This window comes from Janthinobacterium sp. SUN073, assembly GCF_030397665.1.
GTDB lineage: Bacteria > Pseudomonadota > Gammaproteobacteria > Burkholderiales > Burkholderiaceae_D > Janthinobacterium.
The window spans coordinates 400,854-458,524 of record NZ_JAPUBT010000005.1 but is presented as its reverse complement, the minus strand read 5'-3'; the positions used below and the strand labels follow the sequence as shown (position 1 = coordinate 458,524).

Genomic DNA, 57,671 nt, shown 5'->3' with positions numbered 1-57,671 from the left:
CAGATGCAATGAATATGAAAAATACAGTGCAGTTTTTGTCCTTGAAAGACGTCTTATCGGTAGACGGTCCCCTTTTCGAGCCCCCCATGCCGCTTGACTTATCTGCCGGAGCAATTCCCAGTGCGTGACGAGACGCCCGGTGCCGGCCGTCGTCCCGATGCGCTGGAGTTGCGTGCGCACGCATGGTTGCGGCTACTCAAGTCCGGCAATGCGCGGGCCGCCGATGCGCAAGCGCTGGTGCGCTGGTGCGCGCTCAGCGAGCGACATGCGCAGGCATTCAGGAATGCCCAGCGCATGTGGCATGACTTGTTGCCGGCCGCGACGCTGGCGGGCATGCACGATGCGCAGCTGGCGCAATTGCGCACGTCCGTGCACAGCAAGAAAATTGTTCCCATGTCACGCCGTGCCTTCCTCGGCGGCGCGGTGGCCGCCGTGGCCGTCGCCGGTGTGGCAGTGCTTCGTCCCCCGCTCGATTTGTGGCCCTCCGCTGCGGATGCCTGGCAGTCGGATTACCGTACGGCGACCGGTGAGCAACGTGGCCTGGCACTTGCCGATGGTGTTCAGGTCGAGATGAATACGCGCAGCAGTATTGCATTGCGGGTGGCAGGCGGCGACACAGTCGGTATTGATGTCATGGGCGGCGAGGTTGCGGTCGATGTCACGCGGCGCGAGCGCGATTTTACGGTCGCTGCCGCAGGTGGCCGCACGGCGGGCCGTGATGCGCGCTTCGAAGTGCGCTATCTCGATGAGGAAGTGTGCGTGACCTGTGTCGCCGGTTCCGTCAATGTCGAGGCGGCAGGCAGAAGCATCATGCTCGTGGCGGCGCAGCAGGTGGTCTATGACAAAAATGCCATCGGAGCAGTACAGCAGGTCAGTCTGGCCGATGCCTCGGCCTGGCGTGATGGCGTGCTGAGTTTTCAACAAACGGCGCTTTCCCGGGTGGTGGCGGAAATCAACCGCTATCGTCCGGGGCGTGTCGTGTTGCTGGCAAAAAAGATGCGTGATCGTCCGGTCGATGGGCGTTTCAATATTCGCCACCTGGACAAGGCCGTCGCACAAATTCAACGTCTGTTCAGCCTGGACGCCACGTCCTTGCCGGGCGGTGTCGTCATTCTCAAGTAGGGCAGGATAGCGACGGGAGGCGGCTATCGCGCCGCCCTCAAAATTGGTGTACAGCTTTCCGTATTGGTATTCGTCTAGATGCAAGAGCGGTCGAAAATTTTTCTTCCGCAATCATCTTTCCATCACGATCCATCACTGAAAGAACTCCCATGCCGTCCATTTGTTTTGCACCGATGCTCCCAGCTTTGTCGCAACGTCGAGATCGCACCGAAAAACTGGCGTGGCGCATCAAGCCTTTGGCGCGAGCCATCACCTTGATGCTGGCGACGGGCGGCGCCATGAGCAACGCGTATGCGCAGCAAGCCTTCAGTGCGGCCTGGATGGCGCAGAAAGGGGCGATACGCAGCGTCGCGGAGGCCACGGGAAAATTGCCGAATGGCATGGCGGTCATGTCCCTGAACGGCGCCGCGCCGCAGCAACAGGGCACGCAGCAGCAACAGCAACGTGCGTTCGCCAATCTTACCTTGGCAGCACGCAATGTCGCCGCGCAACAGGCGCTGCAAGCAGCGGCGCGTCTTGCCGCCGCCAGCGCCGGCGCCAGGCCGGATGGATTGGCGGAAGGTGGCCTGAAGGTCGACAGCAACAGTCTCACGGCAGGCTGGCTCAATGCAAACGCTCCGACGCAGACTGCAACGGGCGGCAAGACTGTCGTCGAGATCAGGCAGACGGACGACAAAGCGATCCTGAACTGGGAAACCTTCAATGTCGGCAAAAATACCATCGTCAATTTCAACCAGAAGGGCGGCAGCAAGGCGGACGGCAGCAACAATTGGATCGCCCTGAACCGTATCAACGATCCCAACGGCAGGCCCAGCGAGATAGCGGGGCAGATCAAGGCCGACGGTTCGGTGTACATCATCAACCGCAACGGCATCATCTTTAACGGCAATAGCCAGGTGAATACGCGCACCCTGGTGGCCAGTACGCTGCGCCTGAGCGACCAGCAATTCAAGCTGGGTATCAACAATGCGCAGACCCTGGCCAATCAGGGCAATGATTTCCCGGTTCCCCAGTTCGGAGAATTTACCACGCAGAAACCATCGATATACGGCGCGTCAGGCTATGTTGCCGGTAACGGCGTCGTTCCGGACAAGCTGGGCCTGGTGGACCGGTTCGACCCCGGCACGGCGCCTGGAGAGGTCAGGGTGGAGGCGGGGGCGCGCATTGAAGTCGATAATGGCAGCAAGGTCATGCTGTTCGCGCCCAAGGTCAGCAATGCCGGTTATATCTCGGCGCCCGATGGCCAGGTCATCCTGGCAGCCGGCGAAAACGTGTATCTGAAGACCCCATCGACACTGGACCCGAATGCCGTGCGCGGCCTCGATGTCGCCGTATCGGCGGTCCCTGGCTGGGTATTTACTGGTGGACAGATGCAGGCTGCGCTGGGCTTGGGAACCGCGTACGCGGATTTCAATTACGTCGCAGGTCTCCGCGACGTTGTCTTGCCTGAAATGGCCGCGCGCGCCAAGGCGGTCGGCTATGAGGTGAGCAATACCGGCACGGTGCGGGCCGATCGCGGCAACGTTACGCTGCAAGCGCAAGACGTGCGCCAGGACGGTGTGCTGATGTCGACCACCGCCTTGAACAACCGCAATGGTTCCATCCTGTTGCGCGCCTGGGGCCTGGGCACGCATATGTATGCCGACGGCATTGACGATCTGTACAACTGGTCGGCCGGCACGTTGACGCTGGGCCGCGGCAGTGTGACCCAGATTTTGCCGGACACATCGGACAAGAGTGAAATCGAAACGTCGGCCCTTGCCACGCGCTACCAGCCAGGCTGGGTTGGCATGTACGGTCAATTGATCGACCTCAAATCGCAGGCAGGCGTCGTTGTTCCTGCCGGCACGATCAACATGGAATCGGCCGTCAATCCGATCTTTACCCAGCAGGCCTGGCGCAAAGGGAGTGTGGGCGACGCCAGTCGTATCTATCTCGACGGCGATGCCTACCTGAGCGTGGCTGGTTTGCAAGACATGCTGGTGGCGATGTCGCGCAACTTCATCGAAGCGGAGTTGCGGACCAATGAATTGCGTGATTCGCCACTGTTGCTGGACTCCTGGTTACGCGGTAAAAAAGTGATTGTCGACCGCCGCGCGCATGGCGTGTTCGACCATGCGCCGATGGCCGGCGTGAAGTGGGTCCAGAAAAAGGATGCGAGTGGGCAATTGGTGTACCTGCCCGGCGCATGGGTAGGCACGCCGCTGGGCGACATGGCAGGCTGGGTGGGTGTCGGCAAGACCGATCTGAATGAACTGTCGGCGGATGCCGGAAAAGTCATGTTACGTGCAGGTGGCGCCGTCATTACGCGCGGCGGTTCGATGATCGACGTAGCGGGTGGCTCGATCCGCTATACCGACGGCGTCAACACCGCCACCAGGCTCCAGGGAGCCGACGGCCGTCTGTATGCGATGGATCAAGCCATGCCCGATATCGACTACGTAGGTATCGCCGGCAATTTCACGCGCAAGAGCGCGCGCTGGGGGAAGGCGGAGACCTGGCGGAATCCCTTGATTGGTGGCAACCGGCTGGAAGCCGGCTATACGGAAGGGCGCAAGGCCGGCGAGGTACAGATCTTTGCCGGCGATGCCATGGTGCTCGAAGGCGATGTGTGGGGTGGCGTGGTGGTGGGCGAGCGCCAGGGACAGGCACCTGGCGGCAACACGGGCGGCAAGCTGGAATTGGGCGGCGGCACTGTCGACGACCGCCCCTGGTCGCCGGGCACCATCATCGTCAGCCATGATCCGCAACGCCTCGGCAGTGCATTCAACGCCACGACGGTGCTCGGTTCGGACTTCTATCTTCCCGTCGATCCGGCCAGGCCGCAATCAAAAAAACTGACCTTGCTCGCCGACGGCATGTTGAGCAATTCTGGCTTGGGGCAGCTCAATTTCAACATCATTCGCGGCGACTTTGAAGTGGCGAGCGGTGCCAATCTGGCATTCATGCCCGGCACCGCGCTGTATGTTTCCGGTGCCGATGGGTCGACCGGCAATATCCGCATCAACGGCATGATCCGTTCCGCCAACGGCTCCATCGTCCTCGATTCCGTCAACGGACAACTGGATATCGGTGCCCAGGGCGCACTGGATGTGTCCGGGCAATGGATCAATGCGTGGCGGGACGGCATGCCGGCAGGTCCATGGGCCATGAATGGCGGCGCCATCCGGCTCAATGTCGGCAAAATGACGGCGAAAGGCGATGCGCTACTCGATGTCTCCGGCGGCGGCCGTGCAGACGCTGGCAAGCATGGCTTGCCGACTTTGCGCGTGGGAAATGCCGGCTCCGTCACCCTGGCCGGCGTGACGCCGGAGATGGACCTGGCGGCACTGAATTTGCGTGCATATGCAGCCGGTTCATCCGGCAGCCTGTTCATCGAAACGGCTTCCTCGGTGCAACTGGGCGGAGCGGCGGCCGAGCCGACGGCCGTGCTGCTGCCTGCCAGCCTGTATGCTGAGCGCGGTTTCGGCAATGTCTCTGTCACTACGCGCGGCTCCGGCAATATTGCGGTGCCGGACGGCGTGACGGTGGCGCAGCAGGCCGCCGGCATCGACTTGACTTCGTTCGCCTACCGCGATGTCGCGACCGGCCGCAGCTTGGCCGAGGTGGCGCCGGTCACGGTGCTGCGACAGGAAGAGCGGCTGCGGCGCAAGCCGGGCGGCCTGGCGTTGTCGACGGAAAACGGCACCATCCGCGTGGGCAAGGACGCGGCGATCATTGCCGATACCGCTGGACGGTTGCAGCTCGGTGCCGGTGGCGTCAGCGGTGCGCTGGAGGTACTGGGCCGCCTGGAAGCCCCGGCGGGCAGCATCGAACTCAGTGGCGCCAGCGTCGCAGTGGGCGCGGATGCACAATTGCTGGCGCGTGGCGTGGCATCGATTCATACGGACAAGTCCGGGCATTTGCAGGGCGAGGTCAAGGCCGGCGGCGTGATCGATATCCGCGGCGCCGAGGTGACACTGGCAGCCGGTTCGCTGCTTGACGTGTCGGGCGCCCATGGGGAGATCGAGCAGGCCGAGGCAGGCAATGCGCTGGGACAGCTGGGGTATGCCAAACGCGGGCTGGCAAGTGACGGAGGTTCGATACGCGTGCGTGGCGCAGGGCTGATGGCCGGCACGCTGGCAGGCCAGGCCGGTGGCGCTGGCGCCCAGGGCGGCACCCTGGCGATTGCGCATGCGACTGCGGTGACTGGCGCCAATCTGGCGGAGCGCGTACGTGGCTATTTTTGCATGGCCGCCGGTTTATGTAGCGCCGATAAAATCATCGGCTTCGATTTTGCCACGATGGTGGACCCGAGTTTGCCTCCCCTGGTCATCAGCAAGGAACTGTACGAACATTTAGGCTCGGCATCCAGGCTTGCCCTTGCCGTGACTGCCACTGGCGCGGCGGGCGGAGGGCCGGGCACTGCCATTGATTACGCGGCATTTGGCATGAATGATACCGTGCTGGACTTGTTCCGCGATTATGTCGGCCTGGATTTGCGGTCCTTGACGCCGGTCAATTCACTCATGGTGCTGCGGCCGGCATCGTTTTCCCGGGGCGGCTTTGCCAATCTCGGACTGGCCTCCGCCGGCGCGGTGGAATTGGGGGACGTGCAGCTTGCCGCCGCCACGAGCATTACGGTCGACGGCACGCTGCGTCATGCAGTCGGGGAGTCGGGCCATGCCAGCCTGACAGCGGCGTATCTGGGACTCAAACAGACCTCCGCCGTCGCCGCGCCGGCCGCAAGCGCACGGCGCACCGGCAGCCTGACATTGAACGCGGACGTCATCGATGTCGTCGGTGGCCAGAGCGGCGCCGCTGGCATCGTCGGGCCCGTCAGTATTCGTGGCTTTGCCCAGACGGCATTGCATGCACCGGAGTTGCGTTTCAGCGCCGCGAGCGCCCCGATCGATGCCAGTGCCAGCACTGCCGTGCTGGACGTCGATGGCGCGCTGAGCATCGCCGCGGGACAGATCTATCCATCCATGGCGGTGAATGGCAAAATTCTGTCCGGTGTAGCGATTGCCGTGGAGCGCCTGGGCACCGCATCGGGCCTGCCATTGTCGGCGGGAGGCACATTGCGACTGGAAGCGCCCGTCATTGAACAGAATGGGGTCTTGCGCGCCCCCTTCGGCCAGATCGAATTGATCGCCAGCAATCAACTGACACTCGGTGCCGGCAGCATCACCTCCGTCTCCGGTGCCGGGCTGATGGTGCCGTATGGCACCTTGTCCAACAACGAGCACTGGCAGGATCCCACCAAGCCGGCCGATGGCAGCAATCCGGCCACCGGTTCGCTCACATCGCCGCCCGAGAAGCGCATCAGCATGGCTTCACCGAACATCAACCTGGCCCAGGGTGCGGTGGTCGACATTCGCGGTGGTGGCGATCTGTATGCATGGGAGTTCGTTCCCGGCCCAGGTGGTTCCCACGATATCCTCAACATGCCCGGCATGTACGCCGTGATGCCGGGCCAGCCGGTAACCGCACCTGTTGCCGGCGTAGCATCGGGCAACCGTATCTGGCTCGCCGGTGGTCCCGGCCTGGCAGCCGGCTGGTACGCCTTGCTGCCGGCGCGTTACGCCTTGCTGCCGGGCGCTTTTGCGGTGCAGTCGACAGGCCATGCATGGGCCGGCCCGGTCGCGCCGGGCTTTGCCACGCCGGAGGGGCACCTCATCATGCAAGGCAAGAGCGGCAATGTGTATGGCGGCAGCGAGGACACGCAAGCATCGGCATGGCGCGTCATGTCCGGCAGCACGCTGCGCAAATACACCGAATACAACGAGGCCTTTGCCAATAATTTCTTTGCCTCGGACGCGTTCAAGCTCACGCAATACCGCCTGACTGGCCAGGACATCGTCACGCCGCGTCTGGCGCGCGACGGCGGCGGCGTGGTCTTTGATGCCAGCAATCGCCTGACGCTCAATGGCAGCTTGCTGTCGCAGGCGGACAAGGGCGGACGGGGCGGCCTGGTCGATATCGCCGGCAAGAAGATCGCCATCGTGGGGGCCGGGCAGGATGCCGGCACGCTGCAGGCGGAAGGCTACCTCGTCATCGACGCAGCAGGCCTGTCGAATTTCGGCGCCGGCAGCTTGCTCATAGGCGGCACGCGCACAGGTGATCTGCTGGGCACGCAGGTCAATGTCACCGCCAGCAATATCGTCGTGCGCAATGGCGCCGGTTCGGAACTGCATGGCCCGGAAATCATCCTGGCCGCCAGCGAGCAGGTCGCCATTGATGCTGGCAGTGTCGTCAGTGCCAAAGGCGGCGCCAGCAGCAGTGGCAATCTCATCGTCAAGCCCATGCAAGCCGCGGTGTATACGGACCCGGACGGCAATCTCGACGACAACTACGATGGGGTGGTCGATGCGAAGGATGCCAAGGATGACGTGCTGACCGCGCCGGCCAAGGACTGGGGCGCACTGGTCCGCGTCGCCAATGGCGAGGCGATCAAAGTGATGCGCCAGAACGTCGATACCACGCGGGGCGGTCTGCTCACTGTCGGTGCCGGTGCGGTACTCAATGGCGGCGGCGCCTTGCTGCTTGACGCCACGCGTGAAACCGATCTTGCCGCCTCCGCCCGCATCGCCGGCACCCATCTGTCGGTCGCGGCCGGCCGCATCGGTTTTGGCGGCGGCAGCGGCCTGGTGCTCGACACCGCAGCCCTGGCACAACTGAGCAATTCCAGGCACCTGACCTTTCGCAGCTACTCCAGCTTTGATTTCCATCAATCGCTCGACCTCGGCGCGGCAGGCCTCGCTACGCTGACATTCGATGGCGCGGCGTTTGCCGGTCACGGCGGCGACATCACCGTCAAGGGCGACGCCATCGCGCTGGAGAACAGTGGCGCCAATCTGGTCGCGACCGGCAATGGCGGCGGCACACTGAAACTCGACGCCGGCACCCTGATCCTTGGCGCAGGCCAGAAGAGCTTTGCCGGATTCAATGCCATTACCCTGGGTGGCCGCGAGCAGATCGTCGGTGCGGCGAAGGGCGGCATCGATACCGGCGCCATCGCCCTGACCTTGAACACGCCTCTGCTGACCGGCCGCGACGGTGCGGCGCAAAGCATCAGCACGGGCGGCGCATTGCAGGTGCTGGCAACGGCCGGGGGCAATCCGGCACAACAGCATCTGCAGGACAGCCTGGGCTCGCGCCTGAGCCTGTCCGGCGCCAGCGTCCTGTTCGGCGGTCGCGCCGTTGCGCTTGGCGGCAGTATCGACATGACGGCCACCAACGGTGATCTGATTCTTGCCGATGCCGCACAAGTCGATGTCGGCGGCTATGCCAAGCAATTCTTCGACGTGGCCGAATATGCCGATGCCGGCAACATCAAGCTGTCGGCGGTGGGCGGCGATGTACGGCTCAAGCGCGGCAGCAATCTGAATCTGGCGGCGCACAAGCTTGGCGGCAATGCGGGCGCCCTGCATATCGCCGCGGCCAATGGCGGCACCGTTGTGCTCGATGGCAGCATACGCGCCCAGGCAGGCGGTAGCGGCGGCAATGCTGGCAAAGCGGGTTCTTTCTCGCTCGATATTGCTGAATTGAGCGATTTCGCCGGTTTCAGCCAACGCCTCAATGAGGCAGGCATGAATCGTTCACGCCAGTTCCGCATCCGCCAGGGCGACATCCGGCTCGATGGCACGACCACGGTGGAAAACTTCGGCCTCAGCGCCGATCAAGGCAGTATCAGCGTCAGCGGCACCATTGACGCCCGGGCGGCATATGGCGGCGCGATTCGCATCACCGGCGGTGACGGCGTGACGCTGCACCACGGCGCGCAATTGCTGGCAGGCGCCACCGGTGAATTCGGCAGTGGCCGCGTCACCGTCGAAGCGACGGGCGGCCAGCTGAACTTGCAAGGCGGCAGCATCGATGTTGCCGGTAACGAAGGCGGCAAAGTCAGGTTGCGTGCGCAACAGAATGCCGCCCACAATGATCTCAACGCCACGTCACTGAACACCAGCATCGTCGGCGCCCGTTCCGCGGTCCTCGAAGGCGTCGCCACCTACAACGTGGCCGACTACGACGGCAGCACGGTCGATTCCGTCAAGGCGGCCGCAGTCGCCGATGCTGCCCGCTTCAACGCTGCCGCGCCTGCCATCGCAAGCCGGCTCGGCAGCCATGTTGCCATCGCCTCCGGCATTGTCATCGAAAGTGCGGGCGACCTGAGCATGAACGGCGACTGGAATTTGCATGACGACTTTGCGACCGCGCGCCAGGGCTCGCTGACCTTGCGGGCAGGCGGCAACCTGAGCGTCCAAGGTCATTTGAGTGATGGATTCGACCATGCCGACCGTAGCGGCACATTGCAGGAAGGTGCTTCGTGGAATCTGCGCCTCGTCGCAGGTGCCGACCTGGACTCCGCCAATACCCTGGCAGTCAAACCGCTGGCAGCACAAGGCGTTGGGAGCGGCAGCATCATCATCGGTACTGCCGACAGCAATCCGGATGCCGCGATCGACAATGGCGCGGGGAAACTGATACGCACCGGTAGCGGTGACCTGGAAGTGCGGGCAGGCAGGGATGTGACGCTGGCGCACAAGGAATCCGTGATCTATACGGCAGGTCGCAAGGACATGACGACGTGGGGCGACTTCACGACGGCGAATGCGGGTGCAGCCTACGGTATCGAAGGCGGCAATCTCGATATCGGCGCGCAGGGCAGTATTACGGCGCAGCCTGCCGGGCAGCGCTTCACGGAGTGGCTGAACCGGCAGGGGACCTTGAACAAACAGCGTTACTTCAGCGAGTACGAGAGTAATGTCTATGGCATGCGGCCAGATGGCAGCTATGGGCTGTTGATGTTGCCGGCTGAACAATCGAGCTGGTGGGTCAATTATGCTGCCTTCCAGCAAGGCGTGGGTGCCCTCGGGGGCGGCAATGTCAGCGTCAATGCCGGTGGCGACCTGAACAATCTGGTGGTGGTGCTGCCGACGACGATGCGCATGCGCGGCGGTCTTGCCGCCAGCGAAGCGATGACGATGGAAACGCGCAATGGCGGCAGCATGAACGTCGAAGCTGGCGGCGTTATCCGTGGCGGTCAATATTACATTGCGCGGGGCACGGGCGATATCAAGGCCGGTGAAACCGCTGTTGGCAATAGCGTTTCCGTCGTCTGGAATGATGGTGAGCCTGATCGCCGCGACTTTACATTTTCCGTCGCTCCCATACTGGCGCTCGGCGACGCCACGCTGACTGTACGCACCGCCGGCGATCTGCGCCTGCAAACCGTGATCGATCCGCTGCTTGTCCGTTATGGCGACGACGGTACGGGGACGCTACCGAGGATGGAATACGCCGCCTACATGAGCGGCTATACCGATCGCACGGCGCTCAAGCTGGTTTCCACCGGGGGGGACATCACCTTCGTCAATCAGGCCGATTTTGTGTTTCACGACCTGTCCTTGAAGCCTGCCTATACCGCTCAGAATAATTTGATTGGTCATGGGGGCAATCGTTTCCCCGCCCGCCTGGCAGCTTTTGCGCTCAATGGCAGTCTGGAAATACAAGGGCCGCTGAGGGGCATGGCCAGCAGCACGAATGATGTGCAATTGATCGCGCAAGACGACATACGTTTTGCGACGCAAAATCGCGACGAACTGAGAGAATTGCGTATCTATGGCGATGTCGAGGCACAAGTGGTCATGCCATATGCGACACCTGGCATGATGCCTTCCCCTTTCATGCCAGGCAGCCAGGCTCAGATTGCCATGGATGCCTTGCTGGCGAATCAGATCGACAGGCCGGGCGCATCGTATTTCAGCGATCCCTACATGCGTGCCATGAGCAATCCTGATGTCTTGCCTCTGGCGCGCGATTTTGTGCCTAGCCGTATTTATGCGGGAACGGGTTCCATCCTGGGACTGGACTTGACGGCGAATGAACAGACCTGGATACGCGCGGGCCTGGATATCCGTGGGGTACGGCTCAATGCGCGCAATATACGGCCGAGCGATGTGACGTTGCTGGAAGCCGGCAACGATATCCTCGCGATGACGAATGTCCGTGCCGCGATCATCAATCAGGCCAGCGATACCGGCAGCATCGCAGTGCAGGGTCCCGGCGCCCTGAGCTTGTCCGCCGGGCGCGACATCTATGCGGATAACTTGAAAATTCAAACCCTGGCGAACCAGCGCTACACCGATGCGGACAATCGGCCGATGGCGGAAACGCAGATCAATGGCCTGCCATCCCAGGGCGCGTCGATCACGCTGATGGCGGGCATGCACAGCGCTACCGGCTACGACGCCTTTGCCAGCGCCTACCTCGATCCATCCAGGGTCGCCGCCATGCCGGAGTATCTCAAAGCCGCAACGGCCGATGGCGGCGTGCTGCCGATCTACCTTGCCGACACCATCGAAACACGGGCAGGCGGGCAGCAGAAAGTCACCCGCCGTGGTCTGGATTCCTACATGAAGGACATGACAGGGCAAGACCTGGCCCCAGTCGAGGCCTGGACGCGCTTCCAGTCCTTGCCCCAGTTGGCGCAACAGCAATTCCTGCGCCAGGTTTTCCTGCTGGAGTTGCGCGAAGCTGGCCGCGATCAAGGTGAGCCCGGCGTCGATGGCGTGCCGCGCAACGGCGGCTACAACCGCGGCTACCAGGCCATCGCCACCTTGTTCCCGGGCGATGGATGGAAAGGCAATGTTTCAGCCAATAACATGATGCTACGCACCATGTCCGGTGGCGACATCAACGTCCTCACGCCAGGCGGCGGTGTGCAAGTCGCATCGCTGGGAGCCGCCGTGCCGGCCGGCTACGGCCTGGTGACGCTGGGCTCCGGCCACATCAATGTGTTTGCCAAGGACGATGTCGTCGTCAACCAGTCGCGTATTCTGTCTTTCGTCCCGGAAGCCACGCTGCGTGGCAGCGACCAGATCATTTGGTCCAGCCGGGGCGGCATCGATGCCGGCCGCGGCTCGAAGACGGTGCGGGTACCCTCGGCGCCGGAGGTTGTCACCGATGTCGATGGTCACACCATTGTTCGCGAAAAATCGGACATGAGTGGCAGCGGTATCGGTACCGTTGGCGATGGCGACGTCGACCTGATCGCACCGGAAGGCGTCATCAATGCCGGTGATGCCGGTATCCGTGTTGCCGGCAACCTCAACATCATGGCCTTGCAGGTGCTCAATGCGGACAACATCAAGGTCAAGGGGGAAGCCAAAGGCTTGCCAGCGGTGGCCTCGGTGAACGTCGGCGCCTTGAGCAATGCCAGCGCGGCGGCATCGCAGGCCGCGGCGGCGGCACAGGACGTGCTGCAGCGCGAGCGCAACGATGCCCGCAGAAACCTGCCGTCGATCTTTTCGGTGCGCGTACTGGGCTTTGGGAATGAGCTATTGCCGGCGCATGGCAATGTCGACGCGGCGCCATCGCATGGCTCGCTGCAGGGCGGCGCCCGCTACGATGCGAATAGCGCATTTCAGGTCCTGGGACAGGGCGATCTGACTCCTGCGCAGCTGGCGCGGTTGACGCCGGCCGAGCAGCGTCAGATCAGGAAATAGGCGGGCGCATGACATTTTCGTGACAAACGGCATACGCGGGCGACAAATCCCGTCTGTATCATAGTCCCGCTGGAAAACATGGCGATGCTGCCGGTCTGGCGGGGCGTGAGCGTGGCATCGTCCGTGGCGGACGTTGCCAGGGTAAACCGACGCATTATTTTGACCAGGAAGAGCATGCAGCATTCAGATGAGCAGAAAAAAACCGTATCCGCCGTTCCGCCCGGCATCGTTCAACGCGGCATCGAGCGCCTGTTGACAATGCTGGCCACCCTTGGTGTGGGCATGACGGTAGTGGCAGCACAACTACCCGCCGCGTCGGCGCAGCCTGTTCCACAGCAATGGATCGGCTATGCGCAGATGGCGGGAACGCAATTTGAAGCGTGGCTCAGTGACCCTGCCAGCGATGCCGCGGCGCGCTTGCAGGCATGGATGCAAGGCGGGCAGGTCGTGCCGCCGCCAGTGATCGTGCGGGTGTGGGTGGCGCCATCGGGCCAGGTTCAGCGTGTCGAGTTCGCATCGCTGGGCCAGGCGCAGGCCGATGCGGACTTGCGTGCGCTGATGACTGCCCGGGCCTTGCCTGCAGCGCCGCCGCCAGACATGCGCCAACCGATGATGCTGGAATTGACCTTGCATCGCAGTGAAGCCCATTAAATCATGGTGCTTGCTTGCGCCCGGCGCGGGAAAAACCTGGAGGTAACGGCAATGCCGCACGTCACGCCGGATGGCATGAAGTTTCGATACAGCAAGCTGCTGGCGATGGCCCTGGCTTTGCTACTTTCCATGATGCTCGGTGCTTGCGGTTCCATGCAAAGTTCCTGGTTGTGGAATGCCCCCGATTTTTCCGCGCTGGCCAAAAAATATGGGCCGGCAGTCGTCAATGTCGGCGTGGTCCGCGACCTGGCGGCGCAACGGGCGGACAGTGCGACCCCGGTGCAACATGGCGTGCAGGAAGACAGTCTGGGCTCCGGCTTCATCGTCAGCGAGGATGGCTATATCCTGACCAATGCCCATGTGGTGGCACGCGGTAGCCAGATCAGCGTCAAGTTGACCGACCGGCGTGAATTCAAGGCGCGCCTGATAGGGACGGATCGCGTCGCCGACGTGGCCTTGCTGAAGATCGACGCGCGCGGCTTGCCGACGGTACGTATCGGCGATCCGAATATCGTGGATGTCGGTGATTGGGTCCTGGCGATCGGTTCTCCTTTTGGTTTCAGCAATTCCGCCACGGCCGGCATCATCAGTGCCACACGCCGGATTCTGCCTGGCGCCGATTACACGCCATTCCTGCAAACGGACGTGCCGGTCAATCCCGGCAATTCAGGCGGACCGTTGTTCAACCGGCGCGGCGAAGTCATCGGCATCAATTCGCGTATTTACAGCAATAGTGGCGGCTATCAGGGACTGTCGTTTGCGATTCCGATCGACGCGGCAATGCGGATCAAGGAGCAGTTGCAAGCCAGGGGCAGCGTAACGCGCGGCCGTCTGGGCATGACGGTTCAGGAAGTGAATCAGGCCCTGGCGGAGTCGTTTCACTTGTCGCGTCCGGCTGGCGCGCTGGTCGGTTTTGTGGAGCGGGGCGCTGCGGCGGATCGCTCGGGCGTGAAATCAGGCGACGTCATCTTGCGCGTCAATCAGCATGACGTGATCCAGTCGGCCGACGCATTGATCTTCATTGCCGATGCCGTGCCGGGAGAAGAGGTGGCGTTGACGGTATGGCGTGATCGCACGGCGCTGACGCTCGTCGTGGTGCCCGATCGCGCAGACGCATCGCGCCCGCCGCCGGCCAGGCCTGACATGCAGGCGCCGTTGGGACTGGTCGTCCGGCCGTTGCTGCCGCAGGAGCAAGTGGTGTTGCGCATAGACGGTGGCTTGCTGGTGCAACGGCTGAACGCCGCAGCCTTGCGCGCCGGCGTAAAAGCTGCGGATGTGATACTTGCCGTGAACGGTAGAACCGTGGGAACGATCGAGGAGCTCGCTGCAGAAGTGGGCGAGGGAGACGGTGCGGTGGCGCTGTTGATACAACGCGGTGCGACACGCTTGTTTATTCCGATCGAAACAAAAAAACCGACGCCGCGCGACGCCGGATAGTCGCTCTTCATGGACGGTGAATGCCTGCAGGCCCCGGTAAAACAGCACGGCGGCCGATTGCGCCGTCAGGCCTGGCATCGGATCGCGGACCTGCCTTCAGGGAGTGGCATATATAATATGAACTTCAGGAACGGGCGAGTCTATGTTGAGTGATGGGGTTGGGATGCAGTCGAAGGAACAAGAACAATTATTGCAACAAAGCCAAACGGCTTTTGATGCCTACTATGACGCGCTGGGTGCCTCGCTGGTGAACTTTGTCGAGCGCCTGGGCATCCAGCCGGCGCACGAAGTGTTGACCAACGCGGCCGAATACCTGCCGTACATCGATGCGGCCATGCGTACCATCGTTATCCGCGATGAGAGCTGGCAGTGGGTGAAGACCATGCTCGGCTACTTTATCGGCGAATACTTCGTGCAGGGCCATGCGGGCTGCTGGTATGTGGAAACGCGGGCCGAATCGCCACATTTCTGCCGCATCATGGTGGGTGGCTTCGAGCATGGCTTGCCGCCGGATGCCGCCATCGATCCGGAACAATTGGCGCTCGATTTCCTGGCGCAGGCGGCGCCGCGCGAGCTGGCAACCCTGGTCGCGGATGCGCAAGCCCGCCTGAGTTGAATTGCTGTCGATAAGGATGCCGGATGAAATGGATACCCCGTCTGAGACTGGCGCGCTGGTGCCTGCCATCCATTGCCATTGTGCTCGTCGCTGCGGCGCCCCTGGCTTTTTCTCAGGACGGCGGCCACACCGCGTTTGACACCGATTACGCATTCGACGCCGGTTCGCGCATCGCGCTCGAGGCCGTAACGCCTGTGCAGGTCGACAACCTCGCCGTGCTCGGCAAGGTATGGGGGTTCCTGAAATACCATCACCCCTTGGTCACTGCAGGCGGGCGGCAGTGGGACTACGAACTCTTGCGTGTCATGCCGCGGGTGCTAACCGCGCCCGACAGGGCGGCGGGCGATGCCGTGCTGCGGGAATGGATCGCCGGTCTTGGGGCACTTGCCGGTTGCGACCCCTGTGCCGTCCCGGCGCAGGGCGAGCTGCATCTGCGTCCCGCACTGCAATGGCTGGACGATGCGAGCTTGCTGGGCGCGGGCCTGCGCGCCGATCTGCGGCACATTTATCTGCGCCGGCCGGCGTCGGCCAGCCAGTTTTATCTGCGCTTGCAGGAGCAAGTGGGCAATCCCGTCTTTGAGCATGAGATCGCCTACGAGAATATCGCGCTGCCCGATGCCGGCTTTCAGTTGCTGGCCTTGTTTCGCTTCTGGAATATCATCGAATACTGGTCGCCCTACCGCGCTACGACAGGCGAAAACTGGGATGAGGTCCTGCGCCAGTCGCTGCCGCGCATCGCGCTGGCCAGGGACCGCGCCAGCTATCAGCTGGAAATGATGGCCGTGATCGCGCGCCTGAACGATTCCCACACTAATCTGTGGAGTTCGCTGCACGTGCGTCCGCCCGTGGGACAATGCCGGCTGCCAGTCAAGCTCCGCTTCATCGGCAATAGCGCCGTGGTGGTGGGCTACCGTGAGGCCGAAGCCGAAGCGGCGACGCGATTGCAGGTCGGCGATGTCATCGCCAGCGTCGATGGCGTGCCGGTGGCGCAACTGGTCGCCGCTTGGCGGCCCTACTATGCGGCATCGAATGAAGCGGCGCGGCTGCGCGACATGGCGGGCAAGCTGACCACTGGCGCTTGCGGTGCAACCCGGCTGCAGGTACGCCGCGAGCAGGGGGACGTGGAATTGACGGCGCAGCGCGTGCCAGCCGGGCGGCAAGCCGGGCAGGATACGCATGACAGGGACGGGGAAACGTTCCAGCGCCTGGGCGACGATATCGCCTACCTCAAGTTGTCGACCCTCAAGCGGGCCGACGTGGCGGCGCATATGGCAGCGGCGGCGGGCAGCCGCGGCCTGATTATCGACCTACGCAACTACCCGCGCGAGTTTGTCGTCTTTGCCCTGGGGTCTTACCTGGTCGACCGGCCTACGGAGTTTGCCCGCTTTACCAAGGGCGACCTTGGCAACCCCGGCGCCTTCCACTGGACGTCCGCCGTGGCCTTGCACCCGCAAGCGCTGCGCTATGCGGGCAAGGTCATGTTGCTGGTCGATGAAGTGAGCCAGAGCCAGGCCGAGTACACGGCCATGGCCTTGCGCGTGGCGCCGCGCGCGAAGGTGATCGGCAGCACCACGGCTGGCGCGGATGGGAATATCTCGCCGTTTGCGCTGCCTGGTGGCTTGAGTACCCTGATCAGCGGCATCGGCGTGTTTTATCCGGACCGGCGCCCCACGCAGCGCGTGGGCATCCTCCCCGATATCGAGGTCAGTCCTACGCTTGCCGGCATACGGGCCGGGCGCGACGAGGTGCTGGAGGCGGCTATTGCCGAGATACGCCGGCAATAGCTGTTCTTGCTGTTGCCGTGGACTTAAAACTCTTCCCACTCGCCTTCGGCAGGGCTTGCTGCCTTGCTGCTGGCGCGCGTCACTGGCAGACGCAGGGCAGGGGCCGAGGCCTTGCGGGCAGGTGCGGCCGAAGTTGCTGGCGCGGCCGGCGCGCTGCGCTGTGCCGCTTTCATGCTGAAACGGTCGGTCGCCGCCGCGTTGGCGTCCAGGCGGAACACGCTGACCACCTGCGCCAGTTCGCTCGCCTGTTCCTGCATCGCTTCGGCTGCGGCCGACGCTTCTTCCACCAGGGCTGCATTTTGCTGCGTCACCTGGTCCATTTCGGAAATGGCCTGGTTGACTTGCTCGATGCCGGCGCTCTGCTCTTCGCTGGCGTTGCTGATCTCGCTCATGATGGAGGTGACGAAGGCGATGCTTTGCACGATTTCTTCCATCGTCTTGCCGGCCTTGTCGACCAGGTCCGTGCCCACGTCGACCTTTTGCACGGAGTCGTCGATCAGTCCCTTGATTTCTTTCGCCGCCGCTGCCGAGCGCTGCGCCAGGTTGCGCACTTCCGTTGCCACCACGGCAAAGCCGCGACCCTGTTCGCCGGCGCGTGCCGCTTCCACGGCCGCGTTCAAGGCCAGGATGTTGGTCTGGAAGGCGATGCCGTCGATGACGGAAATGATGTCGACGATTTTCTTCGACGAGGCATTGATCTCGCCCATGGTGGCGACCACTTCGGCCACCACGGCGCCGCCGCGGCTGGCGATGCCGGCCGCGTCGCCGGCCAGTTTATTTGCCTGGCGCGCGTTGTCGGCATTCTGTTTCACGGTCGAGGTCAATTCTTCCATCGACGAGGCCGTTTCTTCCAGCGAGCTGGCTTGCTGTTCCGTGCGCGACGACAGGTCCTGGTTGCCGGCGGCAATTTCTGCCGACGCCGTGGCGATGGTGTCGGTGCCGCTGCGTACCTGGCCGACGATGCCGACCAGGCTGTCGTTCATGGTTTTCAGTGCATGCATCAGCTGGCCCGTTTCATCGCGGCCTTGCGCCGTGATGATGCTGCTCAGGTCGCCTGCTGCCACGGTTTCCGCCACTTTCACGGCATCGCGGATGGGGCCGGTGATCGAGCGCGTGATCCACCAGGCGAAACCGATGCCCATCAGCACGGCCAGCACGCCCATGGTGATGAGGAAGATGCGGGTGCCGCTGTAGGCTTCGATGATGCTGGCACCGACGCCGTCGGCGGCCTTGATCTGCATGCCGGCAAAACGCTTCACTTCAGCCAGGTAGGCCACGGTGATCGGCGCGACTTCCTTCTCGAACACTTCTTTGGCGCCCGCCACGTCGCCGTCGGCCTTCATCTTGAAGGCGCGTGCGCGCGTCGTTACATAGTCGGTGCGCACCTTGCGCACGACCTTGAATTGCTCGATCACGGCCGGGTTGAGCAGCGAGGCGATGATGTCGTCCTGCAGCTTGCTGGAGCGGTCCGCATCGACTTTCAAGTCTTCCTCGATCTTGGCGCGCACGACGGGATCGGTGATTTCAAACGAGGCCACGCCGCGCACGCTGTTCAGTTCAATGATCTTCGACCATTCGGCCACCATGCGCTGGTTCTTGATGCTGGTATTGATGAGGCGGTAGGTCAGGTCGCTGGCCGTTTGCATGCGCACCAGGGCGGTGATGGTCAAGGCGGCAAGCAACAGCAATACGACAGCAAAGCCGACGCCAAGGCGGCTGCCGATGTTCAGGTTTTTCATGTAAGTCCTAACAATGTAATAGTCATGATCGCCGCCGCCAGCAGGGGCGGACAGGCGCCGCAAGGCGCAGGGGATCGGGGTCTTCGGGTGCCGCGTGATTGCATTGCGGCGCGCCGCGCTGTGCACGGCGTTGGAGGTAAAGCAAGGGGTGTGGCGGCGTGGGGAGCCGCTGACCAGCAACCGCAAGTATAGCATTGACGCACGGAAATAGTTTTTCAAAGCAATTTTAATTACTTATTGATATTAATTCATTGTTGCTTTTTTACATCAAGTACCTAGTTCATAAGTACTATCACTTACATTTCTCCTTACTTTTCCCCGCGCCGACTGATAAAATACTAATGATAATCATTCGTATTAAATAATCGACCAGGGAATTGTATGCAGCAACAGCGCAAGCCAGGATGTAAACCGATCACGCTCGCCGTACTGGGCGCCTTGACCTTTGGCGCGACGCCATTGGCGGCTTGGGCACAGGAAAGCTTGCCCGCCGTCACGGTGACGGCATCGAAGGACAAGGATGGCTATGTCGCCGCCACCTCCGCCAGCGGCACCAAGACGGAAATGGCCCTGCGCGACGTGCCGCAGACGATCAACGTGGTCCCGGCCGCCGTCATCCGCGACCAGAACGCCATGTCGATCCAGGACATCATGAAGAACATCCCCGGCGTGGGCTTGTCCACGGGCGATGGCCAGCGCGACCAGGTGTTCATCCGCGGCTTCACGGCCATCGGCGACCAGTTCGTCGACGGCTTCCGCGATGACGCGCTGTATTTCCGCGACCTGTCGAATGTGGAGCGGCTGGAAGTGATCAAGGGCCCGGCCGCCGTGCTGTACGGCCGCGGTTCCTCGGGCGGCCTGGTGAACCGCATCACCAAAAAACCGGGTATCGATATCACGGACGTGGCCCTGAGCCTGACGAACATGGCCGGGCGGCGCGGCGAAGTCGACGTGGGCCGCGTGGGCGAGACGGTGGACTGGCGTGTCACGGGCGCGCGCGAAGTGTCCGACAGCTACCGCGAGCAGCAATTCATCAACCGCACGGCGCTGGCGCCTTCCGTGGCCATCCGCCTCTCTGGCGCCACCAAATTGCTGTTGCAGGGCGATTACCTGGAAGACCGCCGCCTGACGGACTTCGGCATCCCGTCCTGGCACGGCCGTCCCGTCGCCGTCGCTGCGGGCACCTATTATGGCGCCGCCAACGCCCGCGATGCGGACTTCAGCCAGTCGCGCGTGGTTTCCACGGCCGCCACGCTGACGCACAAGTTCAGCGACAGCTTGTCGCTGCGCAATGCCTTCCGCTATTACGATTACCACCTGGACCGCAACAACACGAATATTTCCGGCAACGTCGACGAGGTCACTGGGACGATGAAGCTGGGCCACGCCAAGCTGAACCGCGACGAGAGCGGCTGGTTCAACCAGACGGAACTGACGCAAAAGCTGGTCACCGGCAGTTTGCGCCATGAAGTACTGTATGGCGCCGAGTTCGGCAAGCAAAACAAGGATGCCAACAGCTGGGCTTCGACCGTGGTGGCGACAAATGTCTCGATTTTCAATCCCGTCCTGCTCCCGGTCGACCGCAGCAAACTGGGCGCGCGCAGCGATACCTTCGGTACCTACGACACGGCCGCCGCCTACGTGCAGGATGCCATCGCTTTCAGCGACGAGTGGAAGGCGCTGGCCGGCTTGCGCTACGACCGCTACAAGCAGCAGTCGCGCCTGGCCAATGCGCTTGGTGTGACGACAGCCAACCTGTCGCGCACGGATTCGGCGTTCAGCCCCCGCGCCGGCCTCGTCTGGCAACCGAGCGCGGCGCAGTCGTACTACGCCTCGTGGAGCCGCTCCTTCCAGCCCAGCGGCGAGAACTTCGCCCTGGCCGCCAACAATGCCGACCTGGCGCCGGAAACCACGCGCAACACGGAAGTGGGCGCCAAGTACGACCTGTGGGGCGGCCGCGCGAATGCCACCGTGTCGCTGTTCCGCCTGGAGCGCGACAATATCAAGAGCAGCGATCCGATCACGAACCGCATCGTGCCCGTCGGCACGCAGCGCACGGACGGCCTGGAACTGACCTTCAACGCGGATTTGCACGATGGCTGGAAAATGATGGCCGGCTATGCTTATCTGGACGCCACGATCACCGATTCCATCGCCGTCGACAAGAGCGTCAATGTACCGGGTGGCATCATCGCCAGAGAAGTGCCGGTCAAAGGCAAGCGCGCCACCCTGACGGCACGCAACATGGCCAATTTGTGGCTGACGAAAGACCTGGGCCACGGCTTCACCGTGGGTGGCGGCGCGAATGCCGTCGGCAGCCGTTTCGCCAATCCGGGCAACACGGTGGTCTTGCCCGGCTACGTGACGGCCGACGCCATGGCCGCATACCGCACGGGCCGCTATGAAGTGCAGCTGAACGTCAACAATATCGGCGATACGCGCTACATCGTCTCGGGCCACGGTTCCAGCCCGAACCTGAGTTTGCCGGGCGCGCCGCGCAACGTGGCGCTGACCTTGCGCTACAGCCTGTAAATCAGCTTGTAGTAAGTTCGGTCCCATCCCAAAAACCCGCTTGCGAGCGGGTTTTTTTCATTGAGGGGCGCTGCGCCGGGCAGGCTGGCATTGTTTAGAGGAACTATTCGGTACCGCTCAAATAATGTTGACTATGTGCAATTTTCTCCGGCGGACTGAGCCTTGACGGGGTTTGAGGGGTAAAATACTGTCATACGGCACAGGCATGGTGCTTATATCTTAGTGATATGACACCACTACGACGTTGTATGACTTTTTATTTACTCACATCATAGAGGCCTGAATATGGTTCAGATGTCCAGGCGCCAGTTCCTTCGGGTAACTGGCGCGACCATTGCTGGTTCCAGCCTCGCCCTGCTCGGTTTCGCACCGGGCCAGGCGATGGCGGAAGTGCGGCAATACAAGCTGTCTCGCACCACCGAGACACGCAATACCTGTCCTTACTGTTCGGTAGGATGTGGCGTCCTGCTGTATGGTCTGGGCGACGGCGCAAAAAATGCCGTCTCCAGCATCATCCACGTGGAAGGCGATGCCGATCACCCGGTGAACCGCGGCACCCTGTGCCCGAAAGGCGCCAGTCTGGTCGACTTCATCCACAGCCCGAACCGCCTGAAAGTGCCCGAATACCGCGCACCGGGCGGCACGGAATGGCAACCGATCTCCTGGGATGTGGCGCTCGACAAGATCGCGCGCCTGATGAAGGATGACCGCGATGCCAACCTGATCGAAAAGAATGCCGACGGCAAGACCGTCAACCGCTGGCTCTCCACCGGCATGCTGGCCGCGTCCGCCGGCAGCAACGAGGTGGGGTATTTGACCCACAAGACAGTGCGCAGCATGGGGATGCTGACCTTTGATAATCAGGCGCGTGTATGACACGGACCGACGGTGGCAGGTCTTGCCCCGACGTTTGGCCGTGGCGCGATGACGAATCATTGGGTCGATATCAAGAATGCCGATGTGATTTTGGTCATGGGTGGCAATGCAGCTGAAGCACATCCTTGCGGATTCAAATGGGTAACGGAAGCGAAGGCGCATAACAAGGCCAAGCTGATCGTTGTCGATCCGCGTTTTACCCGTACCGCATCCGTGGCAGATTACTACTGCGCCACGCGTACCGGCACGGACATCGTCTTCCTCGGCGCGATCATCAATTATCTGCTGACGAACGACAAGATCCAGCATGAGTACGTGCGCAACTACACGGACATGCCTTTCATCGTGCGCGAAGACTATGCGTTCGAGGATGGCTTGTTCTCGGGTTTCGACAAAGAAAAAGGCAAGTACACCAACAAGGCCACCTGGGATTACGAGATCGGCGACGACGGCTACGCCAAGGTCGACCCGACCCTGGAACACCCGCGCTGCGTCTACCAGATGATGAAGAAGCACTACTCACGTTACACGACCGAGATGGTCGAACGGACGTGCGGCGTGTCGCCCGACAAGTTCCACAAGGTGGCGGAAGCCCTGGCTTCGACCGCCGTGCCGGGACGCGCCGGCACCATCTTGTACGCGCTGGGCTGGACGCACCACTCGACGGGCGCGCAAACCATCCGCACGGGCGCCATGGTGCAGTTGCTGTTGGGTAATATGGGTATCGCGGGCGGCGGCATGAACGCCTTGCGCGGCCACTCGAACATCCAGGGCTTGACCGATCTGGGCCTGATGTCGAACCTGTTGCCAGGTTATATGACCTTGCCGAACGAAGCCGAACAGGACTTCGACGCGTATATCGGCGCGCGCGCCACCAAGCCGCTGCGGCCGAACCAGCTCAGCTACTGGAGCAATTACCGCAAGTTCCACGTCAGCTTCATGAAGACGTGGTGGGGTGATTTCGCCACGGCCGAGAACAATTACGCCTTCGACTACCTGCCGAAACTCGACAAGCCGTATGACTTGATGCAAGCCATCGAGAACATGCACCAAGGCAAGATGACGGGTTATATCTGCCAGGGCTTCAACGTGCTGGCCTCCGCGCCGAACAAGCAGAAGGTCACGGAAGCGCTGTCGAAGCTGAAGTTCCTCGTCATCATGGACCCGCTGGCCGTGGAAACGGGCGAATTCTGGAAGCCGCACGGGCAATACCACGAAGTCGATCCCACCAAGATCATGACGGAAGTGTTCCGCTTGCCGACCAGCTGCTTCGCCGAAGAGCGCGGTTCGCTGGTGAGTTCCTCGCGCGTGCTGCAGTGGCACTGGCAGGCGGCCGAACCGCCGGGCCAGGCGCGCAGCGACCTGGAGATCATGTCGGGCCTGTTCTTGCGCATGCGTAGCATGTACAAGAAAGAGGGCGGCAAGTTCCCCGATCCTATTCTCAACCTGACGTGGAATTATGCGCAGCCGGAGAACCCGCAGCCGGAAGAAATCGCCCGCGAATTCAACGGCCGTGCGCTGGCCGACTTGTACGATCCGAAGGACGCCACCAAGCTGCTGGTGAAGAAGGGCGAGCAGCTGGCCTCGTTTGCGCAATTGCGCGACGACGGCACGACGTCGAGCGGTTGCTGGATCTTCGCCGGCAGCTGGACGCAGGCGGGCAACCAGATGGGACGGCGCGACAACAGCGACCCGACCGGCATCGGCCAGACGCTGGGCTGGGCCTGGGCGTGGCCGGCGAACCGCCGCGTGCTGTACAACCGCGCTTCATGCGACTTGAAGGGCAAGCCTTTCGATCCGACGCGCAAACTCATCGAGTGGAATGGCACGAACTGGAGCGGGGCCGATATTCCCGACTTCAAGGCCGATGAACCGCCGGAAAACGGCATGGGTCCGTTCATCATGCTGGGCGAGGGCGTGGCGCGCTTCTTTGCGCGTGGCGCCATGGCCGAAGGACCGTTCCCCGAGCATTACGAGCCGTTCGAAAATCCGCTGGGCTACAACCCCATGCATCCGAAAAACCCGCAGGCGACCAGCAATCCGGCCGCGCGCGTGTTCGCCGATGATCGGAAAATGTTCGGCACGCACGAGGAATATCCGCATGTGGCGACCAGCTACCGCCTGACCGAGCATTTCCACTACTGGACCAAGCATGCGCGCCTGAACGCCATCATCCAGCCGCAGCAATTCGTCGAAATCGGCGAAGAGCTGGCCAAGAGCATCGGCGTCGTCGCCGGCGGTGAAGTGCGCGTCAGTTCCAAACGGGGGCACATCATCGCCAAGGCCGTGGTCACCAAGCGCATCAAGGCGTTGATGATCGAGGGCAAGCAGGTGCATACCGTGGGCCTGCCGCTGCACTGGGGCTTTACGGGCGTAGCCAAGCCGGGGTATCTGATCAATACCCTGACACCGGGCGTGGGGGATGCGAATTCGCAAACGCCGGAATTCAAGTCCTTCCTCGTGAAGGTGGAAAAAGCATGATGGGAGCTCAATAATGGCACTGCAATCCTTAGATATCCGGCGCCTGTCGGCGACCACGGTGACGCCGCCGCAAGCGCGCAGCCCGGTGACGGGCACCGTGGCCAAGCTGATCGATGTGTCGAAATGCATCGGCTGCAAGGCTTGCCAGACGGCGTGCATGGAATGGAACGACTTGCGCGACGAAGTCGGCGAAAACCATGGCACCTATGACAATCCGACGGACTTGACGCCGCAATCGTGGACGGTGATGCGTTTTGCCGAACACGAAGACAACGACGGCAACCTCGAGTGGCTGATCCGCAAGGATGGCTGCATGCACTGCGAGGATCCGGGCTGCCTGAAGGCCTGTCCGGCGCCGGGCGCCATCGTGCAATACACGAACGGCATCGTCGACTTCCACCAGGAAAACTGCATCGGCTGCGGCTACTGCGTGGCCGGCTGTCCTTTCGACGTGCCCCGCATTTCGAAAAAGGACGACCGCGCCTACAAGTGCACGCTGTGTTCGGACCGCGTCGCCGTGGGCCAGGAACCGGCCTGCGTGAAGACCTGCCCGACGGGCGCCATCGTCTTCGGCACCAAGGAAGACATGAAGGTGCATGCGGAAGAGCGCATCGTCGATCTGAAGTCGCGCGGTTTCGAGAACGCGGGACTGTACGATCCGCTGGGCGTGGGCGGCACGCACGTGATGTACGTGCTGCACCATGCCGACAAGCCGAAGCTGTATTCGAACTTGCCGGAACGCCCGCGCATCAGCCCGATGGTGGGCTTCTGGAAGGGCTGGTCCAAGCCGCTGGCAGTAGCCGGCATGGCGGCCACGGCACTGGCAGGCTTCTTCCATTACACGCGTGTCGGTCCGAACGAAGTGAGCAAGGACGAAGAGCACGAAGCCTTGGAAGAGGCCAAGCGCATCCGGGAGGAACAGCATGAAGCATAGTGACCTTCACGATGGCAAGCTGCGCGACAAGGATGGCAATCCCTTGATCGAACGCTACAACCCGAACGAGCGCACGAATCACTGGGTCACCGCCATCACCTTCGTCATGCTGGCCCTGTCCGGCCTGGCCATGTTCCATCCTTCGATGGCGTGGCTGGCGAATCTGTTCGGCGGCGGGCAATGGACGCGCATCCTGCATCCGTTTGCCGGCCTGGTGATGTTCGTCTCGTTCGCGATCCTGGTGGTGCGCTTCTGGCACCACAACAAGTTCGAGGACGGCGACAAGCAGTGGCTCAAGCAAATGGATGACGTGCTCAACAACCGCGAGGAAAAGCTTCCGAAGATCGGCAAATACAATGCCGGCCAGAAGATCCTGTTCTTCGTGTTGCTGGTCAGCATGGTCGGCTTGCTTCTGTCGGGCATCGTGATCTGGCGCGCGTATTTCGCGTTCTACTTCCCGATCGACGTGGTGCGCTTTGCCGCCTTGCTGCATGCCGGTTGCGCTTTTGCCATCATCTGCGCCATCATCGTGCACATCTATGCGGCGATCTGGGTCAAGGGCTCGGTCGGCGCCATGGTGCGCGGCACCGTCACCTACGGCTGGGCGCGCAAGCACCATCCGAAGTGGTTTGAAGCGGTGATGCGCAATACAAAAGACTAAGTTCTTGATATTGATGCCACCGGCATTACCCGGGGTCAGTCCCAGGACTGACCCCTTTCTTTTTATCGATTAAAATACTTTTACATCCCCTTTCTTGATGGGAACTCCATTGGTACAACGCATTCTTCAGCCAGGCGAAATCGAAGGCCTGGACCACAACGCGATTCCGCGCCTGCTGCTGCCGCAGCCTGACAGCCTGTTCAAGGCGCGCGCCTTGCGCTTGCGCGAACTGGCGCAAGGCAATATCAAGGGCATCCCCGTCGACGCGGGCATGCAGGGTTACCTGGTGCTGATGGCCGCGCTGGCCGACGCGCAGGCCGCCGTGGTGGGAAAACTGGCGCCCGGCGCCGTGCCCGCCGCCGACCCGGACGCGCTGCGCCGCGCGATGCAGCATCGCATGCCGGTGCTGCCCGTGAATGGCGCCCGTCCGCCCGTGTGGCGCGTCATCTTTGCCAGCCTGCTCGATGAATTGGCCGCCACGGCGGCCAGCCAGCCGGCATTGTCGGGCGGCCTGACCCAGGTGCTGGCGCAGCTGCGCGCGCTCGACGCGCCTGCGCTGGATGCCTGCGCCGATGCCGTGCTCGATGAAAACGGCGACAACCTCAATCCCATGCACGCGCCCTTCGTCGCCGCCGCGCTGCAGATTTTATGGTCAGTGTCGGCCAGCGAACTGCGCGCCGCGCGCGTGCCGGACCTGGAAACGGGCACCCTGTGCCCCGTCTGCGGTTCGCACCCCGTCGCCAGCGTGATCCGCATCGGCGGCCAGTCGCAGGGTTATCGCTATCTGCACTGCGGCATTTGCGAAAGCGAATGGCATATGGTGCGCGTGAAGTGTTCGACCTGCGAACAGAATGGCAAGATCGCCTACCAGGGCCTGGACGCGGCCGATGCAGCACCGTTCGACCCCGTGGCCGCCAAGGACGACAAATTGCCCAACAAGGCGAATGATCCGAAGAAGGTGGCGCGCGCGGAAACCTGCGACGACTGCCATACCTATCGCAAAGTCTTCAACCAGGAACACGATTACAACGTCGAACCGCTGGCCGACGATCTGGCCAGCCTGATGCTCGACCTGCTGGTGGGCGAAGCGGGCTACCAGCGCGCCAGCGGCAATCCGCTGCTATGGCTGGGTAAAAGCACGGAACAGCCGTCATGACGACGGGGCAAACCGTGCGCCTGCCGTCGGTCGACCGCATCCTGGGCGACGCGGCTTGCCTGGCCCTGATAGCACAGTACGGCCGCGTGCAAACCCTGGCCTGCGCGCGCGCCGTGCTGGCTGAACTGCGCACGGCCATGCTGGCCGGCGCAGTGTGCGAGGAGGGCGCATCGATCACCGCCATCGTCGCGCAAATGGCCGAACGCCTGGAATCGCAATCGCGCTCGCAGCTGCGCGCCGTATTCAACCTGACGGGCACCGTGCTGCACACGAATCTGGGCCGCGCGCTGCTGCCCGACGCGGCCGTGCAAGCCGTGGTGGAAGCGCTGCAGTGGCCGATGAACCTGGAATTCGACCTGGAGACGGGCAAGCGGGGTGACCGCGACGACCTGGTCGAGGAATTGCTGCGCGAACTGACGGGCGCCGAAGCGGCCACCATCGTCAACAACAATGCGGCGGCCGTGCTGCTGATGTTGAATACCTTGGCGCAGAATAAAGAGGTCGTCGTCTCGCGCGGCGAGCTGGTGGAAATCGGCGGCGCCTTCCGCATCCCCGACGTGATGACGCGCGCGGGCGCCGTGCTGCGCGAAGTGGGCAGCACCAACCGCACCCACCTGGCCGATTACGCCAATGGCGTGAATGAAGACACGGCCCTCTTGATGAAGGTCCATTGCAGCAATTACGCGATCACCGGTTTCACGAAAAGCGTGGAACTCGATGAACTGGTGCCGCTGGCATCCAAACATGGCGTGCCGACAGCCGTGGACCTGGGCAGCGGTACCCTGGTCGACCTGGCCCAGTATGGCTTGCCACATGAAACGACGGTGCGCGAAACCATCGAAGCGGGCGCCGACCTGGTCACCTTCAGCGGCGATAAATTGCTGGGCGGCCCGCAATGCGGCGTCATCGTCGGGCGCGCCGACCTGATCGCGAAGATCAAGCGCAACCCCCTGAAACGCGCGCTGCGCGTGGGCAAACTGACCCTGGCGGCGTTGGCCCCGGTGCTGCAGCTGTACCGCGCGCCGGACTTGCTGGCCGAACGCCTGACCACCCTGCGCCTGCTGACGCGCCCCGCGGCCGCCATGCGCGCGCAGGCGCACACCGTGCTGCCGCTGCTGCAACGCGCGCTGGGCATGCAGTACGTGGTGACGGCCGAAGCCATGCAAAGCCAGATCGGCAGTGGCGCCTTGCCCGTCGACCAGCTGCCCAGCTTTGGCCTGGCCGTGCGCAGCGCCCCGGACTCGCGCCTGAGCAATCCCCTGGGAAGGCTGGAACAGCGTTTGCGCGCCTTGCCGTGCCCCGTGATCGGGCGCATCGGGCAAGACACCCTGTGGCTGGATCTGCGCTGCCTGGAAGCGGCGCACGAGACGGCCTTCATCGCGCAGCTGGCCGAGTTATCCGCATGATCGTCGGCACGGCAGGCCATATCGACCATGGCAAGACGACGCTCACGCGCGCGCTGACGGGCGTGCACACGGACCGCCTGAAGGAAGAGCAGGCGCGCGGCATCTCGATAGAACTCGGCTATGCCTATCTGCCGCTGGCGGACGGCACGGTGCTGGGCGTGATCGACGTGCCGGGCCACGAAAAATTCATCCGCACCATGGCGTCCGGCGTGACGGGCATCGACTTTGCCCTGCTGGTGGTGGCGGCCGACGACGGCATCATGCCGCAGACGCACGAGCACCTGGCCATTTTGCGGCTGCTGGGCGTGACGCGCGGCGCCGTGGCGCTGACCAAGATCGACCGCGCCGATAGCGCCCGCGTGGCGCAGGTGGAGCTTGAGATCGAGGCGCTGCTGGCCGGTACGCCGCTGGCGGGTAGTCCCATCTTCCCCACGGCCGCCAGCCGCGACAACGATCCCGGCGTGGCGGCCTTGCTGGCGCACCTGACGCAGGTGTCGCGTAGCCTTCCGCAGCGCGATGAACGGCGCTTGTTCCGCCTCGGCGTGGACCGCGTGTTCACCTTGTCGGGGCAGGGCACCATCGTCACCGGCACGGCGCTGGCGGGACGCGCGCAGGTTGGTGACATGCTGCAGCTGGCGCCCGGCGGCGCGCAAGCGCGCGTGCGCAGCATCCATGCGCAGAACCGCGCAGCCGAGACGGGCATGGCAGGCCAGCGCCTGGCGCTGAACCTGGCCGGCATCGAGCGCGAACGCATCGAACGGGGCAACTGGATCGTCGCGCCGGAACTGGCGCAATGCTCGGAGCGCCTCGACGTGGAACTGACCCTGCTGCCCGACGCCGGCGTGCAATTGAAAGCCTGGTCGCCGCTGCATGTACACCTGGGCGCGGCGCACCAGCTGGCGCGCGCCGTCATGCTCGATGGCGAAACCCTGTCGCCGGGGCAGACGGGCAGGGTACAACTGGTGTTCGAGTCGCCCATGCACGGCGTGCCGGGCGACCGCTTCGTCGTGCGCAATGCGCAAGCGACGCAGACGGTGGGCGGCGGCATGGTGCTCGACCCGTTCGGCCCCGCGCGCAAGCGCCGCAGCCCGGCGCGCTTAAGCTGGCTGGACGCGCTGGCCGCTTTTGTCGCACAGGGCGATATTGCTGCCCTGCTGGCGCAAAGCCCGCTGGGGCTGCGCGAGTCCCTGCTGGTGCGCCTGTCGCTGTTGCCGGCGGGAGCCCTCGCGCTGCCGCCCGATACGCGGCGTATCGCCCTGCGCGGTGGCGACGCCCTGCTGCTGGCACCGCCAGCGTTGCTGGCGCTGGAACAGCGCGTGCTGGCCGCCCTGACGGTGTTCCATGCGCGCGCGCCCGACGAGGCGGGGCCGGAACTGTGGCGCCTGAAGCGCATCGTCGACGCGGAGATGGAAGACGCCTTGTGGAGCCATCTGGTCGAAGGCTTGCTGGCGCGCGGCGAGGTGCTGGCGCGCGGCGCCAGCCTGCATCTGCCGACGCACAGCGTGGAACTGACGCCGCAGGAGCAATCGCTGGCCGAGCCCTTGCTGGCAGCGTTGGAACAGGGGCGCTTCGAGCCGCCGTGGACGCGCGACCTGGCGCGCGACTTCGGCCTGGCCGAGGATGACGCGCGCCGGCTGTTGCGTAAACTTGCCAAGGCAGGGCAGATCAGCCAGGTGGTGCACGACCTGTTTTATCACCAGGCGGCGCTGGCCGAGCTGGCGCAACTGGTGCGCACTCTGACCGAAAAAGCGGAGCTGGACGAGAATCTGGCGCCCGGTTCCGGCGCCGTGGGCGCGGCCGCCTTCCGCGACGCCAGTGGTCTGGGCCGCAAGCGGGCGATCCAGGTCCTGGAATTCTTTGACCGCGTCGGTTATACTCGCCGTGTTGGCAATGGGCATCTATTACGTCCGCAAGCGCTGTGGTCCTATACCGCAGCCTTGGCCAACAGCTAAGTACTAAGTAGGGCGTAATAAATTATTGTGATTTCTGACTTCCATAACCGGCGCTCTGCGGCGTTGCCCGCTGCTAGCAGTGCTCGCACTGCGTCGCAGCGGGCGCCTTGCAGAGCATCCGGTTCTGTTTGTCATAACTTCACAATAATTTCCCACGACCTACTTAGCTCAGGCACCGCGGAAAGCACACTCATCCGGTGATGTGGCCGGGCTTCAAACCCGGTGGAGGGCGTCAGACGTTCTCCCGTAGGTTCGACTCCTACTGTTTTCCGCCAGTGATTCTTCCCTTTCCCCTGCATGCTGATCGTCCCGGCGTTGGCCTGTTGCCACGTTGCGGAAAATAAATGGTGTAATTAATAATATGCGGCGATGCTGGCGCGGGCCGATGGTAACATCGGCGGAAATCCCCTGTAGCAGATGAAAGCAAGCATGAAACAAGCAAGCATGGCACGGCTGCTGGCAGTGGCGCTGCTGATGCCGGCGCTGGCCGCGGCGGCTGGCCTGCGCATCGTCGGCGAGCACTTGCCGCCATCGAGCATGATGGAAGGCAATGTCGTCGTGGGACGCGAAACGATGAAGGTGCGCGACATCATGGCGCGCGCCGGCATCGCCTACAGCATCGAGTTGTTGCCGTGGAAGCGCGCGTATGCGCAGGCGCTGCGCGAGCCTGATACCTGCATCTTTTCCACCAGCCGCACGCAAGAGCGCGAAGCGCAATTTCGCTGGATCGGCCCCCTCAACGAAGCGGAATGGGTACTGTATGGCCTGGCCGAGCGGCATCTGACGCTGCGCACGCTGGCCGATGCGCGCGGCCTGGTGATCGGCACGGTGCTGGGCGACGCACGTGACGACTACCTGCGCCAGCATGGCCTGAACGTGGCGCCCGTGACGCAGGAGTGGCTCAATCCGCAAAAGCTGCTGCTGGGGCGCATAGACCTGTGGGCCGTGGGCATGGCGGTGGGCAGCAAGCCGTTTGCCGGCAAGGAGTGGGAGGGCAAGGTGGAGCCGCTGCTGACCTTTAATCGCGTGCAGACTTACCTGGCCTGTAACCTCAAGGTACCCGAGGCGCAGGTGGCTGCCATGCAGCGCGCCGCTGCCGCCATGCGCCGCGACGGCAGCATGGCGCGCGAGCATCATCGCTGATTCAGTGCACTGATTCAGCTCTCCAGCCACTGGCGCACGCAGTTGCGTCCTTCGCGCTTGGCCTGGTACAGGGCCTGGTCCGCATGGCTGTAGGCCGTCTCGAACGGCGTGCCGGCGCGGTTCCAGCTCAGGCCCACGCTGACGGTGATGGCGCGCGTGATGGGCGCCGCATGGCGCTGGCGGCCGACGCTCTCGCAGATGCGCTGCGCGATTTGCGCCGCCTCGTCGCGCGACGAGGTGGGCCAGACCACGGAAAACTCTTCACCGCCGACCCGGCCGATGGCCGTCTCCTGTCCCAATAATCCCTTCAGGCAGTCGACCACGGCCTGGATCACGCCGTCGCCGGCCGGGTGGCCGAAATCGTCGTTGACCTGCTTGAACAGGTCGATGTCGAGCACGATCAGGGCCATGTCGCCCTGCGACAGGCAGCGCGAAGCATGCTCGATCACGGCGCCGCGGTTCAGGGCGCCCGTCAGCGGGTCGTGCGTGGCGCGGTATTCGAGCTGGCCGGCCAGGGTTTGCAATTGCCGGTTCAGCAAATGCATGTCGCGCTCGGCGCGGTCGCTGCGGCCGATCAGGCGCCGCGTCTCGCGCATCAGCCGTTCGTAGTGATTGATCAGTTCACCGAGCACGCGGCGCTGCGCCTCGCCGCTGGCATGGACGTCGGCGTGCATGCGCCGCGCGGCAGCCAGCGCCGCCGCTTCCACGGTGAACAGGTCGGGTTCCAGGCCGGACTCGGAGATGGCGGCGTGCATGCTCTAGCTGCCTCGCACGGGATGGTCGCAGAAATCGAGCGCCGTGAAATCCTGCTGCAGCTCCTGGCCGAACTCCAGGATGGTGTCATCGTCTTCGTCGTGATACCAGTTCAGGCGCACCTGGTTGCCATCGATGGCCGCCTGGTTCAGGGTGTCGAACAGGGTAAACAGCATCTTTGTGCTGGAGCTGTTGAAGTAGGCCAGCGAGACGTTGACGGTGATGGCGCTCTCGCGGCAGGCGTCCAGATAGGCGCGCACGGTGGCGATCAGCGGGCCATAGAAGGCGGCCGCGTTTTCCGGATAGGACTCGCCCTTGATCGACAGGGTGTGCTGCTCGAAACGGAAGTCGATTTCGGGCGAACACGGGGTCGCGGCGATGAACAGTGGTGACGGTAATTGCATATGCTTTCCTGAGTCGGCTCTTTCAAATGATGGCTTTGATGCAGAAGATGGTGTGCCCCGGCTCCTGTGGGTCCTGGACGAATTCGAATTCCAGCGGCTCGCTGGCGTCGCGCGCCATGGTGAGAAAACCCAGGCCCGCGCCCTTGCTGTCGGCCGGCGCTTCCTCGCGCAGGGCCTTCTTGTAGGCGAGGCGGATTTCTTCCATCGTCATCGTGTGCAGCGGCTCCAGGCGGGCGCGGATCTGCGCCACGTTGTCCGTCGAGACGGGGTTGGCGCACAGCAGAAAGAAGCTGTCGCCGCGCGTGCCGATGCAAAACGAGCCGCGCCGCATCTGCTGGTCCAGCTGCGCATCGGGCGTCAGGCTGTCGGCGGAATAGTGCATGATGTTTTGCGACATCTCGATGAACGAGGAAAAGATGCGCCGCCGCGTGGGTCCGGCCGCGCCGGCCGTGTCGAGGCGCGCCTTGATGGTTTCGGAAATGGCGCTCACCACGTGCTGCGAGAAATAGCCCACGTAAAAAAAGATGATGTTGCGCTTGCGCGCCACATCCCAAAACTCGTTGAATTCTTCGTACAGCACGTCCGTGCTCCTGGCTAGCCGGTGTCCCGGTTTCTTGTTGATAATGTGGTTCGATGGCGCCAAAACTACAGGCGGAAACAGAAAAAGGTCAGGTCGTCGCGGCGCGGTTGCTTGCCTTGCCAGGCGGCGCTATCCTGCAGCAGCGCCGCCGCCACGTCGCCGGCGGGAGCGTCGCGCTGCGCCAGCAGCTGCTCGCGCATGCGCCGCTTGCCGTAGGCGATGTCGCGCGCGCCGCCGATCTGGTCGAGCAAGCCGTCGGTCGTGATGAACAGCAGGCTGCCGGCGGGTATGGCGAGCGTCTCGTTGTGCCAGCAGTAGCCGGGCGGCGTGTCGACATAGCCCACGCCCATGCGCGCGCCGTCGATGGCGCGCACGGCCTCTTCGCCCGGCACCACCACGTACAGCGCCAGTTTCGCCCCCGCGAAACGCAGGCTGGCGCTGGCGTCGTCGTAACACAGGAAGGCGCAATCCATGCCGTCGTTCGAACCGGCGTGATGGCCGCTGGCGGCGCCGTCCTGGCCCAGCAAGGTCTTGATGGAGCGGCTGACGGCGCCGATCAGGGCGGCCGGATCGCGCGGCCCCAGCTCGCGCAGTGCCTGGCTCAGGGCCGACGAGGCGATCAGGGTCATGAAGGCGCCCGGCACGCCGTGGCCGGTGCAGTCGGCGATGGCGGCGAACCAGCCGCCCGCGTGGCGCTCGAAGAAGTAAAAATCGCCGCCGACGACGTCGCGCGGCTGCCATTCCAGGTGCGCGTCGGGCAGGGTGGCGCGCAATTCCGCATCCGAGGTGCGCAGCCGGGCGCGCTGGATCACGCTGGCGTAATCGATGCTGTGCATGATTTGCCGGTTCTTTTCCGCCTGCATGGTGGCCACCACGTTCATCAGCTGCAAGCCGAAACCCACGCCGGCCAGCGCGCCATCCACGGTGATGATGAAGCCGTCGGCCAGCGCCTTTTCGCCCGCTTCCACGGCGCGGAAGGTGAGGTCTTCGATGCTCATGGCGCCATCGACGATCAGCGGTTCCTTGTCCATGAAGGCGATGCAGCTCTTCTTGCCGTACACCTCGTGATAGAAGGGCTTGGACATCTGCGACATGAAGATGTTGCGGCTGATCAGGCCGATGGGCTTCTGCTGCTCCGTGACTGGCAAGCTCATCATGTCGCGCCGTTCCGTGAATAGCTCCAGCACGGCGAAATTGCTGGCGTCGGCCTGCACCGATTCCGTGGGTATGCACAGATCGAACGCCACGGAGGTGCGATAACGGGGAAGATGCAATCGAGAAGCGTTGAACTCCACAGCGGCTACCTTTACATGACGAGCGGACCCTTGTTGTCGCGACGGCAAGGCGACTGACAAACAGGCAATATCATCATGGTAGCCCTGGAATGTGACGGCTTGATTACCAGCTTGTCAAAACCGTATGCAAGATGGCTGCATGGCAAGCTGTTGCGGGCCCTACAGGCGCCGGGCCAGCGCCTGCGCCTGCTCCAGCCAGCGCGCGCGCTGCACTTCGGTGGAATCGAGGATGGGGCCGAAGCTGGCCACCTTGACGGGCTTGACGCCGCAAAATTCCAGCGTCGTCTTGCGCAGCTGGTGGATGCCAGGCATGTGGTAAACCCAGCGGAAATACCAGGGCGGCGTGTCCATCGTCACCAGGAGCTGGGCCGTGCGGCCCTTCAGCAGCTGGGCCGGGAAAGCCTTGCCCGGGCGGTACTTGAAGGCAAAGCCGGGCAGGAAGACGCGGTCGACAAAGCCCTTCAGCAGGGCCGGCACGCCGCCCCACCAGATGGGGTAGGCGAACACCAGGTGTTCGGCCCAGCTGATGGCTTCCTGGGCTGCCAGCAAGTCCGCTTCCAGCGGCTGTACCTGGCGGTAGCCTTCGTGCAGGATGGGGTCGAAGTCCAGCTGGCCCAGGCGCAGTTCGCGCACGCTGTGGCCTGCGTTGCGGGCCTTGGCGGCGTAGGCTTCGGCCAGGGCGGCGCAGAAACTGTCGCTGGACGGGTGTCCGAGGAGAATGAGAATGCGCTTCGGTGTAATGTTGCTCATGCTGCAGGCTTTCTATAAAAGAACAGCTTGCATGCTAAAGCCTGCCCCTAGTGGCAGAGTCAAGCGGCCGCTGGAAGGTGCTGGCGCGTCAGGCAGTCGCGGATTTCCGTGTCGATGTCGGCCAAATGCGCGTCGAGCTGGCGCAGGCGGGCGAACTCCTGCTGTATCTGTGCGCGCTTGGCGGCGATGTGCTGCGACAGAGCGGCCCAGTCCGTGTCGTCGCCGGCCAGGATGGGCAGCAGTTCGGCCAGGCGGAAGCCCAGCGCTTGCGCCTGGCGTATCAGTCTGACTTGCGCCAGGTCTTGCTGCGTGTAGACGCGGTAGGCGCCCGAGCGGCGCACGTCGCCCAGCAAGCCCAGCGCTTCATAGTGGCGCAAGGCCTTGGGCGAGGTGCCCGTCAGGCGGGCGATTTCTCCGATGTACATGCTTGTCCCTGGTTGAGCTGCGGCGCACGCAGTGTAGCGCAGGTGGCTTGCCAGGCGCTACCTTGCGCGCCGCCTCAGGAGGCTTTGCGCGGCGGGACTTTCTTCGCCGTGCAGTCGGCGCAGGTGCCGTACAGGGACAGCGCGTGCTCGTGCAGCACGAAGCCCCGCTCGGTGGCGATCTCGTTCTGGCGCAGTTCGATGCCTTCATCGACGAATTCATCGACCTTGCCGCAACCCGTGCAGACCAGGTGATCGTGGTGCTGGCCTTCATTCAGTTCGAAGACGGCATGGCCCGATTCGAAATGCCGGCGAAACAAAATGCCCGCTTCGGCAAACTGCATCAGCACGCGGTAGATGGTGGCCAGGCCCACGTCGATTTTTTCAGCCAGCAAGAGTTTGTAGACATCGTCCGCACTCAGGTGTTTGATGCCCCCTTCTTGAAACAGCTGCAGAATCCGCAAGCGGGGGATGGTCACTTTCAAGCCCGATTCACGCAGTTCCCTCAATATATCCATGTCTCCCATTCCTTTTTGTAGTCGCTGAGCGAGGTACACCATTATATCGCAAATGATAATCATTACCATTCTCATGTGTGTGCTGGAGATAGTATGCTGCGCGGGCCGGCGCTCATCCAGTGACATCGGCGCAAGTGGCCATTGCGTGGCGGGCAACTTGTAGCAGCAGTCCTCGTTGCGGATGGAAAAGTGGCGCTCGAATCGCTACACTGTGCAGCAGTCAATAACAATGGAGGGGGCATGGACCGATTTGATGCGATGCGTCTGTTTACCCGCATCGTCGAGTTGCGCAGTTTCACGCAGGCGGCGCATGACCTTGGCTATCCGAAGGCCACCGTCACGCATGCGATCAAGCAACTCGAAGCGCGGCTGCGCGTGCGCCTGCTGCAGCGGACCACGCGGCAAGTGACGCCCACGCCCGATGGCGAGGCGTATTATCAACGCTGCGTGCGCCTGCTGGCGGACCTGGAAGAAACGGAAGCCGTGTTTTCCTCGGCGATGCAGCAGCCGGCCGGCAAGCTGCGCATCGACCTGCATGCGATGCTGGCCATGCATTTCGTCCTGCCCGTGCTGGATCGGTTCTGCGCCCGCTATCCCTTGATCGAACTGGAAATCGGCATGGGCGACCGCCTCGTCGACCTGGTGCGTGAAGGCGTCGATTGCGTGCTGCGCGTGGGTGAATTGAGCGACTCGTCGATGGTGGCGCGCCGCGTGGCGCTGCTGGAACAGCTGACGTGCGCCAGCCCCGCCTACCTGGCCGCGCACGGCACGCCGCAGAATCTGGCGCAGCTCGATGGCCACCGCGCCGTCAATTTCTTTTCCGCCCAGACGGGCAAGGTCTGGCCCTTCGATTTCAAGGTGGCTGGCCAGCGCCACAGCGTGGCTTTGCCGGGCACGGTGTCCGTCAATAATGCCGACGCGTATCACGCCTGCTGCCGCGCGGGCCTGGGCCTGATCCAGGCGCCCCGCTACCACCTGGAACAGGCGCTGGCCGCCGGCGAGCTGGTGGAAGTGTTATCGGCCATGCGTCCCGACCCGCTGCCGGTGTCCGTGCTGTATCCCCATCAGCGGCAACTGTCGCCGCGCGTGCGCGTGTTTGCCGACTGGCTCGCCAGCCTGTTTGCCGAGGTGGTTTGATTTTGCAATGCCGCATTTTCTTGACCTTGGTAAAGAAAAAAATCCCTCTGATGATGCCATCTAGCACTATTTGATGTGGATCAAAGTTTTTGTTGCACTGCACTCTTAGACTTCGCAGCGTTACTTAACGACAGAGGAAAACATAATGAAAACGTCCGCAACTGCAGCAGCAATCGTCCTGGCCGCCATCGGCGCATTCGCCGGTAATGCAATGGCGCAGGAAAGCCCATGGCTGGTCCGTGCCCGCGCCGTGCATATCGATCCGGCCAACAAATCCACGCCGGTCTTGGGCGCTGGCGCATCGGACACGATCCACGTCAGCAGCAAGACGATTCCTGAAATCGATATTTCGTATTTCTTCACACCCAACATCGCTGCCGAGCTGATCCTGACGTATCCGCAAAAGCATGACGTCACCCTGGGTGGCCAAAATATCGGCACGTTCAAGCATTTGCCGCCGACCTTGTCGCTGCAATACCACTTCATGCCTGAAAAACAGTTCAGCCCATACGTCGGTGCAGGCGTGAACTATACGAATATTTCGAGCGTGAAACTGCTGAATGGCGCTGGCCGCCTGGAGCATGACAGCTGGGGCTTCGCGCTGCAAGCCGGCGTCGACTACAAGCTGGACAAAAACTGGTCGCTGAACTTTGACATCAAAAAAGTACAGATCCGCAGCGACGTCTTCGTCGGTGGCGCCAAGGCCAGCGAAGTCAAGATCGACCCTGTCCTGATCGGCGTAGGCGTCGGCTACCGCTTCTAAATAGTGATGGCGCCCTCGGGGCGCAGGCAATAAAAAAGGACGGCTTCGCCGTCCTTTTTACGTTCGGTGCACGCCGTTTATTTTTTCAGCGTCTTTTCCAGCGCCAGTTGATAGTCCGTCTTTTCGTAGCCAGCCAGGTATTTGTTCGTCGCGTCGAGGAAGGCGCGCGAGCGGTAGGCCGCTTCCAGATCCTTGACCCATGGCTTGGCCTTGTCGGCCGTGCGGATGGCGACCAGGTTGATGTAGCTGTCCGAGATCTTTTCCACGGCGAGGGCCGACGTCAGCTTCATGCCGGCGGCCAGGGCGAAGTTACCGTTCACAAAGGCGTAGTCGGCGTCCGCCAGCGAACGCGGCAGCTGCGCCGCTTCCAGCGGCACCAGTTTCAGCTTCTTCGGGTTTTCCAGCACGTCGCGCTCGGACGCGCGCAGCGGGTCGACGTTCGGTTTCAGCTTGATCCAGCCCATCTTGGCCAGCATCACCAGCGCGCGCGCCTGGTTGGTCGGATCGTTCGGCATGGTGATGGTGGCGCCGTTCTTGACTTCCGCCAGGGTTTTTTGCTTGCCGCCGTACAGGCCGATCGGCATGGTCGGCACGGTGATCAATGAGCTCAATGGCAGCTTGTTATCGGTGGCGAACTTGGTCAGATACACGATGTGCTGGAACACGTTGGCATCCAGCGAGCCTTCGGCCAGCGCGTAGTTCGGCTGCACGTAGTCGTTGAATTCGACGATCCTGACCTTGTAGCCCTGTTTTTCCAGGATGGGCTTGATGCCCAGCTTCAGCTGGTCCGAATACGGACCGGAGCTGGTGCCGATGACGAGTTCTTTCGGGTCCTTGGCATGGGCAGCGGTGGCGAAGGCCAGGCTGGTGGCGGCCAGGAGCAGGGTGCGGCGAAGGTGGTTCATGTAGGTCCTTGTTTCTGAATTTGAATTAACGTTTGTCGAGGCGCTTGGCGATGCGCGTACCGGCGAACTGGATGGTTTGCACCAGCACGATCAGGATGGCCACGGTGACGACCATGATGTCCGTCTCGAAGCGGTAGTAGCCGTAGCGGATGGCCAGGTCGCCGATGCCGCCGCCGCCCACCACGCCGGCCACGGCTGAATACGACAGGAAGCTGATCGACAGCACGGTCAGGGCCAGCACCAGGCCGGAGCGCGCTTCCACCAGCAGCACGCGGAAGATGATCTGCATTTCCGAGGCGCCCATGGCGTGCGCCGCCTCGATCACGCCGCGCGGCACTTCGCGCAGGTTCTGTTCCACCAGGCGCGCCAGGTAGGGAATGGCGGCGAATGACAGGGGCACGGCAGCGGCCAGCGGGCCGATCGAGGTGCCCGCGATGATGCGTGTAAACGGCGTCAGGGCGACCAGCAAGATAATGAACGGGAAGCTGCGCACGGTATTCACCAGCCAGCCGAGGATCATCGACAACGGACGGTTTTCCAGCGACTGGCCTTCCGAGACGAGGAACAGCACAATGCCCAGCGGGCCGCCGATCAGGATGGCGGCGCTCAATCCTATGCCCAGCATTGTCATGGTCTGGCCCAGCGCCACCGAGATTTCCGGCAGCAGCTTGACGACGTTATTGATCGATTCTTCAAACATGTGTTGCATCCTTCCATGCGGTGGCTTCAAACGCCTCGGTACCGTAATACGCCAGCTCGCGTCCCAGCGCCGTCTTGCGCGGGGTGGCCGTGTCGCTCAAATCGAATTGTTCGGCGATGGCGCCGTTTTCCACGACAGCCACGCGGTTGCAGATGGCGCCCAGCACCGACAGCTCATGGCTGACGATGACGATGGTCACGCCGAGGCGCGCATTGATGTCGCGCAGGGTGTCGAGCAGGGCGCGCGTCGTTTCCGCGTCCAGCGCGGACGTCGGCTCGTCGCACAGCAGCACGTCGGGATGGCTGGCCAGGGCGCGAGCGATCGCCACGCGTTGTTTCTGCCCGCCGGACAGTTGCGCCGGATAGCTGTGCAGCTTGTCGGACAGGCCCACCAACGCCAGGCATTCCTCAACCCGGGCGGCGATCTGCTCGCCCTTGGTGGTGCCATGGATTTTCAAGGGGAAGGCGACGTTGTCGAAGACGCTGGCGTTTTGCAGCAGGTTGAATTGCTGGAAAATCATGCCGATGTTCTGGCGCGCGTCGCGCAATGCGCTCTTGCCCAGGCGGGTCAGTTCGCGTCCGGCCACGGTAATGGTGCCGCTGTCGGGACGTTCGAGCAGGTTAATCAGGCGCAGCAAAGTCGATTTGCCGGCGCCGCTCTTGCCGATCAGGCCGAAAATATCACCGGGATAGACTTCCAGCGTGACCGATTTGACCGCGTGGAACTGTTCGCCCTTGGGCAGCGCGAAGGTCTTGTTGGCGCCATCGATGCGAATCACCGGCGTACGGTGTGGTGTGGTCATGCAGTGTTTCCTTTTTTTATTGGACCGTGACAGGCTTGCTTGCAGGGGCCAAATCGCCCGGCCTGCCACGTCGGTTGCGTAGTATACCTCCGATCGTGTTATTACTCCTACGACAGAATCTTGCTTTGAATATGCAAATAATGTCTATATGGGTGTTTGGCGAGAGTAAAAGCGGTTTTTGTGCGATCAGCCGATGGAAAATTCGACGGGAATCGATAATTCCAGCGGGTCCGCCCGTTCCTTGGGGATGCGCGGCAGCGGCGCGGCCCGTTGCAAGGTGTCGAGCGCGGCCTGGTCCAACGCGGCGGAACCCGAACTGCGCTCGATGGCGGCCGCCAGCACCTGGCCGTCCCGGTCGATGCGGCAGCGCAGGTACACCACGCCCTGTTCCCGCTTCGCGCGCGACGCCGTCGGATAGCGGCGGAAGCGCTCCATGCGCGCCAAAACCTTGCCTTCCCAGCTAGATACGCCGCTGCGCTGCTCATGCGGCGCGGGCGGCAAGGCAGGCGAAGGTGGTGCCGCCGCGACAGACGCCGTGGCCGCCGGCACCGGCGAAACGGGGGCGTGGCGCACCTCGGCGACGGCCGCGACGGCCTCGGCCTGCGGCGGCATGGGCGCCGCATCGGGCTGTGGCAGTAAGAATTGCGGGATGGCTGGCGCTGCCTTTTTGGCAATGCTGCGTGAAGGCGCGGCGGCCGCGCTGACCTGTTCAGCAAGATTCTGCTCCAAAGGCCGCGGCGGGGCCGCCGCCGGCAGGTATAGCAGCATGGCCGGCTGCGCCGCGTCGGGCACGATGGCCAGCACAGGCGATGCCGGCGCGCGGTGGTACAGCGCCCAGCCCAGCAGCGCGCCATGCATGGCGAATACGGTGGCGATGGTCAGCGGACGGCGCCAGTCCGTCGGCGCTGCCTTTTCTTGCGTGCTTGCTGGCGCTGGCCCTTCCGGACGGCCCAGCAGGTAGATGATGACGGCGATCTCCATCGCGCCCACCAGGGCGATGACCCACCAGGGCGGATGGCCGAGGCACATGGCGACAAAGCCGATGGCCATGCCCAGGCAAGCGAGGGCCTTGCCGCGCCGCGATACGGCCCGGTGTTCGCGCCACTGGCGCAGCGGCGCGCCAAAGCGCGGATGGTGCAGTAGCCAGTGCTCCAGGCGCGGCGATGCACGGCTGAAGCAGGCCAGCGCCAGGATCAGGAAGATCGTCGTCGGCATGACGGGCAGCAGGGCGCCGATCACGCCGAGCGCCACCATCAGCATGCCGGCCGCCGTCCAGGCCCAGCGGCGCAGCCGTGCCGTGTGCGCTTCCGTGCTTGCCCGGGTCACTGGTTCCTCCATCAGGCGCAGGCCTCCACGTGGCCGTGCATGCGCAGGAAGGCGGCGCGCGCACCGTCGATGACGCGCGCTTCGCTTGCGTCATCGAGTACGGCCGTATCGAGCACGGATGTAAACTCGCGCCAGTGGCGCGCGCGCCCGTCCGGATGGCCTGCCAGGTGGCGCGCGCCGTGGTGTTCGTCCAGGCCGATCTTGCCGGCCAGTTTGTAGAGGATGGCCGCGCCCAGCTTCGAGCCTTCGCTCACATACAGCCATCCCAGTGCCGTGGCCAGGTCCAGCTGCGCGTCGAACGGCGCCGTGGCCGCATCGGCCGGCAGGGGTGTGTCGAGGTCGCGCAGGTCGGCCGCGATGCTGGCATAGCGGCGGCGCTGTTCGAGATCTGGCAGCAGGGCGGCCAGCTGCGCGTTGTCATACAGCGCGTCGACGTCGCGCAGGAACGCGTATTGCGCCTGCAGGAAGCGCGCGTAATTCTCTCGGCTGGAGAAGGGTGCGCTGGCCATGATGCGCTGGTCGAGCAAGTCGTGGGTGGCCATGGTGTCGGCTTTCAGGCGCTGGCTGCGGGTTGGCGCCGCGTTAATCGGTACGGCGTTGGAAATCGTGGTATCGCTTGCAGTGTGCATGGAATATCTGCTCTCTATTATAAGGATGAATCAAATTAGAAACGTACGCCGAGTGTGACGCGGGCCGTGCGGCCAGGTCCCGGCATCAGGCTCAGGGTCAGCGGATCGAGGTAGTAGCGGTCCGTCAGGTTGTCCACGGCCACGTCGACGGTGGCGTTGGGCGTGATCTTGTAGCTGGCAAACAGGTCGGCCAGCGTGTAGGCCTGCGTCAGCACTTGCGGCGAAGTGCCTGTCCACGTCTGCCATACGGCCTTGTCGTCCTGGCGCGCCAGCGGATGGCCGACATGCGTCAGGCGCGTGCCCACGGTGAGTTTTTCCTGCAGCCAGCGCGTGCCCAGGGTCAGGTTGGCGCTCAGCTTGGGCTGGATATGGTTGCTCACGTAGGAGCTGGTAAAACCGATGGGCGAGCAGTCCGGCGTATTCCAGATATCGGATTTCCAGCTGCTGGCCTTGCGCAGGTAAGCCGCCGTGGCCGCGTCGCAGATCAGCGTCTTGCGGTTCCAGGTGCCGGAGAAGTCGGCAAACATCGTGCCGCGGTCGTACGACGACTGCAGCTCGATGCCCGAGACGCTGTATTTGTCCGTGTTCGCCATGGAGAAATTCTGTGCGTAGGCCGGCAGGTCGGGTATCGGGCGGCGCGTGATATAGCCGTGCGTGACGTTGTCAAAGTACGAGACGCGCAAGCGCAGCTTGTCGGCCGCGCTCCATACGCCATCCTTGACCAGGCTCACGCCGATTTCGCGGTTGTGGCTGCGCTCGGGCTTGAGCGGCGACGAATAGGTGGCCGAAAAGCCCATCGTCGACTCGTACAGGCTGGGCATGCGCAAGCCGCGCGCGTCGCGCAGGAACAGGCTGACACTGTCGGACAGGCGCGCCGTCAGGGCGAAGGTGGGAGAAAAACCGTGGTCCTTGCGGCGAATCGGCGTGCTGTATTTGAACAGGCCGGGGATAGCGTCGCGGAAAACATAGCCGTTGCCGCTCCACTGGTCCACCTGCGACAGGTCCAGTGGCGCCGGCTCGGCGCCATAGTTTTCCACCATGCCGCCCACCAGCGCGGGATTGGTGGCGGGCGTGAACTTGCCCTGCGCATCCTGGTACCATTTCGCGGCGCCAAGCTGCTCGCCTTCCTTGTTCCACATGGTCACCCATTGCCAGCCCTGCGGCTGGTACTGCTGTTCCGCGCGGCGGTTGCGGTCGCGCGAATCGAAGCGCTGGAAGCGCCCGCCCGCGTCCACCGTCAGCCAGTCGCGCGCCTGCCACTGCAGCGAGGCGAACGCGCTTTGCTCGTGGCGCTTGCCGTTGCGCAGGGTGTGATTGGTGTTCAGGTCTTCGTCGAGGATGCGCACGCTGTCGGCCGGGCCGATATCCTCGTTTTGCAGCGACAGGCCGTATTCCAGCTTGAGCGCGCCCATGCTGGTGGCGAAGCGCGAGGTGTTGGCGATGTCCGCACCGACCCTGCGCGCCTGGTTCTTCGCCAGGTACAGCACTTCCACGCATTCCTTGCATTCATGGTCGCCGGGATTGGGCTTGCCCTCGAGCGGATTGCTGAAGATGTCGCCGTTGCGCGACTTGCTCTGCATGTCCGTCAGCCACAGGTTGGCCTTCAGGTCGATGAGGTTCTGGCCTTCCGGCTTCCAGTCGTAGCGGGCCGTCAGCGCGTTCGTGCGTACCTGGCTCGGGTCCCACTGCGGGATGCTGCCGGTGCTGTTGCGGTAGATTTGCGAGGGCATGATTTCGCCATAGCTGCTGTCGAAATAGCGGTAGCCCAGTTCCAGTTTCTGTTCGTGCGGCAGGCGCAGGTTTGCCTTCAGCAGGGCCGAAGTGGTGCGATTGGCGGTATTAAGCACTTCGTCGCCCTTCTTGAAGAACTGCGTCACGCCATTGTCGCCGCCCCACTCGTTGAGCAGCTGATAGCGCCCGAAGCCGCGCGTGCCGGAAAAATAATTACCGATGCTGCGGTGGCTGATGGCGGCCACCAGGTCGTAGTCGTCCTGGCGCGTGGCCACGGCGATGCTGCCAAAGCCGCTGCGCGGGTCGCCCAGCTTGTTGCGGTGCGTGCGTGGCGCGCTGCCGAAATCGCTGGGCGCCGTGACGCTGTTGTCCTGGATGCCGCCGCGCAGGCGCACGCCCGTGCGCTGGCCTGGCAGGATGATGTCCTCAGGGCGCAAGGTCTGCATGCTGACCATGCCGCCGATGGCGCCCGCACCCTGCGCCGACAGGTTCGGGCCTTTGTCGATGCGGATGGCGCTGATCAGGTCCGGATCGATGTAGCTGCGATCGGCGATGCCTGCGTAGCCGCGATAGACGGTTGACGATTGCAGGCTGCCGTCAATCAGCACGGGCACGCGGCCCTGGCCCTGCATGCCGCGCACGTTGACGTCAACGGCGCCGCTATTGCGGCTGTCGCCCACCTGCACGCCGGCCACGCCCTTGAATATGTCGGCCGGCGAAGTGCCGCGGAAGCGTTCGATCTGCTCGCGGCCGATGTACACGGAGGAGGCCTGCGTAGTGTAGGGCAGGTCGGCTGGATCCGTGTCGTCCGCCTCGAACAGGCCGCTGCCGCCCTGGCCGTTCACGCGCAGGGTGCCGATCTGCACCGCGCTGGCGGCCACGGGCGCGGGCGCGCTGATGATGATGGTCGTGCCGCCTTGCAGCTGCGCCTGCAGGCCGCTGCCGGCCAGCAGCTGGCGCAGCGCGTCCGGCAGCGAATGGCTCCCCTGCAGCGGGGCGCTCTGGCGGCCCTGCGTCAGGCGGGCGTCGGCCAGCAGCACCATGCCAGCCTGGCGCGCCAGTTCATTCAGCGCGCGACTCAAGGGCTGCGCGGGAATCTGCCACTCCACGACCGCCGCAGGTGCCGCCGTGGCGGCGTGGATGGCGGGTGAGGCGAGGGCCATGCTGATGGCCAGGAACAGGGGCGAGAGACGGGCATGCAAGGGATGGCGCGGTGGAGTCATGTGCATCGTTTTTCCTATGGTGATGTGTTGATCATTCATAGTTAAAACGAATGAGTATCATTTACCCTGACGTGCGGAATGCATTTATTTCGCAGCATGTGAAGGTGTCAGCGAGCGACGATATGCAGCTTGCCGTCCTGGCGCAGCAGGCGCACTGGCAATGCCAGCGGCAGGGCGGCGGCAAACTGCGCCGGCTGCCGCGCGTCGAAGCTGCCATTCAGGCGCATGCCCGCCAGGGCCGGGTCGTCCAGCTGCAGGCCCGTGTCGCCATAGCGCTCGAATTCGGCCAGCGCCTCGGCCAGGGTGGCGTTCTCGAAATTGAGCCGCCCGTCGCGCCAGTTGCCGACGGCTTGCGCGCTGACGCTGGCCAGCGCACCCATGCCCTGCGGCGTGACGGTGACCGTATCGCCCGCATGCAGCACCGTCGCCTGGCCGGCGCCCGTGCCTTCCACGCGCACCGTGCCCTGCGCCACGCTGACCTGCGTGGCGGCCCCCACGTGGCGCACGGAAAAATGCGTGCCCAGTACGGTTGCGGTGGCGCTTCCCGCCAGCACCTGGAACGGGCGCGCCGCGTCGGCGTGTACATGGAACATGGCCTGGCCGCGCAGCAGGCGCACGGTGCGCCGGTCGCGGTACAGGGCCACGTCGACGGCGCTGCCGCTATCGAGTTCGATGCGGCTGCCATCAGGCAGGATTTGCGTGGCAAACTGGCCGCGCGCCGTACTGTAATCATGCTGGAAGCCGGGCCGCTGCAAATGGCTGGCCAGCGGCCACGCCAGCGAGCCGCACAGCAGCAGGCAGCCGCCGGCCAGTGCGCCGCGCGGCAGGCTGCTGGCGGCAAGGCGGCATTGAGCCAGGCGCTGCCGCAGTGACATGGGCGCCGGCGCGGGCAGGGCGGGCTGGCTGAATGCGGCTACGCGCTGTGCGGGCAGGCTGGCCAGCAGCGCGTCGGTGCGGGCCAGTTCGTCCCAGGCCTGCTGGTGACGCGCGTCGGCCTCGATCCATTGCCGCAGTGCCGCCAGTTCGTGGGCTGTCAGGCCGTCGTCGTGGCGCAGCAGCCATTGCGCGGCCTGGAAGTCGATCTCGTCTGCCGTGGGAGTTGTCTGTGTCATGCGCTGTCTTTTCCAGTCACGCGGTCGGGCAAGCCTCTTTTGCAGGCGAGCATGCCGTTGATGATATGTTTTTCCACCATGTTGACGGAGATGCCCATCTGGGCGGCGATCTCGATCTGGCTCAGGCCATCGAACTTATACAGCGCGAAAGCCTGGCGGCAGCGCGGTGGCAAGGCGTCGATGATGGCCAGCAGGCGTTCCATGGTTTGCCGGTCGTGCAGCCGTTGTTCGGGTTCATCGGCGCGTGGCGCGCGCAGCTGCATGTGCGGCTCGTCGAGCGCGTCATGGGGCCGCCTCTGGCGCAAACGCTGTTCGTCGATGGCGATGTTCTTTGCCGTCACGTACAGCAGGGCGCGCTGGCCGCTGTCGGGCGGTGCGCCGCTGTGCAGCGCGTGGCCGCCCTGCGGCTTGCGCGCCAGGATGCGGGCGTAGGCTTCCTGCACCACGTCCTGCGCCTTGTCGCGGCAGCCCGTGGAGCGCGAAATCAAGCGCAGCAATTCCTGGTAATAGCGTTCAAGCACCGCGCATGTCCCCGTGATCAAAGCGCGCCATGATAGCAAGCCCATCAAATAATAACAAGAATCATTCTCATCTGATGCTTTATTTGAGGCGCCGGATAACGCTGGATATTTTTGGCAATGCAGACAATAATCGGCAGCAGAAGGTGCTGTCGTGGTCATCATCGTTGTTATTATCGATTTTATCGATAATAACTAGGTATATTTTGCGTTTTACATCGATCTTCATGCCATGCATAATCTGTTGTAACTGAAGCCAGACAATCAGCCGCATGCGTCGTTCGCCTGCAGCTGCTTGCGGTTTTGACATCCTCCACTCCCTATCAGGAATCCACAATGAAAAAACTGCTCGCTTTTATCGCCGCCGCCGGCTTCTCGCTGTCCGCTTTTGCCGCGCCTGAAGTCTATGTCATCGATGGCAGCCACACTTTCCCCCGTTTCGAGTACACCCACATGGGCTTCTCGACACAGCAAAGCCGTTTCAATAACACCACCGGCAAGGTCACGCTGGACCGCGCCGCCAAGACGGGCGCCGTCGAAGTGCTGATCGACACCAAGTCCGTCGATACGGGTTCGACCCTGTTCAACTCGCACATCCAGGGCGAAGACTTCCTCGACACGGCCAAATACCCGGTCGCCACCTACAAATCGACCAAGTTCAATTTCGACGGCGACAAGCTGGCCTCCGTGGACGGCAACCTGACCCTGAAAGGCGTGACCAAGCCAGTCACCCTGACCGTCACCTCGTTCGCCTGCGCACCGCACCCGATGCTGAAAAAAGACGCTTGCGGCGCCAATGCCACGGCCAAGATCAAGCGCTCGGAATTCAACGCCGGCAAATATGCGCCAGCCGTCAGCGATGACGTGACTTTGACTTTCGCTATCGAAGCGATCAAGCAGTAATTGTTGGCTGCATGATGCAAAATGGCGGCGGACTTCGGTCCGCCGCCATTTTTTTGTCATTGGTAGGTCGGATTAGTGCGGCAACGCCGCACGTAATCCGACATGAGCCGGCATGCAAGACGATCACGACAAGTGATGCACCTCCTGCTGCCCATACACGGGCGTGTGCAAACCCTCCATGCGCGCCTTCAGTTGCAGCGACAGGTATTGCGAATAGTGGCGCGACTGGTGCAGGTTACCGCCGTGGAACCACAGCGCTTGCTGCTGCGTGGGCTTCCACATATTGCGCTGTTCTCCCTCCCACGGACCCGGGTCCTTCGTCGTGGCGGAGCCGAGGCCCCACACCTTGCCCACTTTATTCGCCACTTCGGGTGAGATCAGGTCGGCCGCCCAGCCATTCATGGAGCCGTAGCCGGTGGCGTACACCACCAGGTCGGCCGGCAGTTCCGTGCCGTCGGACAGCAAGATGGAATGGCTTTTCAGCTCCTGCACGCCGACGCCGCTTTTCAGCTTGATCTTGCCGTCGGCGACCAGCTCCGAGGCGCCCACGTCGATGTAATAGCCGGAGCCGCGGCGCAGGTATTTCATGAACAGGCCGGAATCGTCGTCGCCGAAGTCGAGCATGAAGCCCCGTTCTTCCAGGCACTGGTAAAAATCCGCATCGCGCTCGCGGATGGCCTTGAAGACGGGCTTCTGGAAGTCGGCCAATATCTTGTACGGGATCGAGGCGAACGTCAGGTCGGCCTTGGCCGTCGTCATGCCGGCCGCCAGCGCCCGTTCCGAATACAGGTCGCCCAGCGCCAGGTCCATCAGCGAGTCCGACTTGACGATGTGCGTCGACGAGCGCTGCACCATGGTCACGTCCACACCCGCTTCCCACAGGGCGGCGCAGATATCGTGCGCGGAATTGTTCGCGCCGACCACCACCACCTTCTTGCCGACATACGCGTCCGGCCCCGGATGCTGCGACGAGTGCTGCTGCTCGCCCTGGAACACGTCCATGCCCTTGAACTTTGGCATGTTTGCCTTGCCCGACATGCCCGTGGCCAGCACCAGTTGTTTCGGTTTCAGGGTGACGGGCTGGCCGTCGCGCAGCACCTGCACAGTCCACTCACCGGTAGCTGCGTCAAAGCTGGCCGATTCGCATGACGTCGAACCCCAGTAATTGAGCTCCATCACCTTGGTGTACATTTCCAGCCAGTCGCCGACCTTGTCCTTCGGCGTGAAGACGGGCCAGTTGTCCGGGAACGGGATGTAGGGCATGTGGTCGTACCAGACGGGGTCGTGCAGGCACAAGGACTTGTAGCGCTTGCGCCAGCTGTCGCCCGGGCGCGCGTTTTTCTCGATGATGATGGTGGGGACGTTCAGCTGGCGCAGCCGCGCGCCCAGCGCGATGCCGCCCTGGCCGCCGCCGATGATGACGCAATAGGGCTGGCGCGCGTAGCCCAGTTCCTTTGCTTCCTGTTCGCGCTGTTCCAGCCAGCTGCTGCGGTCCGTGCGCGCGCCGTGTTCCGCGCCCATGGGCCGCCGGCCGCCCTTGGCTTCTTCAAAACCCTTCAATTCGCTCATGGTGGTGAGCAGGGTCCAGATCTTGCCGTCGCGGATGCGGATGAAGCCCACGCCGCGCGCCACGTTTGTCTCCACCGTGATCCAGCTTTGCAGCACGCCGCCCGCTTCCACCGCATGTTCGCCGTCGGCGATGCGGATGGAGACGGGCTGCACGGCGCCCAGCTGGGTGGCCAGCATGGCGGCGATCTGCTCGCGTCCTTCCAGGGTTTTCAGGTTCCAGGTAAACAGCACCAGGTCGCGCCAGTAGCCATCTTGCTCGAACAGTTGCGCGGCGCCCGTGCCGTCGCTGGCGCGAAGACAGCCTTCGAGCTGCTCCAGGATCCCGGCCACGGCCAGGTCGTGCGGGTTGATTTCGGTTTGCATCGTGTCTCCTCCAAGTCTGCTGACTTTATGATGGGATGCGGCTGTGTTGCCGCTGACGATGTTGTAACACTGGCGTTCCGGCGCCGCATCTCGCATTGCAGCATGGCGGCTATTGAGACGGAAATCTCAGCTTTTTCTGTTGCTTACTGCCGGTGCGGCGGCACGATGTGCAGCTGCTTGATACGCCGGTACAGGGTGGCGCGCGAGACGCCCAGCATGGCGGCCGCCTGCAGCGGGCGCCATTTGGCGGCGTTCATGGCGTGGACGATGCGCGTGCGCTCGGCCAGTTCCGGCGGCGTGTATTCCGGTACGCCGTCCGCGACGGGCGCCTCGCGTGTGGCGCGCAGGCGCGCGCTGGCCTGGCGCAGCGGCGCGCGCACGCGGGCGTGCAGCCAGGTGCCGCCGCCGGTCAGGCGCAGCGACAGCAGATTGTGTCCCGCGCGCGCATCGAACAGCCGTTCGGCGCGCACTTCCAGCACCTCGGCGACGGGGCGCGGCAGGGTGTCGAGACCCCCGATGACGTCGCGCGCGCAGCCGTTGGCGGCGACGACGTCGCCATGCTCGTCGATGGCCAGCAGCATCTCCGGCTGCACTTCCACGAAGTGGCGGTTGCGGTGTGCCAGCAGGATGCAGCAATGGCTGTAGGACTTGAGAAAAAAGCCGTCCTCGATCAGGGTCGCGCCCTGGCGCACCAGTTGTTTCACCAGGCGCTGGCTGTCGCGCGCGTCGGGCGAATTCAATGCCGACGCATCGAGCACGCCGATCAAGTCGCCGTGCGGCGAAAAAATCGGTGCGGCGCTGCAGGTCAGGCCCGTGAAGGCGGCGCGGAAATGGTCGCTCTTGTGCACGGTGATGGCTTCCTGGTCGAGCAGCACGGAGGCGATGCCGCACGTGCCTTCCTCTTCTTCCGACCAGCACGAACCGGGGTACAGGCCAGCCTTTTTGAAGTCCTTGCGCTGGTCCGTGTCGACCACGTAGTCGATCGTCACGCCGCGCGCATTGGCCAGGATGACGCAGTAGCCCGCTTCGCGCACCATGGCGTGCAAGCGTGGCAGGCATTGGCCCGTGGAGCGCAGGAAGCCTTCCTCGGATTGCTGGATGGCGCGCAGTTCGGCGCCCGTCAGGATGCGCGGCCCCGTGGTGGAGGCGGGATCGAGCCGGTAGTCGTCCAGCGAGCGCCGGTACGAGGAGGCCAGCCTGGCCGTGTCGGCTCCCGGATTGACGATACGCCCGGCGATCAGGTCGCGCACGCGGTCGATATGGCTGGTTGGGCGGACGTAGGGCATGGCGCTCTCCGGTGTCTCGGGTCTGGTTTTTATGGTGTTGTCGTTTGTAGCACGAAGCGCGGGGCCGCGCATCCTGCGCTGCAGCATGGCGCGCGCGTGAGACGTTCGTCTCAGCGCCTGGCCCGCACAATAGAATGCTTTACAACAATAAAAAAGAGCATCTCTGATAACATCCGCTCAAATTGACAGTCGGCTAGCTTCGCGCAAGGGATATCTATGGCAATGCAAGCGATGTTCCCGGTGCGCCGTTCACTCGTCCTGGCCCTGCTGGGCTGGAGCGCCGCCTGCGGCGCCGCCGGCCAGCTCGATCCCGATGGGCAGAGCAGCATGGAAAAAGAGGTGGCCCGGCGCGCCGCCGTCGAACCGGCCCTCGGCGCCGACTGGCACATGACGCGTTCCGTGGAAGCGGGCGTGCAGGTGGCCGGCGAGAGCAATCTGTTCTGGAAGCTGTCGAATACGCCGGCGCGCAATCCCGATTTCGATTTCAAGCCCTATTGGTACGAGTTGTATGTCAAGCCGGCGCTCGGCTTCAAGCGCAACCTGAGCGACGGCAGGCAGCTGTATGCGCGCGTGTCCGCCGTTGGCTCGGGTACCTTGCGCCACGATCCGTTCGGCGCGGGCGACACGGGCCGCATCTCGATCGAGGAATTCGTCGCCGGCATCCGCATGCCGCTCGGCGGCACGCGCGCCATGCTCGACCTGTCGGCCGGCGCGCAGAATTTCACGCTGGGCACCGGCATGCTGATCGCCAATGGCGGCTCGAACGGCTTTGAGCGTGGCGCGCTGAAACTGGGGCCGCGCAAGGCCTTCCAGAATTCCGTGGTGGCCAAGATAAGCCAGGACGCGTTCAGCGCCCAGGCGTTTTATCTCGACCCGAATGAAAACCCCGACAACGATAGCGGTACGCGCGTCGTCGGCGTCGATGTCAGCTACGCGCCCGCGAACGACCGCAAGGCCGGCATCGCGTATGGCAAGGTGCCGCGTTCGCATGCCGCGTATCCGCAGGCGGCGCCAGACGGCATCGGCGCGCCGCTGGCCGTGCCTGACGGCCGCAAGGATCTGCAGTTCGTGTATGGCTACGCGCGCGTTCCCGTATTGCCCTCCGTGCTGTCGAAAGGCTGGTTCGGCGTCGATGCGGCGCGCGAATGGAATACGCGCGAGCCGATGCGGGGCTGGGGCTGGCGCACGGAAGGGGGCTTTTCGCTGCCCGACGTGGCGTGGACGCCGAAGTTCACCCTTGGCTACCAGAGTTTTTCCGGCGACGATCCGCACACGGCGCGCAACGAGCGCTTCGACCCGCTGTTCTTCGAAGGCACGCCGGGCGCCTGGGCTTCGGGCAGCAAGGCCACCTGGGTTTTCGTGAATGCCAACGTGAACGCGCTGCAGGCAACCATCGAGCTGCACCCGACGCCGAAAGATACCGTGACCGCCTACCTGGCCCAGGTGCGGGCCAACCAGATGGGCAGCCCGCTGCAGTTCGGCCAGGCCACGCGCCTCGATGTGCCGGGCGACGCGCCCGTGGTGATCGCCGGCGTGCTGCGCCCGATGCTGGCCAACGATGTCTTCGTCAAGTATGTGCGCGTGGTGAGCCCGAATACCTATCTGACCCTGGGTTTCAGCGCCTCGTTCGCGCAGTCGGGCGTGAACCAGCTGGTGAATGGCCAGGCCAAAACGTGGACGGGCTGGCTGGCGAACGTGGTATGGGTTTATTAAGTATTTTGTTGATCAAGGAGAGCATCGCATGAACGATTTTCCCAGCATGAAACGCCTGGCTTTGGCCGCCGCCTGCCTGGCGCTGGCCGCCGGTGCCCACGCGGCAGAGACGACGGCGCCGCTGTCAGCCGCCGCCAGCGACCCGGCTAGCCTGCAATGGATGGTGGGCGCGCCGCCGCCGGCCGATAAAATCATCCGCTTCGACGATGGCAGCTATTTCAATTTCCCCCAGCTGCGCTGGAGCGTGTCGCACTTCCGCCAGCTGATGCCGACGGTGGACGTCGCGCGCGGCTTGAAAGCGCCCGTGCCATTGAAACGCGCGCTGCGCAAGGATATCGACAGCCTGCGCTTCACGCCCCTGGGCGCGAAGGAAACGATGACCTGGGAGCAGTCGCTGGGCGCCAACTACACGGACGGCATCGTGGTGCTGCACCGGGGCCGCATCGTGTATGAACGTTACCTTGGCGTGCTGAAGGAAAGCGGCCAGCATGGCGCCATGTCGGTGACGAAGTCCGTCATGGGCACCATCGGCGCGGCCCTCGTGGCCGAAGGCAAGCTCGATGCGGACAAGAAAGTGGCCGAGTATGTGCCGGAACTGGCCAAATCCGCGTTTGGCGACGCCACCGTACGCCAGGTGCTCGACATGACCACGGGCCTGAAATTCAGCGAAGATTATGCCGACCCGAAAGCGGAAGTGTGGCAGCACGCGGCGGCCGGCAGCCCGTTGCCCAAGCCCAAGGATTACACGGGGCCGCGCAGCTATTTCGAGTACCTGCAAACGGTGCGGCACGAGGGCAGGCATGGCGAGGCGTTCGGCTACCGCACCGTCAACTCCGACGTGCTGGGCTGGATCATCGCCCGTGTCACGGGGCAGAACGTCAACGAGTATCTGTCCGAGCATATCTGGCAAAAGCTGGGCGCCGAGCAGGATGCCTATATGACGGTCGATTCGACGGGCACGCCGTTTGCCGGCGGCGGCTTGAATGCGGGCCTGCGCGACCTGGCCCGCTTCGGCGAAATGCTGCGCAACGATGGCCGCTACAACGGCCAGCAGATTCTGCCCAAGGCGGCCGTCGAGGATATCCGCCGCGGCGGCGACAAGCAGCTGTTCGCCAAGGGCGGCTACGATTTGCTCAAGGGCTGGAGCTACCGCGACATGTGGTGGGTCACGCATAACGACCATGGCGCCTACATGGCGCGCGGCGTGTACGGCCAGCGCATCTATGTCGATCCGAAGGCGGAAATGGTGATCGTGCGTTTCGCTTCGACGCCGACGGCGGCCAATGCGGCGAACGACCCGACCACCACGCCGGCCTTCGAAGCGCTGGGCAAGCTGCTGCTGGCCAAGCCGAAATAGGCTGCCAGCCGTGCGGCGGGCTGGGCACAACTGGAATACACTGTCCTTTCGTCATTAATTGTTGCCTGAGTGGCAACTCGCGCACCGCACGCAAGGGAAGCACACCGTGGAAACCAGCTCGCCAGATCAACCGCGCCCGCCGCTCTGGCGGCGCCTGCTGTGGCCAGTCGCCCAGCTGGGCTCGGCCTTCAAGCTGACGGGCACGCATCTGCTGCACCACGTGATCGGCGCCAGCCTGATCGCCGCGCTGATGCTGGTGCTGGAAGGTTTTCACGTGCTCGAATGGCTCGATGCGGCCATGCTGCGCGCCAGCGCGGCTCAGGGGCAGCTGCTGGAGCGGGGCAAGGACCCGGGCGCTGCCTACCGGCCCGGCATCATCGAAATCGACCAGCCCGCGTTCGAACAGGTCTTCGACGAGCGTGAACCGCTGGAACGCACGCGCCTGGAGCAATTGATCGCCAGCGCCGCCGCGCGCGGCAGCAAGGTGCTGGCCGTCGACCTCGACTTGGCGCCGGCCGTGTATGAACAGCACAAGGCGGGCGAGCGGCCGCTGGACCGCTTGCTCGACCAGTTGGCCGCCGATGGCCAGCAACTGGTGCTGATCCTGCCCGAACAATCGGACCGGAATGCGAACCTGCCGTGGATACGCGCGCGCTGCGCCGCCGGCATCCACTTCGCCAGCCCGCGGATCCGCGAACGCATGGGCGCCGTCACGCGCATCGAGCTGAAAAGCCCCGTGCTGGCGGCCGTGGCCTTCGAGCTGGCGCATGGCGCCGACGAGCAAGAGCAGAAGCAACCGATGCCGGCCGTCTTGTCCCAGCAAAAGGAAGTGCTGGCGCTGGCCGGCCGCGTGTGCCAGCTGGCCCGGCGCACAGGCAGCGAAAAGGAATTGGCGCGCTGGGCGTTCGAACCCGTCATCCACGGCGACGCGAAGGATGCGGCGGAGCAGAACGCCGTCACCGCGCCGTTTCACCCGGCCGCCGTGGCGCCGCCATTCCTGAACCCCACGCGCACGCGCGTCCAACTGATCGATGGCCAGGCCGGCGTGGCGGCGAATGCACTGCGCAAGAACGTCGTGTATATCGGCAGCACCTATGACGTGCGCGACCGCTATACGACGGCCGAAGGCGAGCAGGCCAGCCTGCATCTGCACGCGGCCGCCCACACCTCGCTGGGCATCGGCACGGCCGACGTCAACAAATATGCGGTGTTCGTGGCCGATATCGTCATCGGCGTGCTGCTGGGCTGCCTGTTCGGCGGCCTGTGGACCCTGTACGGCCGCGCCGAACTGGCCATCGACAAGCGCATGGAAGACCACGATTTCAGCCGCTTGCACCGTGTGGGTACTTTGCTTGAATTCTATGGCATCCGCCTGATGCTGGCGCTGGTGTGGGCCTCGCCCTTCGTCATCGGCGCGCTGGCCATCTACCTGTCGCGCGGCTTGCTGGAGCAGGGCTGGTGGGTCAATCCCGGCCCCCTGATCGCCGGCATGTTCCTGCACGCGATGTCGCTGCGCGACGAAGCCCACCACCCGCACGAGGAAGTGCCGGGCCTGTCCGTCTGGGCCCAGCTGCGCCGCACGCATCCCGGCATCGTGCTGGTGCAGGCGCCGCTGGCGGTGGTGGTGTTGATCATCGCCGTGATTTAGCGCAAACCGTGGCGCCGCTGCGGCGCTACACTGGGCGCCTTCTCACATTGCAGGAGGATGCCATGCTGAGCGGAGGATGTTTATGCGGCGACGTGCGCTACGAAGCGGGTACGGGCGCCTTCCATGAAAGCGCCTGCCACTGCTCGATGTGCCGCCGCGCCTCGGGTGCGCCGTTTGTCGCCTGGTTCAGCGTGCCGAGGGCGAACTTCCGCTGGCTGCAGGGACAGGCCACGTCGTATGCTTCCAGCGAACACTGCACGCGCAGCTTTTGCCCGCGCTGCGGCACGCAGCTGACGTTCGAGGATGAGCGCGATCCGGACGAGGTCGGCCTGACCACCTGCAGCCTCGATGAGCCGGGGCGCTTTCCGCCGCAAAGCCATATCTATACGGGTACACAAATAGAATGGGTGAAGTTGGCCGATGGCTTGCCACGGTATCGCGGGTTGCGTAGCGAGGGGTAAATCGCCTTTTAACCCAAAGGCAGAGTCTGGGGTCGGACCCTCAGGGTCCGACCCCAGACTCTGCGCCGTTGGGTTTGTAAAAAAGATCAGCCGATCAGCTTCAACCCCGGCGGCAGCGCCTCGCCCAGCATGCGGCGGGTAACTGCTTCGTCCAGTTGCGTGACTTCGCTGACCATCGCTTGCCACAGGGGTGGGGCGCCCACGGCTTTCAGGCGGGCCAGGACAGTGGCGCACAAGTCGTCGGCGATGTCGCGCGAGCGGTCGCCCGTCATGCGCGCCAGGTGGGTGGCGGCAAACGCCGCCGGTTCCGTCTTTTTCCAGTCCAGCGCCAGCAGCATCGCGAGCCATTCGGCCACGGTGGCGCTGTCGACCACTTCGTGCGCGCTGCCGTGGAAGGGCTGGCGCGCGCCGACCCTGGCCAGCGCCCACAGGGTATTCGTATCCGCCGCCTCGCTATCCGCCTTCTGCAGACGCTTGATCAGCCAGGCGCCCACTTCGGCCTTGTAGGCGCCGGGGATGCGCTCGAGCGAGGCGCCCAGGCGCAGCATGTCGTCGTCGCTGCCGTTCACCAGGGTGACGGGGCGGCTGCCGCGCTGTGCCGCATCGGCTTGCAGGTTGAAGGCGAAGTCGTCGAGCAGCCGCAATTGCTGCTGCGTGCTCAAGCCGCCGGCGACCCTGCGCCACAGGGTCCACCATTCTGCGCAGACCTGGTTGTCCTTGTGATGCTGGATGCCCGTGTCGAACAGGGCCCACAGCTGCTCGATGCGCCACGGGTCGAGCGCGTCGCCATAGCCGGGACGCAAACAGTAGCCGGCCAGGTTCAG

The 57,671-nt window shown here is 63.6% G+C and carries 42 protein-coding genes, 1 tRNA gene and 1 pseudogene (2 of these 44 cut by a window edge); 23 read left to right on the top strand and 21 right to left on the bottom strand.

Annotated elements, in window-relative coordinates; all coding sequences use genetic code 11:
- The 7 genes from O0882_RS17025 to O0882_RS16995 all read left to right on the top strand — a co-directional run.
- Window positions 1-12 carry the 3' portion of an RNA polymerase sigma factor gene (locus tag O0882_RS17025; protein WP_289949822.1) on the top strand. 495 nt of this gene lie to the left of the window's left edge, so 12 of the gene's 507 nt are visible here — the last part of the coding sequence; its start codon lies beyond the left edge, outside the window; it ends in the stop codon at window positions 10-12.
- A gap of 81 nt (window positions 13-93) precedes the next feature.
- Window positions 94-1,122, top strand: coding sequence for a FecR domain-containing protein (locus O0882_RS17020; protein ID WP_289949820.1), 1,029 nt, complete (start codon window positions 94-96; stop codon window positions 1,120-1,122).
- A 236-nt stretch (window positions 1,123-1,358) separates the two neighbouring features.
- Window positions 1,359-12,611 carry a filamentous haemagglutinin family protein gene (locus O0882_RS17015; protein WP_289949819.1) on the top strand — a complete coding sequence of 3,751 codons (11,253 nt, stop codon included), beginning with the start codon at window positions 1,359-1,361 and terminating at the stop codon, window positions 12,609-12,611.
- 78 nt (window positions 12,612-12,689) lie between these two features.
- A complete protein-coding gene (locus O0882_RS17010; protein WP_289949817.1) occupies window positions 12,690-13,262 on the top strand; it encodes a hypothetical protein in 573 nt (190 codons plus the stop codon).
- Window positions 13,263-13,313: 51 nt separating this feature from the next.
- Entirely contained in the window at window positions 13,314-14,699 is a 1,386-nt protein-coding gene (locus O0882_RS17005) for a trypsin-like peptidase domain-containing protein (protein WP_289949815.1), read from the top strand.
- Window positions 14,700-14,889: 190 nt separating this feature from the next.
- Window positions 14,890-15,315 (top strand): hypothetical protein, encoded by a 426-nt coding sequence (locus O0882_RS17000; RefSeq protein ID WP_289949812.1) that lies wholly within the window; start codon window positions 14,890-14,892, stop codon window positions 15,313-15,315.
- 23 nt (window positions 15,316-15,338) lie between these two features.
- Window positions 15,339-17,099 (top strand): S41 family peptidase, encoded by a 1,761-nt coding sequence (locus O0882_RS16995; protein ID WP_289949810.1) that lies wholly within the window; start codon window positions 15,339-15,341, stop codon window positions 17,097-17,099.
- Window positions 17,100-17,122: 23 nt separating this feature from the next.
- Here the strand turns inward: O0882_RS16995 and O0882_RS16990 are convergent, their stop codons facing one another.
- On the bottom strand, window positions 17,123-18,838 hold the full coding sequence (locus O0882_RS16990; protein WP_289949809.1) for a methyl-accepting chemotaxis protein: 1,716 nt from the start codon (window positions 18,836-18,838) through the stop codon (window positions 17,123-17,125).
- Window positions 18,839-19,219: 381 nt separating this feature from the next.
- Between O0882_RS16990 and O0882_RS16985 the strand changes: the two genes are divergently transcribed.
- The 9 genes from O0882_RS16985 (at window position 19,220) to O0882_RS16945 (ending at window position 31,979) form a co-directional block, all read left to right on the top strand.
- Window positions 19,220-21,370 carry a TonB-dependent siderophore receptor gene (locus tag O0882_RS16985; RefSeq protein ID WP_289949806.1) on the top strand — a complete coding sequence of 717 codons (2,151 nt, stop codon included), beginning with the start codon at window positions 19,220-19,222 and terminating at the stop codon, window positions 21,368-21,370.
- 285 nt (window positions 21,371-21,655) lie between these two features.
- The gene (gene fdnG / locus O0882_RS16980) at window positions 21,656-24,727 is read left to right on the top strand and encodes a formate dehydrogenase-N subunit alpha (protein WP_289949804.1); all 3,072 of its coding nucleotides are present in this window, start codon (window positions 21,656-21,658) and stop codon (window positions 24,725-24,727) included.
- 13 nt (window positions 24,728-24,740) lie between these two features.
- A complete protein-coding gene (gene fdxH / locus O0882_RS16975; protein ID WP_289949802.1) occupies window positions 24,741-25,661 on the top strand; it encodes a formate dehydrogenase subunit beta in 921 nt (306 codons plus the stop codon).
- On the top strand, window positions 25,651-26,322 hold the full coding sequence (locus tag O0882_RS16970) for a formate dehydrogenase subunit gamma (protein ID WP_289949800.1): 672 nt from the start codon (window positions 25,651-25,653) through the stop codon (window positions 26,320-26,322). The genes fdxH and O0882_RS16970 overlap by 11 nt, the downstream gene beginning before the upstream one ends.
- Window positions 26,323-26,431: 109 nt before the next feature.
- Window positions 26,432-27,478, top strand: a complete 1,047-nt coding sequence (gene fdhE, locus O0882_RS16965) for a formate dehydrogenase accessory protein FdhE (RefSeq protein WP_289949865.1) — start codon at window positions 26,432-26,434, stop codon at window positions 27,476-27,478.
- Window positions 27,475-28,884 (top strand): L-seryl-tRNA(Sec) selenium transferase, encoded by a 1,410-nt coding sequence (gene selA, locus O0882_RS16960; protein ID WP_289949798.1) that lies wholly within the window; start codon window positions 27,475-27,477, stop codon window positions 28,882-28,884. Before fdhE ends, selA begins: the two co-directional genes overlap by 4 nt.
- On the top strand, window positions 28,881-30,836 hold the full coding sequence (selB, locus tag O0882_RS16955) for a selenocysteine-specific translation elongation factor (RefSeq protein ID WP_289949796.1): 1,956 nt from the start codon (window positions 28,881-28,883) through the stop codon (window positions 30,834-30,836). The genes selA and selB overlap by 4 nt, the downstream gene beginning before the upstream one ends.
- 179 nt (window positions 30,837-31,015) lie before the next feature.
- Window positions 31,016-31,111: transfer RNA gene (locus tag O0882_RS16950), tRNA-Sec, on the top strand.
- 154 nt (window positions 31,112-31,265) lie between these two features.
- The gene (locus O0882_RS16945) at window positions 31,266-31,979 is read left to right on the top strand and encodes a transporter substrate-binding domain-containing protein (RefSeq protein ID WP_289949795.1); all 714 of its coding nucleotides are present in this window, start codon (window positions 31,266-31,268) and stop codon (window positions 31,977-31,979) included.
- A 14-nt stretch (window positions 31,980-31,993) separates the two neighbouring features.
- Here O0882_RS16945 and O0882_RS16940 read toward each other — a convergent pair whose 3' ends face one another.
- The 7 genes from O0882_RS16940 to fur all read right to left on the bottom strand — a co-directional run bounded on the left by O0882_RS16940 (window position 31,994) and on the right by fur (window position 36,701).
- Complete coding sequence (locus O0882_RS16940) at window positions 31,994-32,734, bottom strand: GGDEF domain-containing protein (protein ID WP_289949794.1); 741 nt, start codon at window positions 32,732-32,734, stop codon at window positions 31,994-31,996.
- Window positions 32,735-32,737: 3 nt separating this feature from the next.
- Window positions 32,738-33,136, bottom strand: coding sequence for a DUF1987 domain-containing protein (locus O0882_RS16935; protein ID WP_099763155.1), 399 nt, complete (start codon window positions 33,134-33,136; stop codon window positions 32,738-32,740).
- Between the two features lie 22 nt (window positions 33,137-33,158).
- Entirely contained in the window at window positions 33,159-33,716 is a 558-nt protein-coding gene (locus tag O0882_RS16930) for a SiaB family protein kinase (protein WP_071076508.1), read from the bottom strand.
- 65 nt (window positions 33,717-33,781) lie between these two features.
- Window positions 33,782-34,990, bottom strand: a complete 1,209-nt coding sequence (locus O0882_RS16925) for a SpoIIE family protein phosphatase (RefSeq protein WP_289949791.1) — start codon at window positions 34,988-34,990, stop codon at window positions 33,782-33,784.
- Window positions 34,991-35,170: 180 nt separating this feature from the next.
- On the bottom strand, window positions 35,171-35,761 hold the full coding sequence (locus O0882_RS16920) for an NAD(P)H-dependent oxidoreductase (protein WP_289949789.1): 591 nt from the start codon (window positions 35,759-35,761) through the stop codon (window positions 35,171-35,173).
- A gap of 59 nt (window positions 35,762-35,820) precedes the next feature.
- The gene (locus tag O0882_RS16915; RefSeq protein ID WP_289949787.1) at window positions 35,821-36,186 is read right to left on the bottom strand and encodes a MerR family transcriptional regulator; all 366 of its coding nucleotides are present in this window, start codon (window positions 36,184-36,186) and stop codon (window positions 35,821-35,823) included.
- A 74-nt stretch (window positions 36,187-36,260) separates the two neighbouring features.
- Window positions 36,261-36,701, bottom strand: coding sequence for a ferric iron uptake transcriptional regulator (gene fur, locus O0882_RS16910; protein ID WP_219888990.1), 441 nt, complete (start codon window positions 36,699-36,701; stop codon window positions 36,261-36,263).
- Between the two features lie 240 nt (window positions 36,702-36,941).
- On the opposite strand from fur, the gene O0882_RS16905 reads away from it, so the two are divergent.
- Together O0882_RS16905 and O0882_RS16900 are read left to right on the top strand one after the other, a co-directional pair.
- Window positions 36,942-37,838 carry a LysR family transcriptional regulator gene (locus tag O0882_RS16905; protein WP_289949781.1) on the top strand — a complete coding sequence of 299 codons (897 nt, stop codon included), beginning with the start codon at window positions 36,942-36,944 and terminating at the stop codon, window positions 37,836-37,838.
- Between the two features lie 145 nt (window positions 37,839-37,983).
- Window positions 37,984-38,601 (top strand): OmpW family outer membrane protein, encoded by a 618-nt coding sequence (locus O0882_RS16900; RefSeq protein WP_289949777.1) that lies wholly within the window; start codon window positions 37,984-37,986, stop codon window positions 38,599-38,601.
- 77 nt (window positions 38,602-38,678) lie between these two features.
- On the opposite strand, the gene O0882_RS16895 is transcribed toward O0882_RS16900, so the two are convergent.
- From O0882_RS16895 to O0882_RS16850, 10 genes and pseudogenes are all read right to left on the bottom strand, one after another.
- Window positions 38,679-39,506, bottom strand: coding sequence for a MetQ/NlpA family ABC transporter substrate-binding protein (locus O0882_RS16895; RefSeq protein ID WP_289949776.1), 828 nt, complete (start codon window positions 39,504-39,506; stop codon window positions 38,679-38,681).
- A gap of 25 nt (window positions 39,507-39,531) precedes the next feature.
- Complete coding sequence (locus O0882_RS16890) at window positions 39,532-40,206, bottom strand: methionine ABC transporter permease (RefSeq protein WP_289949775.1); 675 nt, start codon at window positions 40,204-40,206, stop codon at window positions 39,532-39,534.
- A complete protein-coding gene (locus tag O0882_RS16885) occupies window positions 40,199-41,008 on the bottom strand; it encodes a methionine ABC transporter ATP-binding protein (protein WP_219134546.1) in 810 nt (269 codons plus the stop codon). Before O0882_RS16885 ends, O0882_RS16890 begins: the two co-directional genes overlap by 8 nt.
- A 186-nt stretch (window positions 41,009-41,194) precedes the next feature.
- The gene (locus O0882_RS16880; RefSeq protein ID WP_289949863.1) at window positions 41,195-41,620 is read right to left on the bottom strand and encodes an energy transducer TonB; all 426 of its coding nucleotides are present in this window, start codon (window positions 41,618-41,620) and stop codon (window positions 41,195-41,197) included.
- A 315-nt stretch (window positions 41,621-41,935) separates the two neighbouring features.
- Window positions 41,936-42,346 (bottom strand): annotated as a pseudogene (locus tag O0882_RS16875) (YbaN family protein); the annotation flags it as partial.
- Complete coding sequence (locus O0882_RS16870; RefSeq protein ID WP_289949773.1) at window positions 42,346-42,963, bottom strand: biliverdin-producing heme oxygenase; 618 nt, start codon at window positions 42,961-42,963, stop codon at window positions 42,346-42,348. The gene O0882_RS16870 and the pseudogene O0882_RS16875, both read right to left, overlap by 1 nt.
- A 35-nt stretch (window positions 42,964-42,998) precedes the next feature.
- Window positions 42,999-45,923 (bottom strand): TonB-dependent receptor, encoded by a 2,925-nt coding sequence (locus tag O0882_RS16865; protein ID WP_289949772.1) that lies wholly within the window; start codon window positions 45,921-45,923, stop codon window positions 42,999-43,001.
- A 101-nt stretch (window positions 45,924-46,024) separates the two neighbouring features.
- A complete protein-coding gene (locus O0882_RS16860) occupies window positions 46,025-47,029 on the bottom strand; it encodes a FecR domain-containing protein (RefSeq protein WP_289949771.1) in 1,005 nt (334 codons plus the stop codon).
- Window positions 47,026-47,550: a sigma-70 family RNA polymerase sigma factor gene (locus O0882_RS16855; RefSeq protein ID WP_289949770.1), complete on the bottom strand. Its 525-nt coding sequence runs from the start codon at window positions 47,548-47,550 to the stop codon at window positions 47,026-47,028. The genes O0882_RS16860 and O0882_RS16855 overlap by 4 nt, the downstream gene beginning before the upstream one ends.
- Before the next feature lie 79 nt (window positions 47,551-47,629).
- Window positions 47,630-47,857, bottom strand: coding sequence for a hypothetical protein (locus O0882_RS16850; RefSeq protein WP_289949769.1), 228 nt, complete (start codon window positions 47,855-47,857; stop codon window positions 47,630-47,632).
- A gap of 26 nt (window positions 47,858-47,883) precedes the next feature.
- Here O0882_RS16850 and O0882_RS16845 point away from each other — a divergent pair, with 26 nt between their 5' ends.
- Complete coding sequence (locus O0882_RS16845; RefSeq protein ID WP_289949767.1) at window positions 47,884-48,450, top strand: YceI family protein; 567 nt, start codon at window positions 47,884-47,886, stop codon at window positions 48,448-48,450.
- A gap of 123 nt (window positions 48,451-48,573) precedes the next feature.
- On the opposite strand, the gene O0882_RS16840 is transcribed toward O0882_RS16845, so the two are convergent.
- Window positions 48,574-50,382: an NAD(P)/FAD-dependent oxidoreductase gene (locus tag O0882_RS16840; RefSeq protein WP_289949766.1), complete on the bottom strand. Its 1,809-nt coding sequence runs from the start codon at window positions 50,380-50,382 to the stop codon at window positions 48,574-48,576.
- 143 nt (window positions 50,383-50,525) lie between these two features.
- Window positions 50,526-51,668, bottom strand: coding sequence for a GAF domain-containing protein (locus tag O0882_RS16835; RefSeq protein WP_289949764.1), 1,143 nt, complete (start codon window positions 51,666-51,668; stop codon window positions 50,526-50,528).
- Window positions 51,669-51,884: 216 nt separating this feature from the next.
- On the opposite strand from O0882_RS16835, the gene O0882_RS16830 reads away from it, so the two are divergent.
- From O0882_RS16830 to O0882_RS16815, 4 genes are all read left to right on the top strand, one after another.
- Complete coding sequence (locus O0882_RS16830) at window positions 51,885-53,381, top strand: alginate export family protein (protein WP_289949762.1); 1,497 nt, start codon at window positions 51,885-51,887, stop codon at window positions 53,379-53,381.
- A gap of 28 nt (window positions 53,382-53,409) precedes the next feature.
- The gene (locus tag O0882_RS16825; protein ID WP_289949760.1) at window positions 53,410-54,738 is read left to right on the top strand and encodes a serine hydrolase; all 1,329 of its coding nucleotides are present in this window, start codon (window positions 53,410-53,412) and stop codon (window positions 54,736-54,738) included.
- Between the two features lie 106 nt (window positions 54,739-54,844).
- Window positions 54,845-56,386 (top strand): CHASE2 domain-containing protein, encoded by a 1,542-nt coding sequence (locus O0882_RS16820; RefSeq protein WP_289949759.1) that lies wholly within the window; start codon window positions 54,845-54,847, stop codon window positions 56,384-56,386.
- Window positions 56,387-56,448: 62 nt separating this feature from the next.
- Window positions 56,449-56,847, top strand: a complete 399-nt coding sequence (locus tag O0882_RS16815) for a GFA family protein (protein ID WP_289949756.1) — start codon at window positions 56,449-56,451, stop codon at window positions 56,845-56,847.
- 86 nt (window positions 56,848-56,933) lie between these two features.
- Here O0882_RS16815 and O0882_RS16810 read toward each other — a convergent pair whose 3' ends face one another.
- Window positions 56,934-57,671, bottom strand: the 3' portion of a protein-coding gene (locus O0882_RS16810) for an Hsp70 family protein (protein WP_289949755.1). Its footprint extends 2,025 nt past the window's final position; only the last 738 of its 2,763 coding nucleotides appear in the window; its start codon lies beyond the right edge, outside the window; it ends in the stop codon at window positions 56,934-56,936.

Coding starts and splice junctions, on each gene's coding strand:
- O0882_RS17010 (WP_289949817.1), top strand. CDS start 12,690: ATGGCGATGCTGCCGGTCTGGCGGGGCGTGAGCGTGGCATCGTCCGTG.
- O0882_RS17005 (WP_289949815.1), top strand. CDS start 13,314: ATGCCGCACGTCACGCCGGATGGCATGAAGTTTCGATACAGCAAGCTG.
- O0882_RS16995 (WP_289949810.1), top strand. CDS start 15,339: ATGAAATGGATACCCCGTCTGAGACTGGCGCGCTGGTGCCTGCCATCC.
- O0882_RS16990 (WP_289949809.1), bottom strand. CDS start 18,838: ATGAAAAACCTGAACATCGGCAGCCGCCTTGGCGTCGGCTTTGCTGTC.
- O0882_RS16985 (WP_289949806.1), top strand. CDS start 19,220: ATGCAGCAACAGCGCAAGCCAGGATGTAAACCGATCACGCTCGCCGTA.
- fdxH (WP_289949802.1), top strand. CDS start 24,741: ATGGCACTGCAATCCTTAGATATCCGGCGCCTGTCGGCGACCACGGTG.
- O0882_RS16970 (WP_289949800.1), top strand. CDS start 25,651: ATGAAGCATAGTGACCTTCACGATGGCAAGCTGCGCGACAAGGATGGC.
- selA (WP_289949798.1), top strand. CDS start 27,475: ATGACGACGGGGCAAACCGTGCGCCTGCCGTCGGTCGACCGCATCCTG.
- selB (WP_289949796.1), top strand. CDS start 28,881: ATGATCGTCGGCACGGCAGGCCATATCGACCATGGCAAGACGACGCTC.
- O0882_RS16945 (WP_289949795.1), top strand. CDS start 31,266: ATGAAACAAGCAAGCATGGCACGGCTGCTGGCAGTGGCGCTGCTGATG.
- O0882_RS16940 (WP_289949794.1), bottom strand. CDS start 32,734: ATGCACGCCGCCATCTCCGAGTCCGGCCTGGAACCCGACCTGTTCACC.
- O0882_RS16935 (WP_099763155.1), bottom strand. CDS start 33,136: ATGCAATTACCGTCACCACTGTTCATCGCCGCGACCCCGTGTTCGCCC.
- O0882_RS16920 (WP_289949789.1), bottom strand. CDS start 35,761: ATGAGCAACATTACACCGAAGCGCATTCTCATTCTCCTCGGACACCCG.
- O0882_RS16915 (WP_289949787.1), bottom strand. CDS start 36,186: ATGTACATCGGAGAAATCGCCCGCCTGACGGGCACCTCGCCCAAGGCC.
- fur (WP_219888990.1), bottom strand. CDS start 36,701: ATGGATATATTGAGGGAACTGCGTGAATCGGGCTTGAAAGTGACCATC.
- O0882_RS16905 (WP_289949781.1), top strand. CDS start 36,942: ATGGACCGATTTGATGCGATGCGTCTGTTTACCCGCATCGTCGAGTTG.
- O0882_RS16900 (WP_289949777.1), top strand. CDS start 37,984: ATGAAAACGTCCGCAACTGCAGCAGCAATCGTCCTGGCCGCCATCGGC.
- O0882_RS16895 (WP_289949776.1), bottom strand. CDS start 39,506: ATGAACCACCTTCGCCGCACCCTGCTCCTGGCCGCCACCAGCCTGGCC.
- O0882_RS16890 (WP_289949775.1), bottom strand. CDS start 40,206: ATGTTTGAAGAATCGATCAATAACGTCGTCAAGCTGCTGCCGGAAATC.
- O0882_RS16885 (WP_219134546.1), bottom strand. CDS start 41,008: ATGACCACACCACACCGTACGCCGGTGATTCGCATCGATGGCGCCAAC.
- O0882_RS16880 (WP_289949863.1), bottom strand. CDS start 41,620: ATGCCGCCGCAGGCCGAGGCCGTCGCGGCCGTCGCCGAGGTGCGCCAC.
- O0882_RS16870 (WP_289949773.1), bottom strand. CDS start 42,963: ATGCACACTGCAAGCGATACCACGATTTCCAACGCCGTACCGATTAAC.
- O0882_RS16865 (WP_289949772.1), bottom strand. CDS start 45,923: ATGCACATGACTCCACCGCGCCATCCCTTGCATGCCCGTCTCTCGCCC.
- O0882_RS16860 (WP_289949771.1), bottom strand. CDS start 47,029: ATGACACAGACAACTCCCACGGCAGACGAGATCGACTTCCAGGCCGCG.
- O0882_RS16850 (WP_289949769.1), bottom strand. CDS start 47,857: ATGTCAAAACCGCAAGCAGCTGCAGGCGAACGACGCATGCGGCTGATT.
- O0882_RS16845 (WP_289949767.1), top strand. CDS start 47,884: ATGAAAAAACTGCTCGCTTTTATCGCCGCCGCCGGCTTCTCGCTGTCC.
- O0882_RS16840 (WP_289949766.1), bottom strand. CDS start 50,382: ATGCAAACCGAAATCAACCCGCACGACCTGGCCGTGGCCGGGATCCTG.
- O0882_RS16835 (WP_289949764.1), bottom strand. CDS start 51,668: ATGCCCTACGTCCGCCCAACCAGCCATATCGACCGCGTGCGCGACCTG.
- O0882_RS16830 (WP_289949762.1), top strand. CDS start 51,885: ATGGCAATGCAAGCGATGTTCCCGGTGCGCCGTTCACTCGTCCTGGCC.
- O0882_RS16825 (WP_289949760.1), top strand. CDS start 53,410: ATGAACGATTTTCCCAGCATGAAACGCCTGGCTTTGGCCGCCGCCTGC.
- O0882_RS16815 (WP_289949756.1), top strand. CDS start 56,449: ATGCTGAGCGGAGGATGTTTATGCGGCGACGTGCGCTACGAAGCGGGT.